This is a genomic window from Weizmannia sp. FSL W8-0401 (genome assembly GCF_038009125.1).
GTDB lineage: Bacteria > Bacillota > Bacilli > Bacillales > Bacillaceae_C > Weizmannia > Weizmannia coagulans.
On record NZ_JBBPAG010000001.1, the window covers coordinates 576715 to 634385 of the forward strand.

Genomic DNA, 57671 nt, shown 5'->3' on the forward strand with positions numbered 1-57671 from the left:
CCGGCCTGATCTTGATTTTGGTTGGCGGCGGCGAGCTTGTCACCGGCAATATGATGGCCGTCAGCATGGCCTGCTTTGACAAAAAGATTAACATCCTGCAGCTTATTTGGAACTGGTTGTGGATCACCATTTTTAACCTGATTGGTGCGCTATTTGTTGCCTACTTTTTCGGGCATTTTATCGGCTTGACAGAAGGGGATTTTTTGGCGAAAACCGTCCACACGGCAGAAATGAAGACGAGCGCGCCTTTTTGGCAGGCATTTGTCTCCGGGATCGGTTGTAACTGGCTTGTCAGCATGGCGGTCTGGCTTTGCTACGGCGCCAAAACGTTTGCAGGCAAAATCCTCGGCATCTGGTTTCCGATCATGGCTTTTGTGCTGATCGGGTTCCAGCACGTCGTTGCCAATATGTTCATTATTCCGGCCGCTATTTTTGCGGGGCATCTTTCATGGATGTTATTTTTGAAAAATATCATCGCGGTTTTCCTCGGAAATGCGGCAGGCGCAGTTGTGTTTGTCAGCATGCTCTACTTTATCGCATATAAAAAAGAAGGAGTTCAAAAGACAGACACTGCACTTTGAGACGGAGGGCTTCTCACAAAATGGGAAGCCTTTCATTAAAAATAGGGCCGCTTTGGGTCATTAAAACGTAAAATGCAAAGATTTGATAGAAAAAGCAGCAAAAACTTGTACTCCGCCTGTTTCTGCTTTATGGCAAACTAGATGCGGAACTTGGTGAATGAACCGGATAAAGACCATTTACCAAGCCCCGCGTATCAAAACGGGCATCCACAGAGCTTCCCGGGCTAACGCCCATTTGCTGTCGCTCCCCATTTTTCTTAAATTTTTCATCATTCTATAAACTTCCGTACGAAAAACAACCTGTTCCCGAAAATTTTTAATGGAAAGAAAATCCAAATCTCTTTTTACAAGCCTTCATCAAGATAAACCGCCGAAGCAAGCCCAAGAAACGGGTTATAAAAGCGGCTGTCATTGTGAAAGGTGATCAGCAGTGAAACAACCAGGATAACCAAAAAGGCGGCCATTGTTGCATAGTCTTTTAACTGAAAAGGGCGCGCACTGTACCAGGTGCGTTTTTTATTTTTTCCAAAGCCGCGCAGTTCCATGGCATTGCTGATGGTTTCAATTTTTTCAAGGCTCGACAAGATGAGCGGAATCAGGATGGAGGCGGCATTTTTTATCCGTTTCGGCAGTTTTTCTTTGCGTGACATATCTAAGCCCCTTGCCTGCTGGGAAAGGGCGATATTATGAAAGTCCCGCTGAATATCGGGAATATAGCGGAGCGCCAGGGCAACCGCAAATGAAATCCGGTAGCTGATCCCGATTTTATTGAGCGATGCGGCAAACTCGCTTGGATTTGTTGTTACGATAAACAGAAGTGCGGCTGGAATGACCGTGAAATATTTGAGTGTGACGTTAAACTGGTAAAAAAGCTGTTCCCACGTGATATTGTACCGACCGGCAATCGAGAACAGCACATGGCTTGTCCCGTAAATTCTCACGCCCTGTTGCGGCGAAAAGATATAAATCGCAATGTTGTTCAAAAGCAGAAAAGCAAGGATAAAAAGCAAAATAAATAATATTTCCCGGATCTTGATGCGTGAAATTTTAAAAATAACAAGGCTCAAAAGAAAAAGAAAAAGGAGCACACGCGTATCGTAAGTAAGCATAGCCGCAAAAGACCACGTCAAAAAGCAGATCAGCTTTGTCGCGCCGGCCAGTTCATGGACGGGGGATTTCCGCTCAATATAAGACAGCATTTCGGTTGTCATTTGGCTATAGCCCCCTTTCGTACGTGATAAAGCGTTCCGTGAAACGCTCCGGGTTCAGATGCAGCCGGCTTGCAAGCGTATAGAGGGATGTCTCTTTTAAGTTGGCGCGCCGGATCATATCAGAATGGCCTAAAATTCCGGCAGCCGGACCGTCGGCAATTTTTTCTCCGTCTGCAAGCACAATGGCGCGCGGCGTATACTCCAGCATGAGGTGCATGTCATGGGTGATGAAGAGAATCGTGATACCTTTTTTATTCAATTCCGCCAAAAACTCCATGATTTCATGGTAATGCATATAATCCTGGCCGGCAGTCGGCTCATCGAGAATCAGAATGTCCGGCTCCAGCACGAGAATAGAAGCAATCGTTACCCGTTTTTTCTGGCCGAAACTAAGCGCGGATACCGGCCAATTCCGGAAAGAGTAAAGTCCGCAAAGCCGCATGGCATTTTCTGTACGGCTTTTGATCTCTTCCGGTGCAATCCCACGGTTGGCCAGGCCGAGCGCAATTTCATCGAAAATCATATGTTTTGAGATCATCTGGTTTGGATTTTGCATGACCATGCCAATCCGAAGCGACCGTTCTTTAATGGTGTCGTTTGTAATGTCTTTCTCTTTGTAAAAAATTTTTCCGGAAGAAGGTTGTTCAAAGCCGCAGATCAGACGTGACAACGTTGATTTTCCTGCGCCATTTTTTCCAACAATGCTTACCATTTCCCCTTTTTGGATGGTAAAAGAAAGGTTTTTGAGCACAGGCTGCCCGGGTTTATACGAAAAAGACAACTGACGGATTTCAAGCACCGGTTCTGTTTCAATGCGGGCAACCGGCTTTTTAGCATGTTTATACCAGTTTAAAAGGGCATCTCTGCACCGGCCGAGTTGAAAAGTATCCAGGTGTGCCGGCTGCATCTCTGGTGTGATGCGGCAGCCGGCATATTTTGCAGCTTTGACATAAAGCGGCTCCCGGACATGGCACGTTTCCAGCACGGAAGAAGAAAGCAGTTCATCCGGCGTGCAGTCGCTGATGATTTTGCCGTCATCTATGACAATGACCCGGTCTATTTTTTCAGCCAGCACATCCTCAAGCCGGTGTTCAATGATCAAGACGGTCACATTTGTTTTTTTCCGGATGTCCGAAATAAGCTCCATGGCTTGCTTTCCGGTTGCCGGGTCGAGATTTGCAAGCGGTTCGTCAAACAAAAGAATCCCTGTATTGTTCACCATTACACCGGCAAGAGACACTTTTTGCTTTTGGCCGCCTGATAATTCATGGACACGTGCGGCAAGTTTGTTTCTAATGCCGACTGTCCGTGCTGCTTCATCAACAGCATCATGCATGTCACGGAGCGGAAGGCCTTCATTTTCCAGAGCAAAAGCGATATCCTCGCCGACGGTTAAGCCGATGAACTGCCCGTCCGGATCCTGCAGCACCGTCCCGACTGATTTGGATATGGAGAAAATATCCATATCTTTTGTTTCTTTTCCGTTTATCTTTAAACTACCAGACACCTCACCTTTGTAGGAAAAAGGAATGAGGCCGTTGATGCAATGACCGAGTGTGCTTTTCCCCGACCCGGACTGTCCGAGAATCAGCACACTTTCCCCTTCATAAATTGTCAAATTGATATCATGCAGGGTAGGGGTGGCCTGGCTTCTGTATTGAAACGTATAATTCCGGAATTCAATGACAGGTTTTTTCATCTTTTCCTCCCGTTGTTCTCTTATTCTTTTCGGAGACTGCCGCTTTTGCTTCTCGTTTTCGCGTAAGCACCAATCAGCAATGTTCCGATGATGCCGACAGTCACCATGTTGGACACGCCCGCGACAATGCCTTGCAAAAATACTTTGTTGGCAGGTTCCGCGTAGATGAGGATGTCGAGCAAAGGGGCAACAAGAAACCATCCGATTGCCTGGGCAATGACCTGTACGATATTAAACAGAAAAATCTTTTTGCCGTTTAGAATGCCGGAATCGATGTCTATTTTTTTCGAAACAAGGCCGAATAAGAAGCCGACAAGGGTGGAAACGATCACCCAGCTCCACCAGATAGATCCGTAGGAAATGGCATCCTTCAACGCGTGCCCGATCAGGCCGATCAGGGCGCCTGCAACCGGGCCGTATACAATCGACATAAGGGCAAGAAAAGCATAAGACGTTTCAATGGTTGTATTCGGGATGCCGGTCGGGATGGAAACAAACCTGCCCAAAATAATGAAAATGGCAGCGCCAATCCCAATTGCAACAATTGTGACGATCGATCTTCTGTTTGATTGCATGTCGTGATTCCCCCTATTTTTGATAGACAATTTTCGGCGCTTTCCGGATGGTAATGTTCCATTTGATGCCGGTATCGATATGGTAGGCTTTTGCGAAAGAGCCCTGGTTGATGGCGATGCCGAGTTTGTACAGGGAATTGATGTATAAAAGCGGTTCGCCAATATGGCTGTCGGCAAAAGAATGGCCGAATGTCATAATGTTTTTGTAGTGCTGGCGGGATTCGTTAAAAATCGTGACTTCGAACGAATCGCCGTAGTTGACGTCCAATTGTCTGAACAAGGAAGAATCGATATTGGTCCATAAATTGCCGAAGCGGACATCCAGCGTGTCGATCGTGCCTGTAATCACGCCATCCTGAAGCTCCGGTGCTTTTCTCGGCAGTTCAATAATGGAGCCAGCCGGGATTTCCGGCCCGATTTCTTCAAAACGGATCACCCCGGCAGCCAGTTTCGCGCCGGTGTAGGCGTACACATCCCGGCCGTGAAACGTATACGATTCTTCTGAATGCGGGAGCCGGTTGGCGGTTTCATCAATTTCTCTGGCGGCCACAATGGTGTCTTTAATGTGGGTCAGGGTGCCGTTATCCGGTGTGATGATGTACTGGCCGTTTGCCGTTTTGGCGGCAATACTGCGCCGGTCGGATCCGACACCGGGGTCGACCACGCTCACAAACACGGTATCCGCAGGCCAGTAGGAAATGGTCTGGTACAGCCGGTAAGAAGCTTCCCAAATATGATATGGCGGAATTTCATGGGTCAGGTTAAAGATTCGGAGCGCCGGGTCAACCGAGATTGCCACCCCGTTCATCGCGGCTACGGCGCCGTCGCATAATCCGAAATCTGTTTGAAGTACCAATGGTTTTGTCATGTCAGTTCCTCCTTGAATTTTGAAAAATAAAAAACCACGCCCCTACACGATAAGGGCGTGGTTTGAATTCACGCGGTACCACCTTCATTCACTGTTTACTCACATAAACAGCCTTAGCCAGTACGGGAGCCTGCAATCTCCTTATACTGCGGCGCTTTAACGGGCGCTCTTCCCGCCGGAACCTACTTGCAGCTAAGCTTTCAGCACGGAACTCCAAGGCCATTTTTCCGATCCGTCCTTTTGCTTCTTTTCAGCAACCGAAGCTCTCTGTGAAAATTCGTGGACCGTACTTTTCCTTTTCCTCGTTTTTGGAATGAACTTTGAATTCATTATAGGATTAATCATTTGAAATTTCAAGAGAAGATTTTAAATTTCCTGCCTTTTTCATCAAATGCCGTCTTCCAACTCCGGGCCGTGCCGTTTCCGGTTTGTTGCAGATGAAAACGGCACGGTTTCGCTGCTCCGCCGGTTATTGCGCCGTATACCCTCCGTCAAGCACGGCTGCCTGGCCGGTGATGCCTTTTGCTTTATGGCTGGCCAAAAAGACGGCGTAATCAGCAATTTCCGTTACAGTAAGCAGCCGTTTTTGCGGGACAAGAGGATAAATCACTTCCTCAAGCACTTTTTCAAATGGCACTTTCCGCGTTTCTGCCAGGTCTTTCAGCTGGTTGCGGACAAGCGGCGTGTCGGCATAGCCCGGGCAAATGGCGTTAACACGAATGCCATGCTCCGCCCCTTCCAAAGCGGCTACTTTCGTCAACCCAATTACCCCGTGTTTGGCGCTGTTGTAGGCGGCTTTGCCGGCAAACCCGATCAGGCCGTTAACAGATGCCATGTTTAAAATCGCGCCGCCGCCCTGTTTTTTCATGATAGGAAAAGCATGCTTGATGGCCATAAAAGGGGCTGTCAGCATGACTTTGATCAGCAGTTCAAACTTCTCTGTCGGAAAGGCTTCAATCGGCGAGACGTACTGGAGCCCGGCGTTGTTGACGAGGATATCAAGACGGCCGAATGTGCCGGCCGTTGTTTCGATCACTTGCTTCAAGTCCTTTTCGATCGTGACATCACATGGTGCGGAGACAGCGCCCAATTCATTGGCTGCTTTCTGGCTTGCTTCTGTGTTTTTATCGGAAATCACGACATTGGCGCCTTCTGTTTTAAAAGCGCGTGCAATGGCAAGGCCGATGCCGCTTCCTGCTCCTGTCACGAGCGCGGTTTTTCCTTCCAGGCATTTTTCCATCCCTTTGTCCTCCCCCGTATCGGATTAAATGATGCCAAATATAGTGTAAAGTGCAATGGCAAAGAAAACAGAAACGGTTTTAATGATGGTGACGGCAAAAATATCACGGTAAGACTGCTTGTGCGTCAAACCTGTAACGGCAAGCAGCGTAATGACCGCACCGTTATGCGGAAGGGTATCCATCCCGCCGGATGCCATGGCAACAACACGGTGCATGACTTCGGGCGGAATGTGGGCAGCGGCGATGGCTTTGTTGTACTGATCCGCCATCGCGCTCAGTGCAATCCCCATGCCGCCCGATGCCGAGCCGGTCACCCCGGCAAGCGTGGTGGTTGTTACCGCGCCGTTTACGAGCGGGTTTGTAAACGTATGGGAAATGCCGTGGCTGATCGTTGTAAAACCGGGAAGCGAGGCAATAACGCCGCCAAACCCGTATTCAGCCCCGGTATTCATCGTTGCGAGCAGAGAACCGCCGATACTTGCATTCAATCCTTCTTTTAAATTTTTCGTTACCCTTTTCCAGTCAAAAGCAACCGTTGCCAAAATGCCAATAACAAGCGCCATTTCCACCGCCCAAATGGCAGCCACCGCGTTGATGTCCACCGTGCCAAAAGCGTCAAGGCCGATTTTGGAAAAATTGAATCCGTCCGGGTACCATTTCGGGATATAGGTGGTAAAAACTTTGTTCATGACGCCGACAAGAACGAGCGGGACGAAAGCAAAAATCTGCCTGGCCAGCGATTGGCTTGCGGAAAGATCAGGCGCGGGTTCTTGTTCGGCTTCAAGCGCTGCGGCCGTTTCTGAAGGAAAACCGTAATAGCCCTCGCCGGATTTTTCTGCTTTTTTCCGCCTGTATTCCAAGTATAACAGGCCGCATATAAGCACGAATGCACCACCGAGCAGGCCGAGCACTGGTGCTGCGTAAATGTCTGTTTTAAAGAAAGTGGTGGGAATCACGTTTTGAATTTGCGGTGTGCCAGGCAAAGCATCCATTGTAAACGTTAATGTTCCTAAAGCGATTGTCCCGGGAATGAGCCGTTTCGGTATATCAGCTTCCCGAAACATTTGGGCGGCAAACGGGTAGATTGCAAACACGGCTACAAACAGGCTTACACCGCTGTACGTCAGAATCGCCCCAAGCAGCACGATGGCAAGCATCGCCCGTTTTGCACCGATGAGTTGGACGATCGTTTTGGCAATAGATTCTGCAATCCCGCTCATTTCCACCACTTTGCCGAAAATGGCGCCTAAAAGGAAGACAGCAAAATAAGATTTAATAAAGCTGACCATCTTTTCCATAAACACATTCGAAAAGAACGGGAGCACATACTCCGGCGCCGTCAATAGTACTGCGAGCAGCGCGCACAAAGGGGCAAACAGGATCACCGAGTATCCCCTGTATGCAACAAATATTAATAGGCCCAGCGATAATAAAATGACGAAAAAGTCCATCTTCATCCCCCATTTTTCATTTTAAGAAAACGGTTACATTAATGAACGCATCCGGTTTGCCAGCAAACCTGGCTTCCATCACCCTAAAAGAATGCATCTGCCACAGTTGCATCAGCTTTTGATTGCAAGCATTACCCCCGAAGTATCGTTGCAAAAGCGTCCGGGGATCCTGTCGGGGTTTTTCCACTCATTCGGGAAAAGCGGGAAACCGGACTGCAAAAAAAGAGAGTGGAAGCCGCCACGCCGGGCAGCTCCTTGATTTTTACCACCTTGCTGTCAGCATTTTCCGGCGGGTGTAGAATTCGACGCCGTCTGTGCCGTTTGCGTGAAGGTCGCCGAAGAAGGAATTTTTCCAGCCGGAAAACGGGAAAAAGGCCATGGGGGCAGGTACGCCAATATTCACGCCAAGCATGCCGGCCTGGATATTTTCCCTGAAATAGCGGACATTGCTGCCATCTTTTGTAAACAGGCAGGCGCCGTTGCCAAACTCAGACCGGTTTGCCACTTCAATCGCTTCTTTCAGGCTTGCCGCGCGCACAACGGAGAGGACCGGCGCAAAAATTTCATCTTTCCAAATGCGCATATCCGGGGTGACTTTGTCAAAGATGGTCGGCCCGAGGAAATAGCCATCGCCGCGCGCAGCAGCATCTTTTCTGCCGTCCCTCACCAAAACGGCGCCTTCCGCTATCCCGGTTTCGATATATTTTTCCGTACGTTCTTTATGTTCCTTTCTGATGACTGGCCCGAGGAACACGCCGTCATCGAGACCGTTGCCTATTTGAATTTCATCCGCTTTCTGCTTCAGTTTTTGTAAAAGCGGTTCGGCTGTGTTTCCGACAGCGACCACAACCGAGCAGGCCATGCACCGTTCGCCAGCTGATCCGAAAGCAGCGCCGATCACTTCTTTTACCGCGGCGTCCAGATCGGCATCCGGCATCACGATCGTATGGTTTTTGGCGCCTGCTAATGCCTGAACCCGTTTTCCATTGGCTGCGGCGGTTTTATACACATATTCGGCCACTGGTTTTGACCCGACAAAGGAGATTGCGGGCACGTCTTCGTGTTCCAAAAGCCGGTTGACAACATCATGTGCGCCATGGACGATATTGAGCACGCCATCCGGCAGGCCTGCTTCCCGGAACAGTTCCGCAAGCCGGTTGGCAAGGAGCGGTGTGCGTTCCGACGGTTTCAGGACAAATGTATTCCCCATGGCAATGGCCAGCGGAAACATCCAGCACGGCACCATCATCGGAAAATTGAACGGTGTAATGCCGCCGACAACACCGACCGGGTAGCGGTACATGCCGGATTCCATATTGGTTGCAATATCCGGCAACTGTTTTCCCATCATGAGAGAGGGGGCGCCTGCAGCAAACTCCACACACTCAATGCCGCGCTGCACTTCCCCGTAAGCTTCCGTATAGCTTTTTCCGTTTTCCTCGGTAATCATTTTGGCGAGTTCATCCCAATGGTCGACAAGCAGCTGCTGGAATTTGAACAGGATACGCGCACGTTTCGGAACGGGTGTTGTGCTCCACGTTTTGAAAGCCTCTTTTGCGGCTTCTACCGCTTCATCGACATCAAGGGCAACGGAGAGCGGCACTTCTGCAAGCAGGCCGCCTGTCGCAGGGTTCGGGACAGCCTGGTAACGGGTTGTTTGCGGCTCAATCCATTTGCCGCCCACATAATTTTTTAAAATATTTTTCGTCGTTGTTTTCATCATCAACAGCTCCTCGTATAAGTATGCTTTTAGTACTGGGCACCCGTGCCGCAAAGAACACTGTGGCAGCGGCTGGGGTGTAAAAAAGCCCGGTTGCTCTATCCCCGGGCCTGCACTTTCCCGGAAAACTGGTAATCATAGCAAACAAGATATAAATCTTCTATTTCCTTTTGTGAAGGAACCCTTGGATTGTTTTGCGGGCTGCCGCTGGCAAGGGCATCGGAAGCCATTTTGTTGATGGCGCTTTCAAACGGTTGTTGCGGAATGCCCCAGCCGCTTAAATTCGGGATATTTAAATCAAGGCACAGCTGTTTGACGGTGCTGACGGCAAGATCAGCCGCTTCCTTGCCGGACAATTTCGCTTCCGGTGAAAAAATGTTTCCGATATCCGCGAGCCTTTCCAAACAGGCGGATTTGCTGAATTCAAGCACAGCCGGCAACAGCATGGCATTCGATATGCCGTGCGGGACGTGGAAGAGTGCGCCGATCGGCCGGCTCATTCCGTGCACAAGGCAGACAGAAGCGTTGGAAAATGCCATCCCCGCCTGCAAAGAACCGAGCGACATGGCATCGCGCGCTTCCATATTTTCCCCATCTTCGTAAGCGCTTTTTAAGTGCGGGATGATAAGCCGCATAGCGGACAGGGCAAGCGTATCGGTTAACGGATGCGCCCTTCTTGAAATATACGCTTCAATCGCATGGCTTAGGGCATCTACACCGGTTGCCGCTGTAACCGGTTTTGGGGAAGACTTTGACAAAACAGGGTCCACAATGGCGACAGCCGGCATAAAGGCAGGCTGCTTGATCATCATTTTGACATCTCTGGCAGTATTCGTAATGATCGTGGCGTCTGTTGCTTCCGACCCTGTTCCGGCCGTTGTTGGAACCGCTATATGCGGGACAGGCGGCTTTTCTGCCATTTTCCTTCCGCCCATGTAATCGCCGATATAGCCGCCGTTCGTTGCTACAACGGCAACAGCCTTGGCTGTGTCAATGCAACTGCCGCCGCCAAGAGAAACCAGCAGATCGCAACTTTCCTGCTGGAAAAGGGCGAGCGCTTCAGAGACATAATGGTCAACCGGCTCGGCATTGACGCCTGCATACACGGCGCTTTTCACGCCGGCTTCCTGCAAAATGCGCTGGCACGCATCCGCATTGCCAAGCCCGGCCATGATTTTATCCGTGACAATTAAAGCTTTTTTTCCTCTTCGGGCTGCCTCTTCACCGATTTTTTCAAAAGATTGTTTTCCGTAAAGAATGGTTTGCGGGGTCCGGAATACGGCTTGCCTCATTTTGTTTTCACTCCTTTGCTATGCTGCCTTTTTAAATGCAAAAAGCATGCCAAAAGCGTTTTGCAGAACCGGGCCCGTTTGATGCCGGAAAAGTGTAGAAAAAATACGACAATTGTAGCGGGCTAGCTACACTACAGGCGCTACAGTTTATATTTTTTGATTTTCTGGTAAAGCGTTGTGCGGTGGATGCCGAGCAGTTCCGCCGCTTTCGTTTTATTGCCGCCCGCATTTTTCAGCGCCCGGATAATGAGCGCTTTTTCTTGCGCCTCGCCCGCTTGCCTGGCGCGGCTGATTAAAGATTCAGCGTGGATGTCCTTTGCCGGCTGGGCCTCATGAATCGCTTCCGGCAGATCGCCACGGCTGATTTTCGGCCCGTCGGCGAGTGTCACAAGCCTTTCCACCGTATTGGCCAGTTCCCTTACATTCCCTTTCCATCCGTAAGCCATCATCGCCGCAACTGCCTCCGAACTGATCCTTTTTTCGGGCAAATCGTAACGCCGGCAAAATTCCTTCAGAAAATGGGAAATCAGGCCGGGTATATCTTCTTTTCGTTCGCGTAGCGATGGCAAATGGATCCGGATAATATTGAGCCGGTAATATAAATCCGCCCGGAACGTGCCGGCTTCTACCATTTCTTCAAGATTGCGATTCGTAGCGGCGACAATTCTCACATTCGTTTTATATTTTTTTACACCGCCGACCCGCTCGGCTTCTTTTTCCTGAATGGCACGCAGCAGTTTCGTCTGCATGGCGGGCGATAGTTCCCCGATCTCGTCCAAAAACAGCGTGCCGTTTTCCGCCAGTTCAAATTTCCCGAGCTTCCCGCCTTTTTTTGCGCCGGTAAATGCGCCTTCTTCGTAACCAAAAAGCTCGGATTCGAACAAAGGCTCCGGAATCGCCGCGCAATTGACGGTAATAAATGGCCCCCGCGCATACGGGCTCAACTGGTGGATGCTTTTGGCAAACAGTTCCTTCCCTGTTCCGCTTTCCCCTGTTATCAAGACCGTTGCCGAAGTCCGTGCCGCCCTTCTCGCTAGCCGTTTTACGCGGGAGATGCTTTCGCTCGTTCCTAAAATTTGTGTGAAGCCGGCCTGGTCCGGTATCTTTTTGGCATCTGTTTTTTCTTCCCGGGCGGACAAAGCATCCTGGTGCAGCCGCCCGAAAATTTGATACAATTCCGAGACGCCTTCAAAAATCAGCATGCCAATCGCGCCCACTACCCGGCCCTCTTTCCAAATCGGGATACGATGGACCACCATTGTCTGCCCCTGAATATATTGGATGACGCCGCGCTCAGGGATGGCCGTTTTGACAGTGACATGCAAGTTTGTATTTTCAATGACTTCGGTGACATGCCGCCCGATCGCATCTTCCCGTTTGATTCCTGTAAACCGGCTGTATGCCTCGTTAAATTCGATAAGAATGCCGTTTTCATCGACAACGGCAATGCCCTCATAGGCGCTCTCCAATACGGCGTTTAAAATCTCTGCTGCGTTTTTTGTTTGCGCCATTTGCCGGATATAGTGCGCGAGCCCGTCCAATATATCATGCCTTGTAAGGATGCCGGTGCATTTCCGGTTTTCATTTACGACCGGAAAGGCAGAAAAAGGCAGGGGCAGCACGTCAAGCAGGCTTGCTTGTTCGGAGATTGCTGCAAAATTTCTCTTTGGCAGTGCCCGCAAGACCGGTTCGTTTTCCATGTGATCCAGCAATGCGGCGAGGACATGATGCAGCGTCAGCATCCCGACTGGCTGGTCAGTTTCATCTGCGACCACAAGGTTGCTTAAATTTTGCCCGCGCATGATGCATGCCGCTTCCCGGAACACGGTCCCCGGCCGGATGGCATAAGGGCAAGGGGACATCCAGACACCTGCTTTTAACATGCTTTCCATTTTTTCATAGTAAAGCGGTTTTGCCATTTCTCATTCCTCTTTTTGAAACGAAGGCTGCCGGAATACCGGTAGCCGTTCTATTTAAATCGTTTTTAAGCATGCAAAGAATAATTTCTTCTTTTCTTGCCGATTTCCTTTTGAAAAGTGCCATTTGTAAAATTTTTTTGCCGAATCAGCATGATTTTTAATGGGAAAAGAGTTGCTGTTTGGAGGAAAAAGGGAAAAGGTTGCATGAGCGAATAGTAAAATGAAAAAAGGGTGGTCCGTGATGAATGAAGAAAAAATGCGTTTTCCATTAAGCCCGCAGGCCGATCCGCAGGCTGTTATAACAGGGGAGCATTACCGGTTTACCGTGCTGACGCCGAAGCTGATCCGCTTGGAATACGCGGAAAACGGCGTATTTGAAGACAGGGCGACACAAACCGTGCTGAACCGGCAGTTTCCGGTCCCGGCATTCCGGAAGCTGGAAAACGATGTTTCGCTTGAAATCATCACCGAAGCTTTCCATCTGCACTACCTTAAGAAAGGCCCGTTTTCGCCGAATGCGCTTTTTATCGATGTGAAAAGCAATTTTACAAATTACAAGAACCGCGGAAGGCGGCTTGCAGATTTGGCAAATGAGTTTTGAAAGGAAAGTGCAAGTATAGAAATCGCAATCCAGACAATCCGGAACAAAGCCGGGGAGGTTATTGCCATCAAAAAGGAACTTGCAGCGGGGTAATCCCGATTTGGAAAACGGCACGCTTGCTGGTTGCGGGTCAACCGGCAAAATCCGCCTTAACCTGTCGAAAAAAGACAAAATGAGAAAGGAAATCAGACTGCCTGCTTCGAATATCTTTATAGAAGAAGAGAAATTGAGGGGGAACCAAATGGACCGGATTGAACAGCTTGAACAAAGAGTGGCCGTTTTGGAACAGGAAGTGGCAACATTAAAAACTGGCCTTGCGGCGAAACAAGGAAACCGGCCGGCCAAAATGGAAGCCGGTCAAAGTACCGTGCCATCCACCACCGGCACGCCGGATAAACGGGTTGAGAAAACCGCACCGCGCCCCCAAAATGCTGAAACACCGGTGCAAAATGCTGAAATACCGGTGCAGAAAACGCCGGTTCAGGCGAAACCGGAACCGGTTGATTGGGAATACCGCCTTGGGAGGGTGTGGCTGCCGAGAATTTTTATTTTCGTGCTGCTTCTGGGCATCATTTTTGCCTTTACCATTGTGGCCATTGCGGGGACGGAACTAATCAGGGTTTTGCTCGGTTTTGGCGTGGCCGCTGTGCTGTACTTTTTTGGGGAGAGACAGATTAAGAAACAAATGGTGGCACTTGGAACCGTGCTGCTGTCCGGCGCCGTTTCCGTTGCCATTTTGACGACGTTTGCGATGCATGTTTTGTACGGCATGGTACCGCCTTTTGTTGCATTTATCGTGAACCTGGTCTGGGTCGGGATCGGGATGTTTCTTTCCGGCCGGCACCGTTCGGAAGCCATGGCGATTTTAACCGCATGTGCCGGATATCTTGTGCCGCTTTTGGTAGAAGGAAGGGAACATGCCGCCCATTTTGTTATTTGGTATGAAACGGCATTTTATGCGCTTTTGCTCTTGTTTGCCGTCCGGAAAGCTTACAAAGCGCTGTTTTATACGGCAAGTGGGCTGTGGCATGCCGCCGTTTTTATCCTTTATATCAATCTTTTGATCAATCAAGTTGGTGCAGGGATCTCGTATTCTGTTGTGCTTGGGGCGATCATTCAGCATGCGTTGCTTTGCTGGGTTGCTTTTTACAAGAAGGGAATAGGAGAGGCAACGGTGCCGGTCTTATTCTCAAGCTTTGTGCTGACAACCGGATGGGCTTATAGTACGCTGGAGGAAGTGCCGGGCATATTGCTGCAAGCATCGCTTCAACATGCGCTGTTTAATCTATACTTATTGGCCGCTGCAGTCGCTTACGGCTGGTTTGCCTACTACGGCCGGGAAAAACAAAACCGGGAGCAGATCTCTGTCTCCATTTCCATTTGTACAGTAAGCGTTGTTTATTTCCTATACCAGATTTTGCCTGATCATGTGCTAAATCTTGCCGTGTATTTTATTGTAGCCACGGTCGCCATTTATCTTGGCTTTCATTTTAAAGCAGTCATTCAGCAGGTTATCGGGTTATTGCTTTATATTTTTACAACTTTTCAATTATTTTCCACCGCATGGATCCGGGATGTGTTCAGTGCGGAGACTTTCGTGTGGCTTGTTGTGATCGGGACGATGCTGTTTTTCTACCGGATGCTGGCTGCACCTTCGTTGAAACAGGAAGGTCTGAAAAACTTTATGATCGCCGTAAATGCCTTTTTTCATCTTGTTTTTCTTACCCAGCTGGCAGGTGCGGTTGCAGAAAGCTGGTCCGTCAGCCTGCGGATGATGCTCCAGTCTTTTGTCTGGATGGTATATGCTGCAGCTGGAGTGGCGCTCGGGGTTTGGAAAGACAATAAGAAGATCCGGCTCGCGGGGATGATCCTGCTTTTGATCACGCTTTGTAAACTGATTTTTGTCGATATGCATACCGTCAACCTTTTCATCCGGACGATTTTGTTTATTGCGCTCGGGACAGTCGGGTTGCTTGTGTCAAGGCTGTTCTATGTGAAAAAAATAGTGTTTTATTGCCTTGCACCTATCACCTGAAAGAAGGCAGGTGATAGGTGCAGTTTTTTTTAAAAAATATGGCTGAAGAGGCAAAAAACGGTGAAATGAAAGCGCGATCATCCTTAAAAAGGGGCATGACAAGTGAAAGTAGAATTGGAAAATGGAAAATCAACACAAATTGCCAACTTTATGTACGGGCTGAAACTGGTACGGAAACAATCGCGTTTCCGTCGTCGGTTTATTGATATGTTACAGGAGCGCGCTATATTGGTCGATCAAGACCGCATTGAGCTATTAAAAGAGCACTCAAAAAAAGATGAAAACGGAGAACCCATCATCCACGACGATACCTACGACGTGAAAGATATGAAGGCATTTAACGAACCTGAATCCGTGACGAAATTTCCGCTTAAAGGCAAACAAATCGCATAAAATTTAGTATAATTGGTATATCAGACAAATTAAATTCATTCCACATTCAGGTGATCTCATGAAAAAGTTTGTGATAGAACCCACAAAAGAATGAATTGTTGCCCAAGCTGGCTTAGCGATAGTAGGAAATTTACTAAATCAAACGAATTTAGTTTCCAGGTTGAATGTTTTTTGCAAGAAAAAAGTGCAGAGTATTGCAGTATATAAATTCGTTTATACCGCATAAAAATTCAATCTGAATTCTCGCTATTAAGGGCTTGACATGGAGCCTCTGCAGCCATGATTCTTTTGCCAAGCGGCCAGCTGTAACAGATTTGGCAAACCCAAACAGGTTATCATGGCTACCCCTCCATGTAAAGCCCCTCTGCATAACCATTTGCATAGAAATTTTGCACATCTCTGCACTTTAATTTTGCAATAAACAGGTTGAATGCCTATAAACTCCCGGATATCTCCCGGTATCCGGCTTGCTTCAATGGCGATGTGGCTAAATCTTATATCGGCTTGCTTTGCCAGGGAAAAAGTGATTATGACAATATTGAAACCTTCCGTGATGATGCTTTTTTTGCACTGGCTTTGGATATCCAGAGGGTTCCTTCCAGCCCGACTCTCAGGCAACGATTGGACCAGGCCGCCTTGGTGGAAAAATGGAAAACGATCTTGCACGAAGAATCGCTGGATCTGATTCGCCATACAAATGCGGAAATCAGCCCGGTTTACGCCAAAGACAAACCGTATATCCCGGTTGATCTGGATGTCTCCCCTTTCGATAACTCCAAGACAAAAAAAGAAGGGGTAGAAAGAACCTATAAAGGCTGTGACGGTTATGCCCCTATGTTCGCTTACATGGGACAGGAAGGTTACTGCCTGCATGTTGAGATGCGAAAGGGAAGTGTCCACTGCCAAAAAGGTACACCAAATTTCATCCAGGAAACCATTCAATCTGCCCGGAAACTAACAGATCAGCCATTGCTTTTCAGGCTTGATTCCGGAAATGACAGCCGGGATAATCTCATTATTCTCCTAGAAAACCATGCAAGCTTTATTATCAAACGCAATCCCCGTAAGGAAAAAGCTGAGGACTGGCTGTACATTGCCCGAAAATATGGGATCTGTTGTGAAGAACGGGAAGGAAAGAAGGTTTACCTTGGATCCATCCCCGAAACCATTCAAATTAAGGACCAGGAGCGAAGCATCCGAAAAGTTTTTAAAGTGACCGAAAGAACCATCTCAAGAGACGGACAAATTTTTTTAATTCCCGAGTATGAATTTGAAACCTACTGGACGGACCTTGAAGTGCCGCCTCATGTGGTGATCTCTCTTTATCATAACCATGGCACTTGCGAACAGTTCCATAGTGAAATTAAATCAGAACTGGATCTCGAACGGCTGCCGTCAGGCAAATATGAAACGAATGGCCTTGTGCTCCATTTCGGTGTATTTGCGTATAACCTGCTTCGCTTGATTGGACAAGAAAGCTTGAAAAAACAAGATACGCCATTGAAAAAGAAAACAACAAGAAGAAGAATCCGAACCGTCATCCAGAATATGATCACACTGGCCTCAAAGCTGGTTTTCCGTGGCCGGCAATGGAAATTAAAAGTCGCGGAGACCAACAAATGGTTACCGGTCTTTACTCGTTTGTATCAAGCCTTTTACTAAACATCCCGATCAATAGACTACTAGGAAAAAGAAATAAAAAAACGAAAACTTGCAAAAATGGAAATTTGCAGATTTATTTGGCGTGCACAAAAACGAATGAAACAGGGAAATTTTTACATACTGAATCACTAAAAGTGCATTTATCGAATAGTCGGACACCACTATATCCTTACTCTTGGGAAATCTACCTATTAACGGCGTTTGTTATATTTTCGTCACGGATTCAGGAGTTACTTTTAAAAGGTGGAGATGAAGTTATTGATGCAGCTAGAGCCTTCAAAATTATTGATTCTGCCACTGCAAGAACATTTAAAAGCAATAGTGTAAAGATAGGGAATTTTTTGAAGAAGTTTGAAAATGCAGGGGCCAACGCAGCTAATGAAGTTCGTACTCAGCTTCCTGTATGGTTTAAAGATAACACAAGGGTTAGCAAAGGAGTAGCTGAAAATATATCAATCGCTGTAGCTTGGGCAATTCACGGTGCTGATTGGTTATTTTTTTAGGAGTGAAATAGTATGGAAAATGAAACTGTTAGTGAATGGTTAGGAAGTAAAGGATTATCTAATACTGATATTGATTTCATTGAAACAATTTTGACTTTCACATCCACAGCAATTGTACTAGAGTCTAAAACAGAAGATATTAACAAAAAATTTCAAGCGACTTTTCCGGAAAAGAAAGCAAAAATCATGCCTGATTTAACCTACCAACAGTTTGAAGAAATATTACAAGATAATGGTTTGTCAGTCAATTTAAGCGAACTGTTGAAAAGGTTTAGCTCACAAGGTATTTGTGTGGAACTCTGTGAAAAATTGTTAAGAAAACAAGATGATAATTAGGGCTTGCTGAACGAATCAAATTTGGTCAGATACAAGCCAAATTCCGATTATCAAAATATAAAATAGTGTTGTGTAAAAATTAAAAAAAAGAACCCTGAGCTTGCGCTCCAGATTCAGTATGAAGAATTGAAGGGCTACTACTGTTTCGCTGGTCTCCTGAAGGCGTGCTCGAATAAGGCCCAGCCCATACTTGCGCTTGCCTTCGCCAAATTTGCCTTCAACGGCATTACGTTCAGAGGCATCCTGCCTTGCGACGCGTTCCAAGGTTTTGTCTTCCGTTCTGGATGGGCGTCCTAACCTTGGCCCACTCAGACGAATGCCAAGAGATTTGCAGTATGCCAGATTATTACGGTTTCGGTAAATTTTATCTGCCAAGATCGCTTCCGGATAAAATCCGAACCGGTTGTAGTAGTTTTCAACAGATTCCTTGAGAGTGGTCCCTTCATTGTAATTTTCCCAGTCGAGGTGCTCAATCAAGGCATAACCATCTACGACACTGATGGCGACTTTTGAACCGAACTCCACGTTCGCTTTTGCCTTGCCGCGCACAATTGGACGGACATGTGGCTGGGAAATGCTTACAATCCGGTGGTCAACCCGGTGTGTTTTCTTTTTGTACATTTCTGCCTGTTGGCGGTAAAGTTCATGAATCACGAGAAGTTGCCTGTATTCATCTTTGCTTAAAAGAGACAGAGAGCTTTGGGAAACAAGATTTTTAATGATCTCCAGATCTCGTTTCACATATCCGAGCTGTTTGCCTACAGCTTTCCGGATTTTCCGGGCGCCAGCTTTACGTTGCTTAGCGACAGAAAGATAGTCCTTGCGGGCTCTTTTTCTGTAGGTCCGTGGCTTACGTAATTTCCCTTTGTGTGGTTCATGCAGGACATCAATGATATGTTCCAATTTCTCACGGGCTTCGTTCAACAACCCGAGGTCTGTAGGGTAAGCAATATCAGCCGGTGCACAGGTTGCGTCCAAAATGAGCTTTCCTCTGTTCTTCGTTTTGGGAGAAGCCGATTCAGTTGAATGCTTTTCTGAATCGGAACCGGAAGGCTGAAGATCGCCACGATCATGATCATGATCATTACGATCTTCATCATCATGATCGTCATCGTCGTGATCCTGATCATCATTGTTGTCGTTTTCCTTAGATGCTTCTTCCAATTGGCGTTTTTGTTCTTCCAGAACGATCCATTCATTCAGTTCGTTGATGATATTTGCGCCCAAACGTTTTCTAAAACGAGTCATCAGAGAATGGTCGAATGGGGCTTTTTCCTGGAATTCAGGCAAGCCGATAAAATACTGAAGATACGGGTTTTCTGTGATCTGTTCGACTGTTTCCCGGTCAGACAGCCCAAGCCGTTCTTTGATATAAAGAGCCCCAAGAGCGATTCTGACAGAATAAGCCTTTTCGCCTTTGAATTTCTTCTTGAAGGACTTGGCATACTTTTCTTCGGCCATCCACCAAGGAATCATTTCAGCAAGACGGACCCAGCGATTTTCTTTATTTCATTTCCCACCGAATGGTAGAAAAAAATCATCTACAAAAGTTAATTGATGTTCGGTCTTTTTGTACATCGTAACAGCCTCCAAGTGCAAGGTTTTTTACGTGTTTCCTTTGAAATCCTTACACTTTATATTCGACAAAAGTAGCCAAAATCCTTGTCAAATCTGGAATTTTTGCTTATTCAGCAAGCCCTAAAATGGAACTTAGAGGATCTGATCGGGAAAAGGGGCAATATATTTACACTTGTCCTGTATTTCATCCAAATGCCAAGCAAGAAGGTCTCACCTGCCCGCTAGCGAATCACGCGGAATGTTGTAATGGGGCAGCACAAGGAAGAGTATTTAGGATAGACTTTGATCAAACGCCTCAAGTAGATGTCGAGTTGCCGCAACATGGTCGCACATTTGAAGTGTTATATAGTGCCAGGACGATCATCGAAAGAATCTTTGGCATTCTAAAAGACGGATACAGTCTCCGTCGTGTTCACAAGCGTGGGAAGCAGGCAGTTGAAGCTCATGTAGATCGATGCATGATATCTATGCATATCATGGCAAATATGGCGTACCATCAGACAGGAAAGGCCAATTGTGGATGGACACGCAATCGGCTGCAAAGAGCAAATTAAGTTATTCACAGGTGGATATGTGAATAACTCAAATGAACGTTTTCTTTCCACAAAGGGTAGTGAAAAAAACCATTTTGTGAAGGCGGGATACGTATGCCCTTTTTTTGAGAGCCCTTGCCAAAATGCTATATCCCCTGAAACTGTAAGCAGTCAGACAATTAAAGGTCGTTGATTTATTCCACTAAAGAAAAAAGACGTTTGTAGGAACATTATGACAAATGTAAAAAGAAATTGTGAGTTTTTGATTTTAATGGGGTAAATTTATTTATTATAAGTGTCTAAATTTTTCCACTTTGGTCGGTTTTGGGCGGGTTTCAATAGATTAGGCTACTCATTCCTGTGGTAAATATTGTAAAACGGAAAAGGATGATTTTTTTTGAAAAAAAAGAGCCATGAAAGCCACTCCTTTGTTAAGATATAAGTACGACCAAATATCCAGGGAGTGATTTCATGACTATTTCTATTCTAACACAAACCAGAGACTTTTCAATACAACAAAATTTGATTCCCCACAATTGGCAAGACTATGCCGATATACCATTTGTCATTCCAGCCATGTGTTTCCCATGGGAGATTTTTAAGCCGATTGAACGAGAATACTACACCCTTTTATATTTGCACCTAAAAAATGAAAGAGCACATGATCCTTCTAATGAAATACAACCGGCACTATTTTCAATAACGGAGGAAGAAGACAAGTCTGCGTCTTCATTATTTCATCTCCCTTCCACTGGGAGAAAACCGCATCCTTTCATGCCCTTTTTTCGTGCTTTTGAACTGGCCTCTTTACAGTATATTGAAGTGATGGTGGAGAGTGTCTATTTGCAAGTGAAATCAAACCCGCTATTTGCCACCATGTGTGGATTTACGGAGAAAATTCCGAGCTACCGTTCCTTTGCTCGTTTTGATCAAATCATGACAACAAATGGTCTTTGGGAAAAAGCCCGGCTATTGGTTGTTGAATATAATAAAGGGGAAGGCGTGGTTGAAACGAATGAGGAAGCAGCCGCCGTGGATACATCGCATATAGAGGCAGAAGCAACCTTGAATAAAACAAGGAAGACGTGTTCTTGTGAGGGTGATTGCGATTGCCCCAAAGTCCTTACGGACGACAATGTAGGGGTAATGCGTAAAAGTAATGCAGTCTCCTATATTGCGCATAAATTATCAATGGTGTGCGGGGTGAGATCCGGTTTGCCTTTGACGCGGGAAGTATTTAAAGGAAATACACCCGATGGGAAAACATTAGAACCGACATTGGAAACGTTTAAGGCAGAGCACCCCGAGATGGCTGAGCAGTTGAGCTTTATCCTGGCAGATGGAATCTACCAAACGCCGGAAAATCAAAAAGTGACAAAGGATGTATTACAGGCGAAATTGGTGGCACCGATCAATCCACGGAACCGTAAAGATAAACCAACTACCGCCCGGGGGATTGAAAAAATCAACCGGTACGGCACTCCCATCTGTATCAGTGGACATAAAATGGAACTTAGAGGATCTGATCGGGAAAAGGGGCAATATATTTACACTTGTCCTGTATTTCATCCAAATGCCAAGCAAGAAGGTCTCACCTGCCCGCTAGCGAATCACGCGGAATGTTGTAATGGGGCAGCACAAGGAAGAGTATTTAGGATAGACTTTGATCAAACGCCTCAAGTAGATGTCGAGTTGCCGCAACATGGGCGCACATTTGAAGTGTTATATAGTGCCAGAACGATCATCGAAAGAATCTTTGGCATTCTAAAAGACGGATACAGTCTCCGTCGTGTTCACAAGCGTGGGAAACAGGCAGTTGAAGCTCATGTAGATCGATGCATGATATCTATGCATATCATGGCAAATATGGCGTACCATCAGACTGGAAAGGCCAATTGTGGATGGACACGCAATCGGCTGCAAAGAGCAAATTAAGTTATTCACAGGTGGATATGTGAATAACTCAAATGAACGTTTTCTTTCCACAAAGGGTAGTGAAAAAAACCATTTTGTGAAGGCGGGATACGTATGCCCTTTTTTTGAAGAAAAATGACCGTTTTACTTCTATTGAATTAAAAATCTGGATGTAAATTGAAAATCTGGATGAAAAGGCAAAAAAAATCGGGATAATTAATTTTCCAGAGCCTCGCTCAAGGGTATATTTTTATTTTGGCAGAGGCTCTGAAGAAAAATGACCGTTTTACTTCTATTGAATTAAAAATCTGGATGTAAATTGAAAATCTGGATGAAAAGGCAAAAAAAATCGGGATAATTAATTTTCCAGAGCCTCGCTCAAGGGTATATTTTTATTTTGGCAGAGGCTCTTAGCATTCACAAGGCGGTGTTAAAAAAATTTGAGGATACCGAATATGAGGGACAGCAATCGGAAATCTATGATTATCTATGTGACCAGTTTGGAGTAGATGACGAGGAAGACGAAAATGATGAAAAAGGAGTGGATGAAAAATGAGCGCTAAAATCCAATTTACAAATATTAACCTTGCAAAGGACAATGACGGAAATATTACCGGTGCAACGGTTCCAGTAACGGTGACATCTCAAATTGATTCGGCGTATTTTTCGACATCTGGCACGTATACCCTGACACGTGATGAGTTGACCAGTACCGGATTCGATATGGAAAAATTTGAAAAACTATTGTCACAGAAAACGGCGGAAAATCTATCCGCCATGGTGAACGACATGACGGCAGATAATACAGCAGAACAAGAGACAAATTAAAAACACATTTCTGCCCATCTTATGATAAATTAATAGTATGAAAAGAATATTTTTTATTTCCATAGTCTGCATTTTTGTTTTTAACCTGATGGGCTGCTCTTCCGCGGTTGCGAAAAAAGAAAAAAAGGAAACACTTATTATTGCTCACAGAGGAGCAGATGACCGGGCACCTGAAGAAACAATGCCCGCATTTAGGCTTGCCGTCAATGAAAAAGCTGATTATATTGAGTTGGATTTAAGGGAAACAAAAGACAACAAACTCATACTGATGCATGATCCAACTTTGGACAGAACTACAAATGGGAAAGGGGATGTAACACGTTACAGTTTGAAGCAAATCAAAAAGTTGGATGCGGGAAGCTGGTTCGGTAAAAAATACAAGGGCCAACGTATTCTTACCCTTGAAGAACTCATCAATCAGTATGGATCGAAAACAAATTATTTTATTGAAACCAGACGAGTCGGCAATGAATTAAAAATGGAGGAGCCATTGATCAGGCTTCTGAATAAAAAAGGCCTAATTAAGAAAAAGAAGGTAATGATTGAATCTTTTTCGGCAAGAAGCCTTGAGAAAATCCATAAATTGGATAGATCAGTTCCTCTCGTGCAACTAACGCTTTTTAAAAACAAAAAAGACTTCACTGATCAGAAAACAAGAGAATGGAGGAAGTACGCTGTTGGCATTGGCTTAGATGCAAAACTGGCTGACAAAAAATTAATCCAAAAAATGCACCAAAACCATTTGAAAGTATATGTATTCTTCTTTGATTCTAAAAAAGAAAAAGCAGAACAAAAAAGAGTCATAGAAGATGGAGCTGATGGCGTTTTTACAAATCATCTTACTTATACAAAGGCATTACTGAAATAAGCATCCGGGTGGGTGCTTTTTTTATTGCATGAAAGAAGGAAGAAGTGCTCGCTTTTGTCGTGAAGAAGCCGGGAGACGAAACGTCAGCGCAGGATTTGGCCACATATTGCCTCAAGCATCTCGCGAAAAACAAAGTGCCGAAAAAATTTGTCTTTCTAGATGACCTGCCGCGCAACGGGGTCGAAAAAATTTTAAAAACGCAGCTGAGGAAACAAGCTGCCGATTTGCAACCGTAATGGCGGTTGTTTTTTTGTGCAAGCGCTGTGTCCGGCATAGAAAAAGGCTTTTACAGGAAAAATAGCGGCGAAGCGGGCGCCGCTACCTGTTATTGGAGTTGTGCCGGGACAGAAGATGTGTGATAGAAAATATTTTCCCTTGTTAACTGAAAGTGCTGCAAAAATGCCTCAAAATAAGCTTCAAACGGTTCCCCATTACGCACAAGCCTGTCGAGGTGCTTGGCGATGCCGACAATTTCGGAAATCACAAGTTGCGGGTTCTGTTCTAGATTTTTCCGGAAATAAAAAATTTCTTCGTAGATCATTTCGTCCGGCGCCACACCCCGCTTTACAGCAGACCGCGTTTTTTCTTCGCGCTCGTAAATTTTGTTGATATACCGCTTCAGCAATTCTTCATATGTTTTTCTGTCCACCACCCCTTTATGGTGGGAAGTGATGAAAATTTGCGCATCTGTTTCCAACGTGGTTTTCGCGGATGCGATAAAGGCGTCAATGTCAGAGTCGGCGTTGTTGTACCACGGTCCGAAAGAGGCCAGGTCAAAATCGCCGGCAAACAGGACACCGTGTTCCGGAAAATACGGGCAGCAGTATCCTTCCGTATGGCCGGGCGCATGGATCATCAACATTTTCGTCCCATATACATTGAGCTCTTCCCCGTACGGATACCATTTTTCCGTAAGGTTCAGCACCGGCTGCCAGTGCGGGCGATTCCAGTTTTCAGGCGGTTTCTCAAACAGCTGCTTCATCCACTTTTTGCGGCTCTCCGGGTCGGCCGGGCTCAGCATACCGCTCGCTTTTGCCAGCTCTTCAACATCATTCAGTTTTTTTACATCATATGGATTGATTTGAATTTCGGCGTCTTTAAACAGGTACGCGCCCCAAATATGGTCCAGATGGTAATGGGTCAAATAAACAGACCGAATGGCGTATTCCTTTTTTATTTCATTTAAAATTTGAAAGCCGCTGCCGCAGTCAACCAGCGCCGCCCCCTGCCCGCCCTCGACGAGAAGCGAGGTACTGAACGGGACACGGCTGCCGTTTTCCCCCGGAATGACGGTAAGCGGCCCGAATTTCGTATATGCCATGGGTAAGGCCCCCTTTAAAATGAATGATCATTCATTTTTCTTTATTATAATGAATTTGAACCATTTTGTCTATTGCAAAAATACCTTTAACAATCTTCCCATATACGCTCTCATTGCCTTTTCCAAATCATAACCCCCATCATGCAAGCACCAGTCATACGTGACGCCCCGTGCTGCAATGAAGAGGTACTCCGTGATTTTTTCTGCAGGCATATCACGAGCCATCTGATGATTAGCCAAAAACGTACAAGAAGAGCGTCGGGAAATACCTGGTATAGTGCCGAGAAAAACGTGAGATATACGGAACAAAATCATCCTTGAGTTTGCGGGCATTCATTGGTATAGTAAAAATAGCACATTAAATTTTGACAACTTTCAATATTAAAGGGGAGTAGAAATGATCGAGTTTAAGAGCGTTTCTAAAGTTTATCCGAATGGGACACGAGGGTTAAACAATGTGAACCTGACGATACATAAGGGTGAGTTTGTCGTAATTGTCGGTCTTTCCGGCGCGGGAAAGTCTACATTACTGCGCTCAATTAACCGACTGCATGAAATCACGGAAGGTGAAATTCTGATTGATGGCAAGTCGATTACCGCTGCCAAGGGAAAGGAACTTCGTTATATCCGCCGTAATATCGGGATGATTTTCCAAAACTTTAACTTAGTGAAACGTTCTACGGTACTGCGTAATGTGTTATCCGGCCGTGTTGCCTACCATTCAACCCTCCGAACAATCTTGGGTCTGTTCCCGAAAAAAGATATGGATCTTGCCATGGATGCGTTGGAACGTGTAAATATAAAAGAAAAAGCGTATTCGCGTGCAGATGAATTATCTGGTGGGCAGCAGCAGCGCGTTTCGATTGCGCGGGCGCTTGCACAGGGGGCAAAAATCATTCTAGCAGATGAACCGGTAGCGTCGCTCGATCCGCTCACCACAAAGCAGGTAATGAATGACCTCAAACGGATTAACCAGGAGCTGGGGATTACAACGGTCGTAAATCTTCACTTCGTTGATTTGGCGAAGGCCTACGCGACAAGAATTATTGGCATCCGTGCCGGGAACATCGTGTTTGACGGCCCCGTATCTGAAGCGACAGATGATGTTTTCGCTGATATTTACGGCCGTAATCTGAAGGATGATGAGCTATTAGGGGGTGCGTTGTAATGGATGTAATCAGGCGGAAAAGAGTGGCAAGGATAAAGACAAGCCTGACCATCCTTTTCCTGATACTTATCATTTGGGGGAGCGCGCATACTACACAAGTCTCTTTGGCAGCATTGTGGGCAGGCCGCAGAAACATGGGGTCGTTATTGAATGAAATGTTCCCCCCTGACTGGCATTACTTCAGTTCCGTCACCAAGCCGATGCTTGCTACGATCCGCATGGCGATTTTGGGGACAACCTTTGGCGGCATCGCAGCGATTCCTGTTGCCCTGCTTGCATCAAGCAATGTTGTGAAAATACCGGTCATCTACCAAATTGCCCGCGTCATGATGAACTTGATCCGGACGCTGCCTGAGCTGCTGCTTGCCGCATTGTTCGTACCGGTTTTCGGGATCGGTGAAATACCAGGAATATTTGCGTTGGCGGTTTTTTCATTCGGGGTCATCGCCAAGCTTTTCTATGAATCGATTGAAGCGATTGACAGTGGGCCGCTTGAATCCATGACAGCGGTGGGCGCCAATAAAATCCAGTGGATCTTTTTCGGAGTAGTGCCGCAAGTGACGGCAAGCTATATGTCGTATTTCCTTTATAGTTTTGAAATTAATGTTCGTGCGGCAGCTGTTCTGGGGTATGTCGGCGCTGGCGGAATCGGACTGTATTTAAATAATGCCCTCGGTTTTTTCCAATATAACCAAGTGCTCACGATCATTTTATACACGTTTGTTGTCGTTCTGATCATTGATGGCTTAAGTAATCGGATAAGGGAGAAATTAATATGAGGGGTCAATCGGATTTGGTAAAAAAACCGCTGCTGAAGAGGATCAAAACATGGGCGATTGTGCTGATTGTCGTTCTGATCTATGCATGGGCATTCGGCAGTGCACCCCATCTTGAATTAAAAGATACGGCGGCACAGGCATTAAAAGCGATCATTCATGGGTTCATCCACCCCGATTTCGGCTATATTTATGATCCGGACGGGGAAGATTTGTTGCATGCTCTCCTTGAAACATTAGCAATCGCGGTTTTAGGGACATTTATCTCGGCAGTTCTATGCGTGCCGTTTGCGTTTTGGGCAGCGCGGAATATGAGCAAGTATTATGTCGTTTCCACGCTTGGAAAAGTGGTTTTAAGCAGTATTCGCGTATTTCCGGAGCTGATTATGGCACTTTTGTTTATTAAATCGGTCGGGCTTGGCGCTTTTGCCGGGATACTGGCACTTGGTTTCCATTCGATCGGGATGCTTGGAAAACTGTTCGGAGAGTCGATTGAAAATATGAATTTTTCTGCCAGAGAGGCGCTGATCGCATCGGGTGCAAACCGGATCCAGGTGCTGTGGTTTGCAATTCTGCCGGAAGTCATGCCAGCTTTTATGTCATACACGCTGTACCGGTTTGAAATTAGCGTACGGTCGGCGGCAATTTTGGGAATTGTCGGTGCCGGCGGAATCGGTGCACCGCTGATTTTTGCTTTAAACGGCCACTCATGGGACCGGGTTGGAATTATTCTTTGGGGTATTATTATAATGGTTACGATAATCGACTATATTTCCGGATCGATCCGCAAGCGTTTGATATAACAAGCGGTTTTTTCGATAAACATGGACTGTTCAATTAGGATAATAGATAAAAGAAAAGGCTGCCTGCAGTGCTTTATTAACGCCCTGCAGGCAGCCTTTTCATGCGTTTTCGTGCTTATTTTCCGATTTTCTGGACTTTTTCGCTGTATTCTCGAACAGTATCGAAGTTCGCATCGGATGATTTTTTATAGCCGACATGTGTGTAAATATCTTTGATTATTTTTTGACCTTTTGGATCATTTCCAATTTTGATAAAAGCGTCAGTGACCTTGTCTTTCCACTTTTTAGACATATCCGGCCGTACACTAATCGTGTCATTTGGAATTTTCTCCGTCAAGAATAAGTAATGCGTTGTTTTATAAATATTCGGGTACTCTTTTTCAACAATATTACGGGCATCGACAAAGACGGCAGCAGCATCAACGTCACCCGACATCAGCGCCTGCACGCCTTTGTCATGGCCCTGCAGTTGGACGCCGGTTACATCTTTTTGCGCATCGACACCGGCTTTTTTCATTTCAACGGCCGGCCATACATACCCCGCAGAAGATGTTGGTGACTGCCAGCCAATCTTTTTACCTTTTAAATCTTTGATGCTTTTAATGTTAGAATCATTTTTAACAAGCATGCCGGAATAATAGTAATCCACTTTTTCCGAAGTGGGTTTTCCGGTTTTCGGATCCACCCCGTAGCGGAGCGCCTGTAATAAGACATCTGCATAGTGTTTTTTATGGGCAAGCACATAATCCGTTGGCGGCAGGAATCCGATATCCAGCTGCTTCGAACCCAATGCTTCCACAATACTGTTGTAATCCGTTGTCACTGTTACGGTGACCGGAATGCCGAGTTCTTTTGACAATAGTTTCCCCAGCGGTTTAGCTTTCGCTTCCAATGTTTCGGCATTCTGGGAAGGCACAAAGCCGATTTTCAGTTCTTTAGGTGTATAGGAACTGCTGCTGGAGTGGCTGCTATTCCCTGATTTTTCCCCGCTACTCCCGCAACCGGCAGCCAAGGAGGAAGTCAGTCCTAAAACGACAAACAGTGCAAGAAACTTTTTCAGCATACATTTACCCCCAATTTTATCATGATGGATTCACCTTCACTTCCAGTTTCTATTATATACTACATGGAAAACAAAATAAACGAAATTTTAATTGTTATCCTGAAATATTCATAGCTACAAATCCCATTTGATAAATTTTGTTAAAATTAGTTGAAAATAACGGTATTTAATTAAGAACCGTAGCCAATTCATAAAATAACTGAATTTTCAATAGAACAACTCTGGTATTTTGGGCATACTTGCCCCTTGACTGAAAAATTTATTTTTTCAGTTATGAGAAGTATTCTATTGGTCATTCCAATTGTAGCTTTTGAATTCGATTCAGTACATCCCAAAAGAAATTTTGATACACAAAACTCGATGATAGTTTGAAGTAAAGGGATCTGCCTGATTTCACGACTTTACTTGCCGCTTTAATTAACCGAGTACGTATCGTATCAATTTGCATAGTTTTTTGACCTTCCGGAAAACAAAGAGTTCGTAACCAATTGGTCAAATTATATGCAAGAAGTGTTAACATCATTTTTACTTCGTTCACTAGAAAAGCGTGGCTATTCATATGATCAAAGTAAAAGCCATTTTTTGCTTCTTTGATATAGTTTTCCATCGTCCCTCTTTTTTGATAAGCTCGGACGATATCTTGAGGAAAAGCTAATTCAAAGTTAGTAACAAAAAAGGAATGGGTAAAGAACAGCTCACCTGCAGGACGTACCGATTGAATAATCACCCTTCTTGGTTTTGACCATGATTTTGCTTGGTAAATCGTTTCTTCATAATAGGTTTCCGTCTTGGAAACATCTAAAGGTGCGGAAGAAGGATGGTATTCCTTCGCTAAACTTTGTAGTTGTGAATTCGATTTCAACCGAATAATATACAAAACAGATTCTTCTTCACACAGATCGTATAATCCCGGAACAGCAAACCCGCTATCTCCACGAAGAAACAGGGTAGTTTCCGGAAACATTTCGTTATAATGTTTAATGAGAGGCCGAATAAATTCCACCACACCATTTGATGTATAAACATTTCCGGGACGGAGTTGTGCTTTCAAAAAGTCACCAGTCGCACCATCAAAGGCGACTAATGGATGAAAACCCATCGTGCCATAATGAGTATTATATGACGAAGATTCTTGGTCCCCATATGTATCCGAATGAGTCGAATCCAAGTCGATAAATAACTCTTTCGATTGTCGAAAACAATGAATCTTATCAAGCATTTCTTGGTTAGCCAGATTTAATTGTTCAATTGAATCTTTATCAAATCGTGTATAAAAGCGAGACAAACTGGGCTGGGAAGCAAGTGTTGGAGTTTCAATGATTTCCTTAAACACAGGATCATGAGTCAACTGATCAGCCGCATCATCTTCCGCATACCCGGCAATGAGTTGATAGACTTTTTGACGTAACAAGTTTTCATTTGAATGAAGATAATATTTCCTTGAATCGTTAAGTCTCAAGTACTTAACTAAAGTCTTTGAAAAACCAATTTTTTCATCGAATTCTCTAAAAAGAAACTCACCTGTATCGGAGGAAAGAGAACCTCCATCATTTGACAATTTAATTTTATGATTGAAATCAAGTGTTTTTTGCGTTAAAGTAACCATATAAAGAGTCCTTTCTGTTTGGTTTTTGTTTTGGTTACTTTAACTTTAACAGAAATGGATTCTTTTTTCATTTTTTTAATGAATTACAATAAAGCCGAAAAGGCTTGGTAATCCATAAGTTATAATAAGTTTCTGAATTTCTGTGAATAATTCAGGTTGTTTATAAATGTTTTAACAACGCAGAAAAAATGGGGATTTTTGAACATACATGGAAAATGTAAAAGAAAAAAGCTACAATGTGGATAATGAGATGTCGAAAAGAAAGGAAATAGGGATGAAAACATTTGAGCTGGTGATACTTGAAACAAGCGATATTCATGGAAATATTCTGCCGATCAATTATGGAACAAATGAGGAAGCGGCTGTTGGGTTGGCAAAAATCTCCACTTTGGTCAAAACAGAACGCGCACGGCAAAAGCACGTGCTGCTTCTTGATAATGGAGACCTTATTCAAGGGACGCCGCTAACCTACTATTATGCAAGGATTGATTCAGAAGGTCCCAACCCGATGGTGCTTGCTGCCAATTCGTTGCAGTACGATGCAGCCGTGCCGGGAAATCATGAGTTTAACTATGGGCAAGCGCTGCTCCTGGGGGCGGTGAAGGAATCCCATTTCCCGTGGCTGTCCGCCAATATTTTAAACGAGCAGACGAAAATGCCTTATTTTGGGCGCCCCTATATCATAAAAAGATTCGCGGAAGGATTGAAAGTGGCCGTACTGGGATTGACTACTCCTTATATCCCAAACTGGGAGCAGCCGCAGCATATCAGCGGGATGTTGTTTGCCGACCCTGTTGAAACGGCAAAACAGTGGGTGAAATTTTTGCGTGAAAAAGAACAGGCAGATATCGTCATCCTCTCTTACCACGGCGGATTTGAACGGGACTTGGACAGCGGCGAACCGACAGAAGACTTGACAGGTGAAAATCAGGGTTACCAGCTGTGCCAGAAAGTATCCGGAATCGATGTGCTTTTGACCGGTCATCAGCACCGGATGATCGCTGGAAAAGCAATCAACGGGGTGACGGTGGTACAGCCAGGCAATAACGGCAGGGCGGTAGGAAAAGTTGTATTGCAATTGGAAAAACAACAGGGACACTGGCGCTGTGTTCAGAAGACATCAGAACTTTTGTCTGTTGAAACAGTAAAAGCCGACCCTGCGATTATTTCTCTTGCCAAACCATATGAAGAGGCGACACAGGCCTGGCTTGACCAGCCAATCGGTAAAATTGAAGGGGATATGCTCGTGCATAACCCGATGGAGGTCCGCTTGAAAGATCATCCCCTGATTGAATTTATGAATCGCGTGCAAATGGAAGCGACTGGGGTAGACATATCATGCACAGCACTATTTGATAACCAGTCGCCAGGCTTTCCTGAAAACGTGACAATGCGGGATGTTGTTTCCAACTACATTTATCCGAATACCTTTAAGGTTATCCGAATTACCGGAGCAGATATAAAAGCGGCACTTGAGCGTTCGGCTAGCTATTTTAAGATTAGTAACGGCGGGACAATCGAAGTCAACCCCGCTTTTTCGAACCCAAAACCACAGCATTATAATTATGATATGTGGGAGGGCATCGACTATGTGATCGATCTGTCAAAACCAGTCGGCAAACGGGTTGTTAAACTCAAATACAAAGGAAAGCCCGTTGATCCGGCCGCCGAATATGATGTCGTGATGAATAACTACCGGGCCGGCGGTGGCGGTGATTATTTGATGTTCAAGGGTAAGCCTGTTGTAAAAGATGTGCAAATCGACGCGGCCGAACTGATCGCCAACTACATTTTAGAACGGAAAGTGATTCGGGCAACGGTGGATCACAATTGGAAAGTGATTTTTTAAAGAAAGTGTATGTCACATGGCCAAAATGGTAAAGCCCAATGCGATGCGGCTGCTTGATGACCATAAATGCCCATACGGCTGTCACTTTCAATTCCACTAATGGACTGTGTCGTGACTTTTCTCAGAAACGCGGTAGCCAAAAGCCCACAAAAAGAGTATCGAGAAATACCCGGTATAGTACCGACGTGATATAAAATAGAAGGCTGAAACTTTTTACACTTTTTGCGATTTTGATTATAATAGGCTTTGTACATTGTTTATTGCAAAATTAAAGTGCAGAGATGTGCAAAATTTCTATGCAAATGGTTATGCAGAGGGGCTTTACATGGAGGGGTAGCCATGATAACCTGTTTGGGTTTGCCAAATCTGTTACAGCTGGCCGCTTGGCAAAAGAATCATGGCTGCAGAGGCTCCATGTCAAGCCCTTAATAGCGAGAATTCAGATTGAATTTTTATGCGGTATAAACGAATTTATATACTGCAATACTCTGCACTTTTTTCTTGCAAAAAACAGTACATATTGGGACGAGGAGGGAATGCCAGTGGCAAAGTTAGATGAGACATTGTCCATGTTGAAAGATTTAACCGATGCAAAAGGGATTGCCGGCAATGAAGCAGAAGTGCGTGCCGTTGTCAAAAAATATATAGAGCCCTATGCCGATGAACTCGACACAGACGGCCTCGGCAGCTTAATTGCGAAGAAAACGGGGCAGGCGGACGGTCCGAAGATTATGATCGCCGGCCATATGGATGAAGTTGGGTTCATGGTGACGCAAATTGATGAGTCAGGCTTTCTGCGCTTCCAAACGATCGGCGGCTGGTGGTCACAGGTGATGCTTGCCCAACGCGTTACGGTTGTAACAGATAAAGGTGATGTGACAGGTGTGATCGGATCAAAGCCACCACATATTTTATCACCGGATGCACGCAAAAAATCGTACGAAATCAAGGATATGTTCATTGATATTGGTGCCACAAGCCGGGAAGAAGCGCTTGAATGGGGCGTAAAACCGGGCGACATGGTGGTACCTTACTTTGAATTTACGGTTATGAAAAATGAAAAAATGCTGCTTGCCAAAGCCTGGGATAACCGGATCGGCTGTGCAGTTGTCATTGATGTGCTAAAAAATCTGCATAAAGAAAACCATCCAAACATCGTTTACGGCGTAACAAATGTCCAGGAAGAAGTGGGCTTGCGCGGTGCGAAAACGGCAGCCAGCAAAGTGAAACCGGATATTGCCTTTGCACTTGATGTCGGGATTGCCGGGGACACACCGGGAATCTCCGAAAAAGAAGCGCTTAGCAAAATGGGCAAAGGTCCGCAAATCGTGATTTACGACGCTTCAATGGTGGCGCATAAAGGCTTGCGCGATACGGTTGTGAAAGTTGCTGAAGAGTTAAATATCCCGTATCAGTTTGAATCGATTCCGGGCGGCGGAACAGACGCCGGCTCCATTCACTTAACAGGCAGCGGCATTCCATCTCTTGCCATCACGATTGCAACACGCTATATCCACTCGCACGCCGGTATCTTGCACCGTGATGATTACGAAAATACTGTTAAACTAATAACAGAAGTGATCAAACGTCTCGACCGCAAAACAGTAAACCATATTATTTTTGACTAAAATCATAAAAAATTCCGGGCACTTTTTGATGTCCGGATTTTTTTATGAATAAAGTTTTCCGATAGTCCACCAAAAAGCCCTTTATGCAAAAATTTGCCACCAAGTATTCTCTTCTTTTGTCCGCCTTTCATATCCTCTTATTGGTGTCTCATGGGGAAGATGATGGATGGCCGCCACCATCTGAATATCCTGGTTTTAGTAAGTGAAGAAAGGGAAATAAGTAACCAAGTTAGCCTAAAAGACCTAATTTTTGAAAAAATATTGAAACGAGAAGCTGGTTGATAGAAAATAGTGGAAAAATAAATTTAACCAGGAAATCAAAAATTGGGAGGGCGGCACGATGATCACGTATGAAGATGAACTAAAACAAGGAGCAAGAGAAGAAGGGAGAAAAGAAGGACTACAAGAAGGTAAACGAGAAGGAAGACAAGAAGGGAAAATCGAGATCACCCGAAATCTCATTAAACTTGGGATGCCACTAGATTTTACCAAAAAGGCAACTGGCTTTTCTGAAAAAAAGATCCTTGAAATAAAGGAGAAGCTGGAAAAGGAATAAGGGCTGATGGCTTTGAAATGGGAGGGAAGCATGATAATAACGTATGCGGATGGACTAAGAAAAGAAGGGAAACGAACATGAACCGACTGTGCGTAAAGATGTAAATTTCCAATTTCACTTATATATGAATAAAGAAAAACACCATCCAATAGGATGACGTTTTTCTCACGCTTCCGTATACTCCGTTTCGTGGCAGTTCGGGCATGGAGGGAGCCTGTCCTTATCTTCATCAAGCGTAATTTGTTCCCCGCAATTTTTGCATTTGTACTCGCTTTTCCCGGTGTTTCACCTGTATGTGGCATCGACCATGCTCCTTTCGTTTCGTATTGCCGTTTGAATACCCGCGCGAAAAAGTTTCTAAACATCGGCGCGCTTACGCGTGCAAAACTGCCCGTTCGCTACAGGCTGAAATCCAACTGCCATGCAGCGGGTTTTCCGCCGGGGCATTTTCCCACAAGCTGCCCGGGATCCCGTAATTGAACATAAAACACCCCGCCGCGAAATTTCCGCAGCGGGGTTCCTGATTAAGGCACCATCCAGGAAAGGATGTTGGATTGCAGGAAGGTGAGCAGGCAAATGATGAAAAGCAAAAACATACTGTGCTTGACTGTGAATCTCAGCAGTTGTGCTTCCCTGCCGATCAGCCCGGTTGCAGCGCAGGCAACGGCAATCGACTGCGGGGAAATCATTTTTCCCGTGACACCCCCGGATGAATTGGCCGCAATGGCAAGCAGCGGATTCATGCCGACCGACTGGGCCGAAACTTGCTGGAGCGTGCCGAACAAAACATTGGATGAAGTGTCCGAGCCGGTAATGAAAACGCCGAGCCAGCCGAGTACCGGTGAGAAAAACGGAAACAATGCGGCTGTTTTGGCGAGCGCCAATGCCAATGTTGTAATCATGCCGGAAGCGTTCATGACATACGCAAAGCCGACAATGAACAAGATGGTAAGAATCGGAAACTTCAATTCTTTTAACGTTTCAAAGAATGCGGCAAACCATGCTTTCCATGAAATTTTTAAAAGAAACTTCGTGACAATGGCTGCGATAAAAATCGCTGTGCCTGCAGTGCCAAGCAGATCCAGCTTATACATGGCCGCGATCGGGGTGTGTGCGCCGTTGATAATATGATTGTTTAAAAATGGCACATTCCCGCTGAACGAAGCCGCCCCGCCGATCGGGTTTAGAGCCTTTAATACCGGGTTCGCCCCGGCATACTGCCCGGTGAGCGCAAGTTTGATCTGCGGGATGCCCCAGATGGTGATCAAAACCGTCAGGACAATAAACGGCGACCATGCTTTTGCAATTTGCCCGCCTGTATTGGAAACATGCGGCGTTTCGAGCGCGGCAGCAGCCTCTTCATGCTCAAAATAGAAAATGTTTTTCGGCTTCCAAAATTTCAGGAAGACGGCAAGGACAACCAAAGATACGAGTGCCGATAAAACGTCCGGCAGTTCCGGCCCCAGGAAATTGGAAGCGAAGAACTGTGTCAAGGCAAAGGACAAGCCTGATACAATAAGCGCCGGCAGCACTTCCATTGCTTTTTTAAAGCCCGCCATGACAATGATGAGATATAGCGGGATGAACATGGAAATAAGCGGCAATTGCCGTCCGATCATTTTTGAAATTTCCAGCGCAGAAACGCCGGTCGGCCCTGCCATCGCAATGACAGGGGATCCGATTGCGCCAAATGCGACCGGTGCAGTGTTGGCCAATAAGCAGATGCCGGCTGCATAAAGCGGGTTGAATCCGAGACCGACAAGCAGCGCAGCGGTAATCGCAACCGGTGCGCCAAACCCGGCACAGCCTTCCAAAAAAGCGCCGAATGAAAACGCAATCAATAAAGCTTGCAATCTTCTGTCTTCCGTGATCGATACGACTGAGTTGCGGATCACATCAAACTGGCCGGTTTTGACCGTCAATTTATATAAGAACACAGAATTGATAATGATCCAGGCAATCGGCAGAATCCCATACACAATCCCCTGGCTGGCCGACATAACCGGCAGTACGGCCGGCATTCTGTAAACGATCACAGAAATCAGCAGCGCAATCACCAGTGTGGCAAGGCTTGCAAGATGTGCCGCCATTTTTTTTATGGCGAGTGCCCAGAAGAAAAACAGAATCGGAAAGGCAGCAATCAGTGCGGATAAAAACAAATGCCCCTTAAGCGGAATAAAATTTTGTACGTACTCCAACAATCTACACTCCTTTTTGAAAAATTTTCTCCAATCCATCCCAATTGCAATTTTTAAGGTCATTAGATGAAATAGTCATCAGATGATAAGGCTTACATGTTAAAAAGTATAAGTATAATGAAAAGAAAAAACAACTCTTTTTTTAAATTTTTGTTTGCTATTTTTCCGGATTGCTGGTATTCATAAAATATAGAAAAGGGATAAGAGGAGAAAACATGAAGTATAAAAAAATTAAACCTGCAAAAATTTATGAACAAGTGGCAAATGAATTGATAGAGATGATCCAAAACGGGGAGCTTAAGCCTGGGGATAAGCTCGATCCGGTGCCGCTTCTGGCGGAAAAGTTTTCAGTGGGGAGATCAGCTATAAGAGAAGCGCTAACATCACTAAGGGCGCTCGGCTATATTGAATTAAAACAGGGCGAGGGGACATTTGTCCGCAACTTTGATGCAAGCGGCATTTCGTATCCCATTTCGCAGGCAGTACTGATGAACCAGGAAGATGTGGCAAACCTGCTTGAAGTCCGGAAGATTCTCGAAGCCGGAGCAGCAGCCGCGGCCGCTGTCAAACGGACTGAAGCTGATCTGGAAAGTATACGCCAGGCGCTCGCAGATATGAAGCGGGCGACGGGAAACGAAGAACTCGGTGAAAAAGCAGATCTTGCCTTTCATCTTGCCATTGTCCGGGCGGTACAAAATCCGATTCTTGCCGGGCTGATGAACCAGGTCGCCGAAACGATGGAGGATGCAATGAAAGAAACGCGCAGAATGCTTCTTTTTTCTGATCCTTCCACAATGGGCGCCTTGTACGAACAACATGAAAGAATCAGGGTAGCCATCGAAGAAAAGGACAGCGAAAAAGCGCGCAAGGCCATGATCGGCCATTTGCAGTTTGTGGAAAGCAGCCTGCAGGATTTTCTGCGTTAACCAATCTGTTTTCATGAACGCAATCGTCCGCAGCGTATGTGCTTTGGGACAGTACGGCTCCTTTGAGAAACCTGGGAATGAGAGGAAATTTAAAGCCTGTTCCGCTTTGAAATATTTTTCAAGCGGGACAGGCTTTTGTATTGCGCCGATCCGTACGGCTTCGGGCTTTCGATGACAGGGTAATGCCAAAACAGAACAGCGGGAAGCATTCTCCGCTATTGTTCCGGTATTTGTTGGCTGCTGGGGTATCCGGCCTGGGTGGTCTTGTATTCTTTTCCCGTTTCATTTTTTATGTCACTTTCCTCCGCGCTTTCCCATATACATAGGGTATAGGCAATTTTTCAGAAATGGAAAGCGGGGTGCGGCGGCGATGAAGCAAATGTTTTCAGCGTTGAGCGGCAAGATTAAAGAAAATGCGATTGATGTGTATATGGATAGTATCAATCCGGCTGTCCGGGATCCGGTATTTTTCAGCGTCGGCATGCCAAATGGCAGCATGATCCCGAAAAAAGAACTGCAGCGCATCATGAATGAAATCTTTGAGGCGGATCCGGCACTCCTGTATGAGTATTGCAGTGCAAAAGGGTTTGGTCCGTATGTGGATGCCATCTCCAAAAAGGAAAATATTCCTGAAGCTTATGTCATGGCGACAAACGGCAATACGCAGGGGGTTGACCTTGTCTGCAGAATGCTGCTGGATGAAGGGGACAGTTTTGCAATGGAAATGTACACGTATTCCATTGCCTTTTCGGCGATGCACCAGTACCGGCTCAAGGCGGCCGGCATTCCGCTTGAACAAGATGGTCTGGATGTTGATTTTCTTGAAAAAACATTGCAAACAAGAAGATTGAAAGCGATTTATATTATTCCGAATGCCCAAAACCCGACCGGCGTCACGACCTCTCTCGAAAAACGGAAAAAACTCATTGAACTCGCTTACCAGTATCATTTTATCATTATAGAAGATGATCCGTACCGTGATCTGCTGTTTCACAGCCGCCCTCCTTCCTTGTTCGAACTCGATCCCTTAAAAGAAAGAACCATATACCTGTACAGTTTTTCAAAAGTCATGGCACCCGCGATGCGGACCGGCTTTATTCTCGCACACCCGGCATTTCTGAAAAAACTCGAACAGTTTAAGCAGGTAACAGACGCCTGCACATCGCCGATAAACCAGATGCTGGCGGGAAAACTCATTTCTTCCGGAAACTGGCCACAGATCCTTGCAAAACAAAAACACTTTTATGAAAAACGGAAAGACTGGACAAAACGGTTTTTACAGCATATGCACGAAACGGAGCAGTGGGAAGGGGCTGAACCTGCCGGCGGGCTGTTTTACTGGATTGATGTTAAAAAAGGCGGTGTGGCGGAATGGATGAAAATGGCGGCACAGGACGGCGCCGTATTTGTGCCGGGTGATGCCTTTACGCTTGAGCGCGGGCCAAACACAAAAATCCGCCTTTGTTTCGCCTACTGCAGTGATGAGGAAATGAAAAAAGGGTTTGCCCGTCTGGAAGAAAGTTTCAAAAAGTGGAAGAAAACAAGCGCTTAGCGGGGAGGATCCGCTAAAGGGATTTCCGGGCGTGTGAAAATTCCAGGCTGCCATGTTCTCCGGGATTACACTGGCTGTTTGTCAATCGTATATTGGAATTTTTTCGCGTTCTTTAAAAAGAGGGGGGCGTCTCCCTTTCACCCGGCATTCCAATCTCCCGTGTATTCCGGAATGCTTCATGGACAGGCGTTTTGGAGCGCTTTACGTCCGGGCGGCGTTCCTTAAAATACCAGTAAAGCTGTTGGTTTTCGCAAGCTCTTTACTGTTCTTCAAAAGGCCGGCGCAACGGGAGGAAGAAACCGGTGATTCGGTTTCTTACCCACTCCGCTGCTATTTGCGGGTGGTAATTCTTTTCAAACCGCCAGCCGCGCACAAACACGGTATAGGAAAGGTCGTTCCGTTTGTAAAAGCGCATCTTTTTTCTGCCGGCTTCCCGTTTAACCTGGGCGAGGCAGGATGAAATTTGCAAAAGCATTTGGTCTGTTGCAAAAAGATAAGGCTCTTTAAATTTTAACAGGCTTGCCCGGATCGCTCTCTGGTCCCGTTCCAGCGTCCTTTTGGCAAGCGGCAGAAGGATAAATGCCTCGATCAGTTTTTCTTCTTCCTCGGTTAAGATTTGCGGCATACGGATCACCTGTTTCCATTATATAAACAAACGCATGTTCCGGTCAATCGTTACTTGGTTTTCGAAAAATGGATTGTTATAATAATGTTCACCATATACGCCAAAATGATAACAAAGCGAATTTCGATCATCTTGATAAAAAAGGGAAATGAAGAAATGAATGACAAAGACGGAGATTTTGCGAAAGGCTGTCTGATTGGCATTGGATTGTCCATTCCGGTGTGGGCATTTGTAATATGGGTTTTGTTCAAGCTGTTTTGAGCGTTTCCGTTTTCCACGGGCCGCTTTTGTAAAAGCACTCCGGACGGGGCAGGTACCGGCGGCTGATGCAAGTTTGTAAGGTTGTTTGCCTTTTAGCACACGTTCCCCGTAAAAGGGACAGGTATCTCTCCAACTGGTGCAGGCGCCAATGTTTTTTGTTTATTCCGTGCACCTGCCAGGTATTTTTACAACAAACAGGCAGTGATGCTTGCTTGAGGAGCATCAATCTAGCCGGGAGGAGGCACCAAATGGATTACAACAAGGACAAAAAAGGCGACTCGCCGGAACAACAGGAAAAACAGCATCATCACAAAGACATAGAGCCGGAAAGATCTCCGGTAAAACCGCAAGAAAAGCAAAAATACAAATTGAAAAGGGCAGGCCCCGGGCAATGGGGCCTGTCCTCATTGTTCCATATTGGTAACCATGTTATGGACTTTGTCGCGTTCTGCCTGGCTGACATTGAGGTAGTAGATGCCATCAATGGTCGCGCTTGAGCCTTTTACTTCATAGTCTGTCGTATTTTGGCGGCAGTCGCGGTAGTTCATCGCAATGTTTTTCATATCATCAAGCGTCAGGTTTGTTTTGATGTTGTTCTGGATCGCAGCCAGGATTTCCTGATAGCGTGAGAAAGACTGGATTGTCGACGCTTTGTTAATGACGGCCATAATGACGTCACGCTGGCGCTGGTTGCGGCCAAAGTCGCCCTGAGGGTCAAGGTGGCGCATTCTCACATAACCAAGCGCTTTTTTGCCGGTATCCAATGTGATGTTCCCTTTGGCGTAATAATAGCCTTTTTTATAATATCCTTCGTCATGCCAGCTGATTTTGTTGTAGACGGTTACACCGCCAACAGCGTCAACAAGGTCAGCCAGTCCTTCCATGTTTATGCGTATGTACTGGTCAAGATTTAAATCGGCAAATTTGTTTACTGTATCCAGTGCCATTTTTGGCCCGCCATAAGCGTAAGCCGCATTTATCTTATTCAATGTCCCCTTGCCCACGATTTCTGTCCTCGTATCACGCGGAATGGAAATCATCTGCATGGCTTTTTTTTGCGGGTTCAGGGTAAGAATAATGACCGTATCGGATCTTCCTACATCTCCGGCCCGTTCATCCACACCGAGTAAAAGAATGGAGATGGGTTTTTCGCTTTTAATTTTTTCTGTATTCTTCTCGGATGGTTTCACGGATTTGCTGTCATACATTTTGTCTGCGGCATTTTGGACTGAATGGTAGACGTAATAGGCGAACCCTCCGCCTCCGATCACGATGATCGCTAAGAGAATCCCGAGTGTGATAAATATCTTCTTCATTTTTTCGACCCTTTTCTTCAAATTTTTTTCTAATCTAATCGCTATCATATCATGGTTTTTCCAAATTGTTAACGGGAATTTTTCGTTTATGCAACGGCCCGGAAATCAATCTGTATTGCTTAAGGCTTCCGATTCCGGTATGATAATGGCACGATATGAGACAGATTTGGCCAGAGGGGGACGCTTGTGAGAGAGCTTTTGAGAAACCGGTTTGTCCGGATGGTGTTTGTATCCGCGTTGTTTTTGCAGGTGGGCATTTGGGTGCAGAATTTTGCCGTCCTGTTGTTTGTGACAGAAAAAACAAACGGGAACCCGTTTGCCGTTTCCATGATTTCAGTGGCGGAGTTTCTGCCCATTTTCATTTTTAGTTTTATCGGCGGGACATTTGCGGACCGCTGGCAGCCGAAGAAAACAATGGTTTGGTGTGATTTGCTGAGTGCCGTATCCATTTTTGGCGTCATCGGCGCGCTTGTTTTTGGCTCGTGGCAGTCCGTCTTTTTTGCAACACTGATTTCCTCGATTTTATCGCAGTTTTCGCAACCGTCCGGGATGAAACTGTTTAAAATGCATTTGGAGGAACGCCTGATCCAGCAGGCAATGGCCGTTTACCAGACCATTTTTGCTGTTTTCATGATTTTTGGCCCGGTGGTCGGCACGTTTTCCTATGAAAGGTTTGGAATAGATTATTCTATTTTGATAACCGGTCTCGCTTTTCTGTTTTCCGCCGCCAGTTTGTCATTTATCCCGCAAGACCAGGCAATTGAAAAGAAGGAAAAATTGTCGAATATTTTCCAGGAAATGAAGAGCGGTGTTCGCTATGTATTATCTAAAAAGGAATTGCGGCTGTTGGGACTTGGTTTTCTGGCGGCCGGGCTTGGCGTCGGTTTTATCCAGCCAATGAACATTTTCCTCGTAACGGACCGCCTCGGCCTGCCGAAAGAGAACCTGCAATGGCTTGTGATGGTGAATGGCATTGGGATGATTACAGGCGGCGCTTTTTCCATGGCCCTTTCAAAATCCGCTTCACCGCAAAAAATGCTGTTTACCGGTATGCTTGCAAATGCCATCGGGCTTGCGGTAATCGGTGCTTCGACTGCGCTCTGGCTGACGCTTGCCGCCGAACTCGTTTCGGGCTTTTTCATGCCGAGCATCCAGATCGGCATCAACACCCTGATCCTGCAAAATACAGAATCCGATTTTATCGGCAGGGTGAACGGCATTTTGAGCCCCCTTTTCACTGGTTCCATGGTGGTGACCATGAGCCTTGCGGGGGCATTGAAGGAATGGTTTTCGATCACTGCTGTTTTCGAACTTGCTGCGTTGTTTTTCATCATCGGGCTGTTCTTTGTTTTTCCAATGTTGAAAACAGGTGTGCCGGGGAATGCAGAATCGGAGGGAAAATAGCAGCATGTCCCAATTTTCATGTGGGGGAACTGCTCACGAATGTTCGCGTTCTGCTCGAAGTGTACCATCTATAGCGTGGATTTTGCGGAAATGGAGCATGCAGGCGGCAGGTATGCGGGAAAAAGCGGGGAGATTGTGGCTCGCGCTGCTTTGTGGAATATGAACAACGGCAAACCGGAAAATGATCCATCCGGCAAAAGGGAGGGGCTTGCACATAAGCCCCTCCCTTTCAGATTCCCTTCATCCGTTCTGGCAGGTTTTGGATCGATTCAATCACCGCATCAAGTTTGGCCTCAATCCGGTACAGCAAAAAGACGGTGACGGCGACCGGAAATCCGACTTCACTGATGAGCGACACCATTTCATGCATTTCTCCTCTCCCCCTGTAAAATCAAGAGCCCCCGTTCCGGAACGGGAACCGGGGGCAAAAGATTACGCCAGCGTATATTCCGTAATGTTTTGCTCAATAAGGCGTGCGCCTTTCACGCTGGAGAGCGCCATGCCGGATGAACTGACCAGCACGCCCGAGCCGAGCATCTGGGCCATGGCGTTTTTCACTTTCACCGTATCGATGGGTTCTGCCGGCTCATCGACTGCAACCCTCACTGTTTTATTGTCCTGCGTCAAAAACTGAAGTTCCAAAGTTTTCATCTACCCATTCCCCCTTTTTTTATTTTCACGCACTGATGTCGTTCAAGTCAGTGCGCGTCACACGGACCAGCGCTTTTTGCTGCAGCGAAGCGTATGCCTCTGCAAATTGCCGGATGGCATCGGGTGTTGCCGACACGGCCACATTGGCAAACGACTTCGCTTTGGTCACCGGTTTTCCATTTTCATTCACCCCGTTATCAAAGATTAATGAAATGCGGGAATTTGTTAAATTGACTTGTGCCATTCCCGCTCACCCCCTTTCACTCCTTATATAGCGGCTGAACAGAAAAAAGGGTACTATTCTTTTGTTGAAAAGATAGAAATAGGGATGGCAATGCAGGAGCGGCAGGACAATCGTTCCGGCAAATTACCGCTTCGGTCAAACAAAACAAACAAACGGCATTCATCGTCCAAAACCATGTGGCAGAACTCGTTAAAATTGTAAAAGAAATCGAAACAGCCAGCGCCGGGGTCGCAGCGGAGGCCGAAAAACGCCACAATGCAGCGGGAATATGAAACTTCCCGCTGCTTTTTAGTGGAAATGGTAAGGGTTGTGCAGGCCAGTCCCATACTTTTGTTGCTGCAGAAGAATCCACTCATCGACATTGCAGCCAGGCAAATTTGGGTAAAACTTGTAAAAAAACCTCTCTCATTTTCAGCCACCATTCGGACGGCTGTGCTAGAATGGAAGAAACAACTTTTCAAAAGGGCCGGGTTGCCCGGACAAAGGTACAGGAGGAATTTCATTGAGAATGTTCAGGCGGGCATTATCTTTGCCTATTATTCTATCGCTATTGTTTATACTCCCGGCCGGGGTATTCGGCGCAGGCGGAAGTGCGTCGGCCCAGGACTATTATAAGCTTGTCAGCAACGAGTCTGTCTCGAGCCTTTTGACAGAGCCGACCGGCACTTTCAAGATTGCGAACCTGGCACCGCCCCATCAAAAGTTCAAAAGCAGTGTTTACCGGATTGATTACCAGAAGCCATTTGATCTATTAAAATATTTAAGCCTGCGGAAGTATTCCATCCGCATGGAAATGAAAAAAACCCGCCCTCCCCGGGTAGGTGATACGAAAAAATTCTGGGTGTCCAATCTTGCCAGCAATAAAGATTACCAAATAAGCGCCAAGCTTTTATACAGCGGGTCGCATGCGGATGTCTGGGTATACAACAACAAGCTGAAAGGCTACCAGGCTGCACAGCTTGGAAAAGAATTTGACAACCGTATTTATGCGCTCGATACGAGATATTTCGGCATGCCGTCCGATGTTGATGGTAATGGGAAAGTGAATATTCTTTGTTATGACATCCAGGACGGGTTTGATGGCTCGGGCGGATATGTAGCCGGCTATTTTTACCCGCTTGACCTTTTTGATGCCGACACTTCCAACAAGTCGGAAATCTTTTATATTGACACATACCCGCTTATGGGGACGGGGACATCCAAAAATGTAAATGTAACCGAAGCGTATTCGACGCTCGCCCATGAGTTTCAGCATATGATCTCTTTTAACCAGAAAGTGTTCATCCAGCATCATTGGGATACGTTTGATACATGGATTGACGAAGGGATGTCCATGGCCGCAGAGCAAATCTATACCGGCAAACCGCTTTCCGACCGGATTGATGACTATAACAATGATGCTTCCATTACAAACGGCCACTCGCTTCTCTACTGGGATGACAGCGGGGATGTGCTTGCCAATTATTCCTTGTCCTATTTGTTTATGGAGTATTTGAAAATCCAATGCGGACAAGGCGATGCCATTTTCAAAAAAATCATGGATGATCCGAATACAAATGAAAAAGCTATCCAGGATGTGATCCAAAAATACATTGACCCGAACCTGACTTTCGGGCAGTTTATGACCGATTTCCGGGCCGCACTCGTGTTAAAGCAGACAAACGGATTATACGGATTTAAAGGGAATGCCGCGTTCAAACCGCTCCGAATTAAAACTTACAACGGCAGTTCACTGAAATTAAAAGGCGGCGGGGCGGTTGTGAAAAAGCTGTCTTCGGCAAGCCGCTTCTCCGTTCCGTCCGGAAAAGGGCGGGATGTGACGTACACGCTGCTGTCCGGAAGTATCGGCGGCAAGGCACAGCAGCCGAAAACACCTAAGAGCCCTTGCCAAAATGCTATATCCCCTGAAACTGTAAGCATTCAGACAATTAAAGTTCGTTGATTTATTCCACTAAAGAAAAAAGACGTTTGTAGAAACATTATGACAAATATAAAAAGAAATTGTGAGTTTTTGATTTTAATAGGATAAATTTGCTTATTATAAGTGCCAGAATTTTATCACTTTTTGAGGCTTTGGGCGAGTTTCAATAGATTAGGCTACTCATTCCTGTGGAAAATATTGTAAAACGGAAAAGGATGATTTTTTTTGAAAAAAAAGAGCCATGAAAGCCACTCCTTTGCTAAGATATAAGTACGAGCAAATATCCAGGGAGTGATTTCATGACTATTTCTATTCTAACACAAACCAGAGACTTTTCAATACAACAAAATTTGATTCCCCACAATTGGCAAGACTATGCCGATATACCATTTGTCATTCCAGCCATGTGTTTCCCTTGGGAGATTTTTAAGCCGATTGAACGAGAATACTACACCCTTTTATATTTGCACCTAAAAAATGAAAGAGCACATGATCATTCTAATGAAATACAACCGGCACTATTTCCAATAACGGAGGAAGAAGACAAGTCTGCGTCTTCATTATTTCATCTCCCTTCCACTGGGAGAAAACCGCATCCTTTCATGCCCTTTTTTCGTGCTTTTGAACTGGCCTCTTTACAGTATATTGAAGTGATGGTGGAGAGTGTCTATTTGCAAGTGAAATCAAACCCGCTATTTGCCACCATGTGTGGATTTACGGAGAAAATTCCGAGCTATCGTTCCTTTGCTCGTTTTGATCAAATCATGACAACAAATGGTCTTTGGGAAAAAGCCCGGCTATTGGTTGTTGAATATAATAAAGGGGAAGGCGTGGTTGAAACGAATGAGGAAGCAGCCGCCGTGGATACATCGCATATAGAGGCAGAAGCAACCTTGAATAAAACAAGGAAGACGTGTTCTTGTGAGGGTAATTGCGATTGCCCCAAAGTCCTTACGGACGACAATGTAGGGGTAATGCGTAAAAGTAATGCAGTCTCCTATATTGCGCATAAATTATCAATGGTGTGCGGGGTGAGATCCGGTTTGCCTTTGACGCGGGAAGTATTTAAAGGAAATACACCCGATGGGAAAACATTAGAACCGACATTGGAAACGTTTAAGGCAGAGCACCCCGAGATGGCTGAGCAGTTGAGCTTTATCCTGGCAGATGGAATCTACCAAACGCCGGAAAATCAAAAAGTGACAAAGGATGTATTACAGGCGAAATTGGTGGCACCGATCAATCCACGGAACCGTAAAGATAAACCAACTACCGCCCGGGGGATTGAAAAAATCAACCGGTACGGCACTCCCATCTGTATCAGTGGACATAAAATGGAACTTAGAGGATCTGATCGGGAAAAGGGGCAATATATTTACACTTGTCCTGTATTTCATCCAAATGCCAAGCAAGAAGGTCTCACCTGCCCGCTAGCGAATCACGCGGAATGTTGTAATGGGGCAGCACAAGGAAGAGTATTTAGGATAGACTTTGATCAAACGCCTCAAGTAGATGTCGAGTTGCCTCAACATGGGCGCACATTTGAAGTGTTATATAGTGCCAGAACGATCATCGAAAGAATCTTTGGCATTCTAAAAGACGGATACAGTCTCCGTCGTGTTCACAAGCGTGGGAAACAGGCAGTTGAAGCTCATGTAGATCGATGCATGATATCTATGCATATCATGGCAAATATGGCGTACCATCAGACTGGAAAGGCCAATTGTGGATGGACACGCAATCGGCTGCAAAGAGCAAATTAAGTTATTCACAGGTGGATATGTGAATAACTCAAATGAACGTTTTCTTTCCACAAAGGGTAGTGAAAAAAACCATTTTGTGAAGGCGGGATACGTATGCCCTTTTTTTGAAGAAAAATGACCGTTTTACTTCTATTGAATTAAAAATCTGGATGTAAATTGAAAATCTGGATGAAAAGGCAAAAAAAAATCGGGATAATTAATTTTCCAGAGCCTCGCTCAAGGGTATATTTTTATTTTGGCAGAGGCTCTAAAGTATGGACTGTCGGCGATAATAGCACATCCATTTCCGGCAGCGCTGACCCGGGCATCGAAGTGGCCATTATGAAGAACGGAAAAATACTTGCACGCGGCACAGCGGACGGGAAAGGACTTTTTAAAGTCCCGGTTCCAAAGCAAAAAGCCGGAACAGTCCTCTATGTCTACACAGAGGCCGGTTTAAAAAGCAGCAAAGTGAAAGTAACGGTAAAAGACAAAACGGCACCGGGCATGCCGACTGCCGGCAATGTCACAACGAAGTCCACACATGTTGCGGGTAAAGCGGAAAAATCAGCAGTTGTCTATGTATACCGCGGCAGCAAACAGATCGGCAAAGCCACAGCAAATGCCAAGGGCGCATACAGTGTGAGAATCAGCAAACAGAAAAAAGGCACAAAGCTTTCCATTTTTGCGAAAGACAGAGCCGGAAACAAAAGCAAAACAAGAATGGTTACGGTAAGGTGAGGGAAATAAAAGTTTTGCTTGGCCCGAAGAAGTGCACAGCGATTGAAAAACTTGATGCTTGCACAATTGGATGATTGATTGATGAATGGTAAGTTTTTATAGGAATACGAAAAAACGGCAGCTCATCAGCTGCCGTTTTTTCAATCAGTCACCGCCGTATCCGGTATATTCACGGTCAGGCGTGTGATGGAAAAGATGGTGCAAATATTTATGGAAGAACCATTCGCCGGCTGCAATTACGATGCTTGAAGCCAGCGCCGCCCATAACAGATTGTCCATGTCCGGGGCGAGTGATCGTCCCATCAGCCACACAACAAGGTACGCCAGAACAAAGTCCGCGACAGTCGCCATGATATTTCTTTGCGTATCTTCCTCGCGTTCATTTTCCCGCTTGAAAATCATCAAATCTCCCAGGACATATGCAAGAATGGTCAGCACTACACTGGTGGCGATCATATCGCCAAACGGCATGTTGAAGATGGCGGATAAAATGATGCCCAACACAACTGCGACCATAATAAATTTCACCACTAACGCCTTTGCATGTTCCATAACGGTCCCTCCTTTTGGTGTTTGTACTATATCATTACCCGCTCTTACAGCCGTTAATCGGGAAATGAAAGCATTCGGTACAGAAAATCTTTCCAATTGCACTTTTAATGCCAGGTTCTTAAAATCTAAAACCTCTGCAAACAGCCTTTTGCTTACCGCAGTATTGGCAAATGCGATAAACAAAAAGGTATACTTAAAAGCTTGATGCCATGTTTTATTGAAATAGCGGCAGTCATGTTAATGGGGAGAAAGCGGAAAAATGATCCTGATTCCATTTTTCCGTTGCTTTATTTTTTCCAGTAATGATTTCCGTTGCGCTAAGGAAAGAGTTTGGGTTAAAGTGAAACCGTTTCCATATTAATATGGAGTTAAGGTAAGCAGCTGATAAAAAGAAGCATCAAGCAGTGATTAAGGATACATCCAGATTGATTTACGATTTGTGTTTCAACAGCAAGGACCAATTCTTTGTATTATGCAACAAAAAGGATAAAAAACACAATTTTCAAGTTAAGGGTGATGACGTTGAACATAGAAGAAATCAGCTTTCAAATTATCCTAAATGGCGGAAATGCCCGAAGCTTAGCTGCGGAGTCCATCAATCATGCGAAAGCAGGCGAGTTTGCATTAGCTGAGCAAAAAATTGAAGAAGCCAATGAAGCCATGACAATCGCTCATCGTTTTCAAACAAACCTTATAAAGGGGGAAGCAAGCGGGGAAAAATTAGAAATCAGTATATTGCTTATACACGCACAGGATCATTTAATGAATGCTGTTACTGACGACCCAAAATGGCAGGAAATTGACGGTGTTATTTGTCCAAAAATTGACGGAATTTTTGTCAATTAAGGGGGGAAGCCAGTTTGCGCTTTATTGTAGCTTCCCCTATGAGTTTAATACTTAAATTTAAATCATTGTCATTTCACGAAAGTTCCCCTTCAATCACACGTTTTACCATATGATCGTCAATGATTCGATGCCTGTTTTGTGCTCCGTAAAGTAGACAGTGGGTACAAATCTTGTTGATGATCCTTGCGGCTCCCCCGGAAAAACGATGGATTTCATCTAAAGCTACATCTGTGAAAATTTGCTCAGTTACTCCTGAATATTGTAAATGCATGGCAATATATTCTGCAGATTGAGCTCTGTCGTAATGCCCCAGTTTGAATTGAATATCAATCCTTTGGCGGATTGCTGTGAAGGATTGGAGGCGCAGGCGGTCCCATAATTCACTTTGTCCGACAAGAATCAGGCTCATAGGGCTTTGGGCATCCATTTTGAAGTTCAGCAGGAATCTGACTTCCTCCAACATTTCCCGATCAAGAAGATGGGCCTCGTCCACGACCACTACCGGCTGAACACCATGAATTCCTCTCATAAGCTCAATTTCCCGATGAAGCTGCCGTTTTGCATCGCCTCTATAAAATTTAGACTCGCACCCGAGTTGTTCCAACAACCCTTTGTAAAAATGCCGAGGCGTTAATTTGGAATCAGACAAGTACAGTACTTTATATTGTCCATCATCAAGCCGGTCAACAAATTTACGAATAGTCGTCGTTTTCCCAGTCCCACAATCGCCTGTTAAAACCGCGAATAACTGTCTTTCAGCCGTATATTTTAACCGCCCCAGTATTTCCTGCATCATAGGAGAATCATAAAGCTTTTCAGTCGGAATATCCCGTGAAAAAGGCGTATGAGTCATACCGTAGAAGGCTTCAAACATTCTCACCGTCCTCCTTCCATACAGCCCGGAAGGAGACGGCTGGTGTTTGTTCCATCTGTCGTTCCTGATACTTTTGTTCCGCAGCTTTTAATAATCTTGATGAATCGGCTTTCTGTGGCTGAAGATGATCAGGAAGGGGTGGCCTTTTCCCTGATCTTTCACCAATTTCAAGTTTATGAGCTTTCCATGGCGAATACCCTTCAAACTCAATGGTGAGTTCCTCCAGATCCGCAGGATCATAGATAACTTCGACTTTCTGCCCAATAAATGCCAGGCCTACTTCGTATTTTTGATCCATGAAACTGATACAGCCGGATTTATCCACCTTGCGTGTTTCGCAATGCAGGAATGCATCCGCCAATGTATCTGGCTCAATGAAACGAAGTGCTTTTCTGTCACTTCTAAATGCCGATCTTGGGCTTATTTTTTCCCCAAGCGCAGAATGCGGCTTCTCCTGATAACACTCTGTCAGCCAGACTTGAAACAGTTCATTTAACCGTTCTAATGTCTTCGGCTTTTCTAGTGAGACTTCCCCCAGAAAAGAATCAATGAGCCGGTTGAATTTTTCAACCTTGCCTTTGCTTTCTGGCGAAAATGGCTTCGCGTAAACCAGCCGGGTTCCAAGTTTTGAACAGGTTCTCCCCATCCATTTCGTCCTGTATTGTTTGCCATTATCAAAGTAAACGGCTTCGGGAGCACCATATTTTTGCACTGCTTGTCGAAAAGCATCCTCCACAATCCGGGAATCAAGTGTCGGATAAAATTCACCGTGTAAAACATACCTCGTCGCATCATCAATAATGGCGACCAAGTATACCTGCTTCTTGGCACCATTTGGGCCAATCGGTAAATACGGGCCATATTTGATATCAGACTGCCAAAGCTGATTCCGATGTCTTTTTTGAAACCTTCTGGCTGCCACTCCTGATTGCGAATAAAGCCTCATCTGCCTGGAACTGTATCCTCTCTCTGATAGCTTTTCCTGAAGGGTTGAACGTTTGATTTGCCCGGGTTCTGCAAGACCTTCCCATTCAAGTATCTGTATGATTTGTGAAACACTTCGGCTGGGGGCCTCTCTTCTAAGCAGAATGGCCTGTTCTATGATATGTGGCGGGACTGCCTCAGGCTTGGTTTGGGACTGCTTTCCTTTGGGCTTCAATCCTGAAAATCCTTCTTTTCGAAACTGCGTTAAATAACGCCTGATAGTCCTTTCAGAAAGGCCGGAGGCCTTACAAATTTGTTCCTTTAATTCCTTCGCTTTTCCGGCATCCAATCCATCCGCCAATAATGGAGAAATGAGTTGAAACCTTTGGGCTGCCATTTCATCTGCTTTCTTGTGATCCATTCATGATAGACTCCTTTCCTATTTATCTACCATGAGTGTAAATCAACCCCCGCCGGACAAGAATGCAGAACGGGTATGTACCCATAAATAAAAATTTACAACGGGTCGGACAACACGCGCCAGCCATCCGGAGGCATTGCCCACCAATCGCCCTAATCTTTGGAGTGCGGTCCCCGAAGTTTCGGGCAAAACTTTCAGGTCGTCCCCATCTTGTTTGGTCTGATGTTTAATGGAAACAAGGCAATGGATCCAGTATTCTACATAAAAATAAAACCAGTCTTTCCAACGATAAAGTGTTGATTCATCTGCCGGAATATCATGATTGGAACGATTAGTCAAAACCGTTTCAATACATTCCGATTTATATCTTTTATAAGGCACCAGAAATTCTGGAAGTTCGTGATGAATCTTTCCGCATTGTTCACATTGTAAACGTCTGATATTATAAATATGCTTCTTTCCAGATCTATCAATGGCTTTTCGATCTCTTGTCCCAATAACCTTCATATGTTTACCACAACAAGGGGAAGGTACTTTTTCCGCACCCCTAACCAAAAACACCAAGTTGAGTATTTTCAATTAGCTTATAATCTGATACAATAACCATAATCGTTATTTTTGGTGGGACATTCCCCGTATAGCTGATGGTACAGTTATACATCATGGGGGATGTCCTTTTCCTTTCTCAAGAATAAATACGAGGACATTATACTCGTCAAATTCCGGACAGGCAATACCGTCAACTTTCGGTTATTTTTGGATGTCAGAAACAGAATGCCATGACAGTGATTGACCTGGCAAAAGAAATCATTGAACTTTATAAAAAAACAAATGAACTTGAATGTCGAAAGTGCTAACAAATTTGCCAAGTTTGCTGTTTGAAAAATGGATGATTGGCGGCACAAGCGGGCCATTAAAAGCAACGGAAGTCATTAATTCATTGATAAGCAAGTTTAAATCACAATAAAAAACCAATTGGAGGCATTTATGATGAAAAAAGCATTAATTATTTGTGCAGCAGGTATGTCATCTTCTTTAATGGCGAAGAAGACAACGGAATTTTTTAAAACAAAAGGTAAGGAAATTGAAGTCGATGCTGTTTCAGCAAATGAAGGCAATAAGATGATTGAAAAGGGGGACTTTGATTTATATTTAGTCAGCCCACAAACAAAGATGTATTTTCAAAAACTTAAGGAAGCCGGAGAACGCGTAGGAAAGCCAGTTGTAAACATTCCGCCACAAGCCTATATTCCGATTCCAATGGGTGTTGAAAAATTAGGAAATTTAATCTTACAAGAACTGCCAAAAGATTGATTTGCTTATGAGAAAATGGGTCTTCGCTATTTACAATGCACTCACCCGGAAATGCCAAAATTTATGGATAGTCGGAAGGAAGGTGATCTTCAAGCAAGATACCCGTTAAGATGTCTTTTGGATTGGAGGTAATGGATTGCTTAAGCTTTAACGAGTAGCGGGGAGCCATATTTTTAATAAATGAGGGATTTTTATGAATGACGTAGAAAGAGCATTATTTGAAAAAAATCAAAAAAACCAGATGCTTAAATCGATGTACTATAACCGATATTTGCTTGTCAGATATGTTACCGCAATCTTTTTCTTTACGAATGTATATTGGTTAATTTCATTGGTTATGAGTCATTCGTTACTATACCTTCTTCCATTGGCGTTGATCATCGTTGTCATATTGAGCGTTGCGGAACAAGTAAAGATTTATAGCAGCCCGACAAATCATGCTAAATACACAAAGTTTTGTTTCATGACTTTGCTCATTGCAAATGTGATTTTGCTGTTGCCGAGTTGTTTTTCGTCATCTTTCGCTCATTTATATCCATTTTTAATCAATCAAAACAAGTCAAAAGGATTAATTTTAACTGTTTTGATTGCCGGGATATTTTTAAGCGCTTTTATCCTTTATCGGTTATACCAAATTACACATGATGAAGACAAGCATTTTCAACGCATCATGGAGTATGAAAAAGCGATTCGTTAATAATAGAAAAGAGGGGTCTTTATGTCAGAACAAAATAAGGCATTTACTTTTCTTGAAAAGTATCTGATGGGTCCTATGGGGAAAGTAGCATCTTTTCGATTTGTCCGGGCGGTAATGGCTGCCGGGATGGCTTCAATACCATTTACAATCGTAGGATCCATGTTCTTGGTGTTGAACGTATTGCCACAGACTTTAACATTTTTGCAAGGCTTTTTCGATAATACTTTCTTTAGAATTAGTGACTTGTATATGCTGGCAAATAAAGCAACAATGGGAATTTTAGCATTATATTTCAACCTTGTTATTGGTTATGAGTATACAAAAATATATGCTGAAGAAGAAGGGATAAATGTAAACCCGCTAAACGGGGCTTTATTATCCATGTTTGCTTTCTTTATGACGATTCCGGAATTGGTTGCAGGCAATGGAAAAATGTCACTTATCCAAAAAATGAATGATACGACTCATATTATTTTCGGTTGGGAAATGGGCGACAGTGGTGTAAGCCGTTTAGGTTCTTCAGGTATATTTACGGCCATTATTGTTTCTGTTATTGCTGTCCAGTTGTACCGGTTATGTGTAAAACAAAATTGGGTGATTAAAATGCCGGAAGCTGTTCCGGAAGGGGTATCCAGATCGTTCACAGCTTTAATCCCTGCATTTTTAGTCGCTTTTGTGATCTTAATCATCAATGGTATTTTTGTAGCTTTAGGTACAGATATATTTAAAGTTGTCGCTGTTCCATTTAGCTTTGTTACGAATATCGCAAGCAGCTGGCTGGGATTGATGGTGATTTACTTCTTAATCCATGCACTCTGGATTGTAGGCATTCACGGGGCGAATATTATTGGAGCCTTCCTGACGCCTATTACTTTGGCAAATATGGAAGCCAATATTCATGGGGCAAATATTCCATTCGCCGGCGAGTTCCAAAATTCATTTGTCATTATGGGCGGTTCCGGATCGACTTTAGGATTATGTATCTTTATTGCATTTTTAGCCCGGTCACAGCAATTGAGAATACTGGGAAAAGCATCCCTTGCTCCTGGCATCTTTAATATTAATGAACCAATATTGTTTGGACTACCGATTGTTTATAATCCATACCTGGCTATCCCGTTCTTCTTAGCACCTATGGCTACAGCTACAATTGGTTATTTTGCGATCAAACTGCACATTGTTGCGCCACTTATCGCCCAAGTGCCGTGGCCAACGCCAATCGGTATCGGGGCTTTCATTGGAACAGGCGGGAGTATTATGGCGCCAGTTGTCTCACTCATTTGTGGTGTGGTCGCGTTTATCATATATCTTCCGTTCATCAGAATATATGATAAGAAGTTAGTTGAACAAGAAAAAGGTGGAGAATCTGTACTCTGATCCTAATCTTGGAATAGAAGAATAAGATGTAGAAATATCCTATGAAAACGATGTTGCACTGCGGGTGAATGAAAGAAGGCGGTTCTTCATAGGAAAATCGCCTTCTTATTTAACTTTTTTCAAGAAATAAAATGAGATCAATGTGGAGGGTTTACAATGGCAAAAAACGTTTTACCGGAAAATTTTTTATGGGGCGGAGCAGTAGCGGCCCACCAGCTGGAAGGCGGCTGGAATAAGGGCGGAAAAGGAGTAAGTGTTGCGGATGTAATGACTGCAGGGAGGCACGGTGTTCCACGGCAGATTACAGATGGTGTATTAGAAGGTTACTATTATCCGAACCATGAAGCCATCGACTTCTATTCCCGTTATAAAGAAGATATTAAACTGTTCGCAGAAATGGGGTTTAAATGTTTCCGTACTTCTATTGCCTGGACAAGAATTTTTCCAAACGGGGACGATGATGAGCCAAATGAAGAAGGATTGCAATTTTACGATGATTTGTTTGATGAATTATTAAAATATCATATTGAACCTGTTATTACCCTATCTCATTTTGAATTGCCTTACCATCTGGTGAAAAAATATGGCGGTTTTAGAAACCGGAAGTGTATTGATTTCTTTGTGAAATTTTCTGAGACAGTCATGAGACGTTATAAAGATAAAGTAAAATATTGGATGACCTTTAACGAAATCAATAATCAAGCAGATACGAGCATGGATTTCGCAAGCTTCACAAACTCAGGAATTAAATACGAAGAAGGTGAAAACCGGAAACAAACCATGTACCAGGCAGCGCTTTATGAATTAATTGCCAGCGCAAAAGCCGTTACATTAGGCCACAAAATTAATCCGAATTTTAAAATTGGTTGCATGCTTTCTTTCGTCCCTGTATATCCATATTCCTGTCATCCGGATGATGTGATGCTTGCAACTGAAGCGATGCGTAATCGCTGGTTCTTTGGCGATGTCCATGTTCGCGGGGCGATTCCTCATTATACGAAAAAATACTGGGAAAGAAACGGATTTGAAATACAATATACAAAGGAAGATGAGCAAATCCTTAAAGAAGGAACAGTAGATTATATTGGATTCAGCTATTATATGTCTAAAGTTGTCAGCGCCCGTGAAGTAAAAGACAGCCAGCCTGATGGAGAGTTTGGCCGCGTTGTCCGCAATCCTTATGTGCAAGCCAGTGACTGGGGTTGGCAAATTGATCCGGTAGGCCTTCGTTATTCATTAAATGCTTTATATGAAAGGTACAATATTCCTTTATTTATTGTAGAAAATGGCCTCGGTGCGCGGGATGTGGTTGAAGAAGATGGTTCGATTAACGATGATTACCGCATTCAATATTTTCGCGATCATATCGGGGAAATGAAAAAAGCAGTTGAACTGGATGGCGTTGATTTAATGGGCTATACACCATGGGGCTGTATTGATCTGGTCAGCGCCGGCACAGGAGAAATGGAAAAACGTTACGGTTTTATTTACGTAGATAAAGACAATGAGGGAAACGGAACTTTAGAAAGAAAAAAGAAAAAGTCGTTTGGATGGTATAAGCATGTCATTGAAACAAATGGTGAAGATCTTTAACTTTTAGGACGGCCGTTTTTCCACATTTAAAATAAAACCCATGTTCAATCCTGGGGTGAAAAAATGGAGTTTCACTAAAACTCCATTTTTTCATATACGGGAAGAATAGAAATCTCAGGCGGCAATAGGTGCAGAAGGTAACTACGATAAGGCAGGCTGCACAAGGATAAAGGCATTGGTTTTTTCAACGTTTACATCACAGCCCGAAAAAATGGTTTCTCTTTGCCAAAAATTGTAGTAATCAATGATAAAAGGGAGTTGTTGGCATTGTCTAATTTATCAAGACGGCAGAAAGATATCTTAATCCTTTTATCCAAATCAAAAGAACCCGTTACTGCAGGCTGGATGGCAAAAGAACTGGGCGTCAGTGACCGAACGATTCGAAATGAAATCAAGTTCATGCAAAATAATACGGCATCACACGGGTTTCAAATTGAATCGACCAGAGGATTGGGATATAGCGTAAAAGTATTAGATGACGGGCTTTTTTCAAAAATTCTCAATGAGATTTCTACGGAGGAACATCATTTAGCGGGTGACTTCACTGATAAAGATACGAGAGTTCTCTATATTTTGCGCCGGTTATTGTTAGAAACAGATTTTGTTAAAATTGAAAGTTTTATAGATGAGATGTTCATCTCTTTGTCGACATTACAAAATGACTTAAAGATGGTAAAGGAAATTCTTGATAAATATCATTTAAAGCTAATCAACCGTCCGCACTATGGCTCAAAGGTTGAAGGCGATGAATATATGAAACGTCTATGTTTGTCTAATTTATTGTTGGAGCGGAACCAGGAAGCATTTCTAAAAGAAGATTGTTTACAACTCATTGATCCGGAACTATTTAAAAAGATTAAAGAAATAATCATCCAAAAGGTTAATAAATATAAAATTGAAATCTCTGATATATC

Annotated in this window: 54 protein-coding genes, 2 pseudogenes and 1 other annotated feature (2 of these 57 only partly in view); of the genes and pseudogenes, 31 read left to right on the top strand and 25 right to left on the bottom strand. The window is 44.8% G+C overall.

Features of this window, described 5'->3' with window-relative positions; translation table 11 throughout:
• On the top strand, positions 1–581 hold the 3' portion of the coding sequence (locus NSU00_RS02680; RefSeq protein WP_326241341.1) for a formate/nitrite transporter family protein. 208 nt of this gene lie to the left of the window's left edge; the window shows 581 of its 789 coding nt (coding positions 209–789); its start codon lies off the left edge, out of view; it ends in the stop codon at positions 579–581.
• Between the two features lie 344 nt (positions 582–925).
• Here the strand turns inward: NSU00_RS02680 and NSU00_RS02685 are convergent, their stop codons facing one another.
• The 9 genes from NSU00_RS02685 to NSU00_RS02725 all read right to left on the bottom strand — a co-directional run bounded on the left by NSU00_RS02685 (position 926) and on the right by NSU00_RS02725 (position 12557).
• Positions 926–1792, bottom strand: a complete 867-nt coding sequence (locus tag NSU00_RS02685) for an energy-coupling factor transporter transmembrane component T family protein (protein WP_340703375.1) — start codon at positions 1790–1792, stop codon at positions 926–928.
• Positions 1793–1796: 4 nt separating this feature from the next.
• Positions 1797–3491, bottom strand: coding sequence for an ABC transporter ATP-binding protein (locus NSU00_RS02690; protein ID WP_340703376.1), 1695 nt, complete (start codon positions 3489–3491; stop codon positions 1797–1799).
• A 20-nt stretch (positions 3492–3511) separates the two neighbouring features.
• A complete protein-coding gene (locus tag NSU00_RS02695; RefSeq protein WP_013858409.1) occupies positions 3512–4066 on the bottom strand; it encodes an ECF-type riboflavin transporter substrate-binding protein in 555 nt (184 codons plus the stop codon).
• A 13-nt stretch (positions 4067–4079) separates the two neighbouring features.
• Entirely contained in the window at positions 4080–4934 is an 855-nt protein-coding gene (locus tag NSU00_RS02700) for an SAM hydrolase/SAM-dependent halogenase family protein (protein WP_013858410.1), read from the bottom strand.
• Positions 4935–4982: 48 nt separating this feature from the next.
• Positions 4983–5246, bottom strand: a binding site (T-box leader).
• 157 nt (positions 5247–5403) lie between these two features.
• Entirely contained in the window at positions 5404–6174 is a 771-nt protein-coding gene (locus tag NSU00_RS02705; protein ID WP_013858411.1) for a 3-hydroxybutyrate dehydrogenase, read from the bottom strand.
• Positions 6175–6198: 24 nt separating this feature from the next.
• On the bottom strand, positions 6199–7626 hold the full coding sequence (locus tag NSU00_RS02710) for a GntP family permease (RefSeq protein WP_013858412.1): 1428 nt from the start codon (positions 7624–7626) through the stop codon (positions 6199–6201).
• 262 nt (positions 7627–7888) lie between these two features.
• Complete coding sequence (locus tag NSU00_RS02715) at positions 7889–9346, bottom strand: CoA-acylating methylmalonate-semialdehyde dehydrogenase (RefSeq protein ID WP_207369037.1); 1458 nt, start codon at positions 9344–9346, stop codon at positions 7889–7891.
• Between the two features lie 98 nt (positions 9347–9444).
• Complete coding sequence (locus tag NSU00_RS02720; protein ID WP_340703377.1) at positions 9445–10638, bottom strand: iron-containing alcohol dehydrogenase; 1194 nt, start codon at positions 10636–10638, stop codon at positions 9445–9447.
• Positions 10639–10778: 140 nt separating this feature from the next.
• Complete coding sequence (locus tag NSU00_RS02725; RefSeq protein ID WP_340703378.1) at positions 10779–12557, bottom strand: sigma 54-interacting transcriptional regulator; 1779 nt, start codon at positions 12555–12557, stop codon at positions 10779–10781.
• Between the two features lie 241 nt (positions 12558–12798).
• Here NSU00_RS02725 and NSU00_RS02730 point away from each other — a divergent pair, with 241 nt between their 5' ends.
• The 6 genes from NSU00_RS02730 to NSU00_RS02755 all read left to right on the top strand — a co-directional run bounded on the left by NSU00_RS02730 (position 12799) and on the right by NSU00_RS02755 (position 18087).
• A complete protein-coding gene (locus NSU00_RS02730; RefSeq protein WP_340702293.1) occupies positions 12799–13158 on the top strand; it encodes a glycoside hydrolase in 360 nt (119 codons plus the stop codon).
• A 100-nt stretch (positions 13159–13258) separates the two neighbouring features.
• A complete protein-coding gene (locus NSU00_RS02735) occupies positions 13259–15193 on the top strand; it encodes a DUF2339 domain-containing protein (RefSeq protein WP_340702294.1) in 1935 nt (644 codons plus the stop codon).
• A gap of 102 nt (positions 15194–15295) precedes the next feature.
• Positions 15296–15586 carry a hypothetical protein gene (locus NSU00_RS02740; protein ID WP_340702295.1) on the top strand — a complete coding sequence of 97 codons (291 nt, stop codon included), beginning with the start codon at positions 15296–15298 and terminating at the stop codon, positions 15584–15586.
• Between the two features lie 399 nt (positions 15587–15985).
• Positions 15986–17248: an IS1380 family transposase gene (locus NSU00_RS02745; protein ID WP_445684497.1), complete on the top strand. Its 1263-nt coding sequence runs from the start codon at positions 15986–15988 to the stop codon at positions 17246–17248.
• Entirely contained in the window at positions 17206–17751 is a 546-nt protein-coding gene (locus NSU00_RS02750; RefSeq protein ID WP_340703379.1) for a hypothetical protein, read from the top strand. The genes NSU00_RS02745 and NSU00_RS02750 overlap by 43 nt, the downstream gene beginning before the upstream one ends.
• A gap of 12 nt (positions 17752–17763) precedes the next feature.
• Positions 17764–18087, top strand: coding sequence for a hypothetical protein (locus NSU00_RS02755; RefSeq protein ID WP_047185753.1), 324 nt, complete (start codon positions 17764–17766; stop codon positions 18085–18087).
• A gap of 25 nt (positions 18088–18112) precedes the next feature.
• On the opposite strand, the pseudogene NSU00_RS02760 reads toward NSU00_RS02755, so the two are convergent.
• Positions 18113–19665: pseudogene (locus NSU00_RS02760) on the bottom strand (IS5 family transposase).
• 125 nt (positions 19666–19790) lie between these two features.
• Between NSU00_RS02760 and NSU00_RS02765 the strand changes: the two are divergent.
• The 6 genes from NSU00_RS02765 (at position 19791) to NSU00_RS02790 (ending at position 24044) form a co-directional block, all read left to right on the top strand.
• The gene (locus tag NSU00_RS02765) at positions 19791–20219 is read left to right on the top strand and encodes a transposase (protein ID WP_236579010.1); all 429 of its coding nucleotides are present in this window, start codon (positions 19791–19793) and stop codon (positions 20217–20219) included.
• A gap of 450 nt (positions 20220–20669) precedes the next feature.
• Positions 20670–22133 carry a transposase gene (locus NSU00_RS02770; protein WP_340702297.1) on the top strand — a complete coding sequence of 488 codons (1464 nt, stop codon included), beginning with the start codon at positions 20670–20672 and terminating at the stop codon, positions 22131–22133.
• 376 nt (positions 22134–22509) lie between these two features.
• Positions 22510–22668, top strand: a complete 159-nt coding sequence (locus NSU00_RS02775; RefSeq protein WP_340702298.1) for a hypothetical protein — start codon at positions 22510–22512, stop codon at positions 22666–22668.
• Positions 22665–22940 carry a hypothetical protein gene (locus NSU00_RS02780; protein WP_013858419.1) on the top strand — a complete coding sequence of 92 codons (276 nt, stop codon included), beginning with the start codon at positions 22665–22667 and terminating at the stop codon, positions 22938–22940. Before NSU00_RS02775 ends, NSU00_RS02780 begins: the two co-directional genes overlap by 4 nt.
• A gap of 37 nt (positions 22941–22977) precedes the next feature.
• Positions 22978–23808, top strand: coding sequence for a glycerophosphodiester phosphodiesterase family protein (locus tag NSU00_RS02785; RefSeq protein WP_340702299.1), 831 nt, complete (start codon positions 22978–22980; stop codon positions 23806–23808).
• 44 nt (positions 23809–23852) lie between these two features.
• Complete coding sequence (locus tag NSU00_RS02790) at positions 23853–24044, top strand: AMP-binding enzyme (protein WP_041818730.1); 192 nt, start codon at positions 23853–23855, stop codon at positions 24042–24044.
• 89 nt (positions 24045–24133) lie between these two features.
• Here the strand turns inward: NSU00_RS02790 and NSU00_RS02795 are convergent, their stop codons facing one another.
• Positions 24134–25129, bottom strand: a complete 996-nt coding sequence (locus NSU00_RS02795; protein ID WP_019722143.1) for an MBL fold metallo-hydrolase — start codon at positions 25127–25129, stop codon at positions 24134–24136.
• 397 nt (positions 25130–25526) lie between these two features.
• Here NSU00_RS02795 and phnC point away from each other — a divergent pair, with 397 nt between their 5' ends.
• From phnC to phnE (NSU00_RS02810), 3 genes are read left to right on the top strand one after another with little or no spacing between them, the layout of a single operon-like run.
• Positions 25527–26297: a phosphonate ABC transporter ATP-binding protein gene (gene phnC / locus NSU00_RS02800; RefSeq protein ID WP_029142746.1), complete on the top strand. Its 771-nt coding sequence runs from the start codon at positions 25527–25529 to the stop codon at positions 26295–26297.
• Positions 26297–27076, top strand: a complete 780-nt coding sequence (phnE, locus tag NSU00_RS02805) for a phosphonate ABC transporter, permease protein PhnE (protein ID WP_013858423.1) — start codon at positions 26297–26299, stop codon at positions 27074–27076. The genes phnC and phnE (NSU00_RS02805) overlap by 1 nt, the downstream gene beginning before the upstream one ends.
• Positions 27073–27876 carry a phosphonate ABC transporter, permease protein PhnE gene (gene phnE, locus NSU00_RS02810; RefSeq protein ID WP_013858424.1) on the top strand — a complete coding sequence of 268 codons (804 nt, stop codon included), beginning with the start codon at positions 27073–27075 and terminating at the stop codon, positions 27874–27876. The genes phnE (NSU00_RS02805) and phnE (NSU00_RS02810) overlap by 4 nt, the downstream gene beginning before the upstream one ends.
• Positions 27877–27991: 115 nt before the next feature.
• Here the strand turns inward: phnE (NSU00_RS02810) and NSU00_RS02815 are convergent, their stop codons facing one another.
• Both NSU00_RS02815 and NSU00_RS02820 read right to left on the bottom strand, forming a co-directional pair.
• Positions 27992–28939, bottom strand: a complete 948-nt coding sequence (locus tag NSU00_RS02815) for a phosphate/phosphite/phosphonate ABC transporter substrate-binding protein (protein ID WP_029142613.1) — start codon at positions 28937–28939, stop codon at positions 27992–27994.
• A 292-nt stretch (positions 28940–29231) separates the two neighbouring features.
• The gene (locus tag NSU00_RS02820) at positions 29232–30545 is read right to left on the bottom strand and encodes an IS1380-like element ISBco1 family transposase (RefSeq protein WP_017554688.1); all 1314 of its coding nucleotides are present in this window, start codon (positions 30543–30545) and stop codon (positions 29232–29234) included.
• Between the two features lie 208 nt (positions 30546–30753).
• On the opposite strand from NSU00_RS02820, the gene NSU00_RS02825 reads away from it, so the two are divergent.
• The 3 genes from NSU00_RS02825 (at position 30754) to NSU00_RS02835 (ending at position 34578) form a co-directional block, all read left to right on the top strand.
• Complete coding sequence (locus tag NSU00_RS02825) at positions 30754–32394, top strand: bifunctional metallophosphatase/5'-nucleotidase (protein WP_340702300.1); 1641 nt, start codon at positions 30754–30756, stop codon at positions 32392–32394.
• A gap of 542 nt (positions 32395–32936) precedes the next feature.
• A complete protein-coding gene (locus tag NSU00_RS02830; protein WP_026104662.1) occupies positions 32937–34022 on the top strand; it encodes a M42 family metallopeptidase in 1086 nt (361 codons plus the stop codon).
• Between the two features lie 340 nt (positions 34023–34362).
• Complete coding sequence (locus NSU00_RS02835) at positions 34363–34578, top strand: hypothetical protein (protein ID WP_340702301.1); 216 nt, start codon at positions 34363–34365, stop codon at positions 34576–34578.
• A 165-nt stretch (positions 34579–34743) separates the two neighbouring features.
• Here NSU00_RS02835 and NSU00_RS16015 read toward each other — a convergent pair.
• Together NSU00_RS16015 and NSU00_RS02840 are read right to left on the bottom strand one after the other, a co-directional pair.
• Positions 34744–34848: pseudogene (locus tag NSU00_RS16015) on the bottom strand (zinc ribbon-containing protein); the annotation flags it as partial.
• A gap of 254 nt (positions 34849–35102) precedes the next feature.
• Entirely contained in the window at positions 35103–36776 is a 1674-nt protein-coding gene (locus NSU00_RS02840) for an L-lactate permease (RefSeq protein ID WP_046721814.1), read from the bottom strand.
• Positions 36777–36991: 215 nt separating this feature from the next.
• Between NSU00_RS02840 and NSU00_RS02845 the strand changes: the two genes are divergently transcribed.
• Both NSU00_RS02845 and NSU00_RS02850 read left to right on the top strand, forming a co-directional pair.
• On the top strand, positions 36992–37702 hold the full coding sequence (locus NSU00_RS02845) for a FadR/GntR family transcriptional regulator (RefSeq protein ID WP_340703380.1): 711 nt from the start codon (positions 36992–36994) through the stop codon (positions 37700–37702).
• Positions 37703–38072: 370 nt separating this feature from the next.
• A complete protein-coding gene (locus NSU00_RS02850) occupies positions 38073–39254 on the top strand; it encodes an aminotransferase-like domain-containing protein (RefSeq protein WP_340703381.1) in 1182 nt (393 codons plus the stop codon).
• A 259-nt stretch (positions 39255–39513) separates the two neighbouring features.
• Here NSU00_RS02850 and NSU00_RS02855 read toward each other — a convergent pair whose 3' ends face one another.
• Together NSU00_RS02855 and NSU00_RS02860 are read right to left on the bottom strand one after the other, a co-directional pair.
• Positions 39514–39879 (bottom strand): hypothetical protein, encoded by a 366-nt coding sequence (locus tag NSU00_RS02855; RefSeq protein WP_013858433.1) that lies wholly within the window; start codon positions 39877–39879, stop codon positions 39514–39516.
• Between the two features lie 665 nt (positions 39880–40544).
• Positions 40545–41504: an LCP family glycopolymer transferase gene (locus tag NSU00_RS02860; RefSeq protein WP_340703382.1), complete on the bottom strand. Its 960-nt coding sequence runs from the start codon at positions 41502–41504 to the stop codon at positions 40545–40547.
• Positions 41505–41642: 138 nt separating this feature from the next.
• Here NSU00_RS02860 and NSU00_RS02865 point away from each other — a divergent pair, with 138 nt between their 5' ends.
• Positions 41643–42860, top strand: a complete 1218-nt coding sequence (locus NSU00_RS02865) for an MFS transporter (protein ID WP_029142620.1) — start codon at positions 41643–41645, stop codon at positions 42858–42860.
• Positions 42861–43089: 229 nt separating this feature from the next.
• Here NSU00_RS02865 and NSU00_RS02870 read toward each other — a convergent pair whose 3' ends face one another.
• The 4 genes from NSU00_RS02870 to NSU00_RS02885 all read right to left on the bottom strand — a co-directional run bounded on the left by NSU00_RS02870 (position 43090) and on the right by NSU00_RS02885 (position 44177).
• Positions 43090–43230, bottom strand: coding sequence for a YvrJ family protein (locus NSU00_RS02870; RefSeq protein WP_013858438.1), 141 nt, complete (start codon positions 43228–43230; stop codon positions 43090–43092).
• A gap of 62 nt (positions 43231–43292) precedes the next feature.
• A complete protein-coding gene (locus NSU00_RS02875) occupies positions 43293–43511 on the bottom strand; it encodes a DUF2922 domain-containing protein (protein ID WP_013858439.1) in 219 nt (72 codons plus the stop codon).
• 25 nt (positions 43512–43536) lie between these two features.
• Positions 43537–43755 carry a DUF1659 domain-containing protein gene (locus tag NSU00_RS02880; RefSeq protein ID WP_013858440.1) on the bottom strand — a complete coding sequence of 73 codons (219 nt, stop codon included), beginning with the start codon at positions 43753–43755 and terminating at the stop codon, positions 43537–43539.
• A 53-nt stretch (positions 43756–43808) separates the two neighbouring features.
• Entirely contained in the window at positions 43809–44177 is a 369-nt protein-coding gene (locus tag NSU00_RS02885) for a hypothetical protein (RefSeq protein ID WP_340703383.1), read from the bottom strand.
• Positions 44178–44263: 86 nt separating this feature from the next.
• On the opposite strand from NSU00_RS02885, the gene NSU00_RS02890 reads away from it, so the two are divergent.
• The 3 genes from NSU00_RS02890 to NSU00_RS02900 all read left to right on the top strand — a co-directional run bounded on the left by NSU00_RS02890 (position 44264) and on the right by NSU00_RS02900 (position 48159).
• The gene (locus NSU00_RS02890; RefSeq protein ID WP_340703906.1) at positions 44264–45697 is read left to right on the top strand and encodes a M30 family zinc metallopeptidase; all 1434 of its coding nucleotides are present in this window, start codon (positions 44264–44266) and stop codon (positions 45695–45697) included.
• 278 nt (positions 45698–45975) lie between these two features.
• Positions 45976–47439 (top strand): transposase, encoded by a 1464-nt coding sequence (locus tag NSU00_RS02895; RefSeq protein ID WP_340703384.1) that lies wholly within the window; start codon positions 45976–45978, stop codon positions 47437–47439.
• Between the two features lie 168 nt (positions 47440–47607).
• Positions 47608–48159, top strand: a complete 552-nt coding sequence (locus NSU00_RS02900; protein WP_340703385.1) for an Ig-like domain-containing protein — start codon at positions 47608–47610, stop codon at positions 48157–48159.
• A 144-nt stretch (positions 48160–48303) separates the two neighbouring features.
• On the opposite strand, the gene NSU00_RS02905 is transcribed toward NSU00_RS02900, so the two are convergent.
• Entirely contained in the window at positions 48304–48711 is a 408-nt protein-coding gene (locus NSU00_RS02905; protein WP_013858443.1) for a YndM family protein, read from the bottom strand.
• 516 nt (positions 48712–49227) lie between these two features.
• Between NSU00_RS02905 and NSU00_RS02910 the strand changes: the two genes are divergently transcribed.
• Positions 49228–49557, top strand: a complete 330-nt coding sequence (locus NSU00_RS02910; RefSeq protein ID WP_340703386.1) for a PTS lactose/cellobiose transporter subunit IIA — start codon at positions 49228–49230, stop codon at positions 49555–49557.
• Positions 49558–49630: 73 nt separating this feature from the next.
• Here the strand turns inward: NSU00_RS02910 and NSU00_RS02915 are convergent, their stop codons facing one another.
• The 3 genes from NSU00_RS02915 to NSU00_RS02925 are packed head-to-tail and all read right to left on the bottom strand — an operon-like array spanning position 49631 to position 52337.
• Positions 49631–50431: an ExeA family protein gene (locus NSU00_RS02915; RefSeq protein ID WP_014096192.1), complete on the bottom strand. Its 801-nt coding sequence runs from the start codon at positions 50429–50431 to the stop codon at positions 49631–49633.
• Entirely contained in the window at positions 50424–51776 is a 1353-nt protein-coding gene (locus NSU00_RS02920; protein ID WP_265114904.1) for a DDE-type integrase/transposase/recombinase, read from the bottom strand. The genes NSU00_RS02915 and NSU00_RS02920 overlap by 8 nt, the downstream gene beginning before the upstream one ends.
• Before the next feature lie 42 nt (positions 51777–51818).
• A complete protein-coding gene (locus tag NSU00_RS02925) occupies positions 51819–52337 on the bottom strand; it encodes a DUF6431 domain-containing protein (RefSeq protein WP_340703907.1) in 519 nt (172 codons plus the stop codon).
• 426 nt (positions 52338–52763) lie between these two features.
• Here NSU00_RS02925 and NSU00_RS02930 point away from each other — a divergent pair, with 426 nt between their 5' ends.
• From NSU00_RS02930 to NSU00_RS02950, 5 genes are all read left to right on the top strand, one after another.
• The gene (locus NSU00_RS02930; protein WP_237682136.1) at positions 52764–53090 is read left to right on the top strand and encodes a PTS cellobiose transporter subunit IIB; all 327 of its coding nucleotides are present in this window, start codon (positions 52764–52766) and stop codon (positions 53088–53090) included.
• Between the two features lie 193 nt (positions 53091–53283).
• Positions 53284–53787, top strand: a complete 504-nt coding sequence (locus NSU00_RS02935; RefSeq protein ID WP_340703387.1) for a hypothetical protein — start codon at positions 53284–53286, stop codon at positions 53785–53787.
• Between the two features lie 21 nt (positions 53788–53808).
• The gene (gene celB / locus NSU00_RS02940) at positions 53809–55164 is read left to right on the top strand and encodes a PTS cellobiose transporter subunit IIC (protein WP_017552255.1); all 1356 of its coding nucleotides are present in this window, start codon (positions 53809–53811) and stop codon (positions 55162–55164) included.
• Positions 55165–55320: 156 nt separating this feature from the next.
• A complete protein-coding gene (locus tag NSU00_RS02945) occupies positions 55321–56757 on the top strand; it encodes a 6-phospho-beta-glucosidase (RefSeq protein ID WP_340703388.1) in 1437 nt (478 codons plus the stop codon).
• Between the two features lie 267 nt (positions 56758–57024).
• A protein-coding gene (locus tag NSU00_RS02950) for a BglG family transcription antiterminator (protein WP_340703389.1) crosses the window boundary here: on the top strand, positions 57025–57671 show its beginning. Its footprint extends 1273 nt past the window's final position; only the first 647 of its 1920 coding nucleotides appear in the window; the start codon lies at positions 57025–57027; the stop codon falls past the right edge of the window.

Bases quoted from the DNA above. Each gene is read 5' to 3' on its own strand.
- NSU00_RS02685 (WP_340703375.1), bottom strand. From the start codon at position 1,792: ATGACAACCGAAATGCTGTCTTATATTGAGCGGAAATCCCCCGTCCAT.
- NSU00_RS02690 (WP_340703376.1), bottom strand. From the start codon at position 3,491: ATGAAAAAACCTGTCATTGAATTCCGGAATTATACGTTTCAATACAGA.
- NSU00_RS02695 (WP_013858409.1), bottom strand. From the start codon at position 4,066: ATGCAATCAAACAGAAGATCGATCGTCACAATTGTTGCAATTGGGATT.
- NSU00_RS02700 (WP_013858410.1), bottom strand. From the start codon at position 4,934: ATGACAAAACCATTGGTACTTCAAACAGATTTCGGATTATGCGACGGC.
- NSU00_RS02705 (WP_013858411.1), bottom strand. From the start codon at position 6,174: ATGGAAAAATGCCTGGAAGGAAAAACCGCGCTCGTGACAGGAGCAGGA.
- NSU00_RS02710 (WP_013858412.1), bottom strand. From the start codon at position 7,626: ATGGACTTTTTCGTCATTTTATTATCGCTGGGCCTATTAATATTTGTT.
- NSU00_RS02715 (WP_207369037.1), bottom strand. From the start codon at position 9,346: ATGAAAACAACGACGAAAAATATTTTAAAAAATTATGTGGGCGGCAAA.
- NSU00_RS02720 (WP_340703377.1), bottom strand. From the start codon at position 10,638: ATGAGGCAAGCCGTATTCCGGACCCCGCAAACCATTCTTTACGGAAAA.
- NSU00_RS02725 (WP_340703378.1), bottom strand. From the start codon at position 12,557: ATGGCAAAACCGCTTTACTATGAAAAAATGGAAAGCATGTTAAAAGCA.
- NSU00_RS02730 (WP_340702293.1), top strand. From the start codon at position 12,799: ATGAATGAAGAAAAAATGCGTTTTCCATTAAGCCCGCAGGCCGATCCG.
- NSU00_RS02750 (WP_340703379.1), top strand. From the start codon at position 17,206: ATGGTTACCGGTCTTTACTCGTTTGTATCAAGCCTTTTACTAAACATC.
- NSU00_RS02755 (WP_047185753.1), top strand. From the start codon at position 17,764: ATGGAAAATGAAACTGTTAGTGAATGGTTAGGAAGTAAAGGATTATCT.
- NSU00_RS02765 (WP_236579010.1), top strand. From the start codon at position 19,791: ATGGAACTTAGAGGATCTGATCGGGAAAAGGGGCAATATATTTACACT.
- NSU00_RS02770 (WP_340702297.1), top strand. From the start codon at position 20,670: ATGACTATTTCTATTCTAACACAAACCAGAGACTTTTCAATACAACAA.
- NSU00_RS02780 (WP_013858419.1), top strand. From the start codon at position 22,665: ATGAGCGCTAAAATCCAATTTACAAATATTAACCTTGCAAAGGACAAT.
- NSU00_RS02785 (WP_340702299.1), top strand. From the start codon at position 22,978: ATGAAAAGAATATTTTTTATTTCCATAGTCTGCATTTTTGTTTTTAAC.
- NSU00_RS02795 (WP_019722143.1), bottom strand. From the start codon at position 25,129: ATGGCATATACGAAATTCGGGCCGCTTACCGTCATTCCGGGGGAAAAC.
- phnC (WP_029142746.1), top strand. From the start codon at position 25,527: ATGATCGAGTTTAAGAGCGTTTCTAAAGTTTATCCGAATGGGACACGA.
- phnE (WP_013858423.1), top strand. From the start codon at position 26,297: ATGGATGTAATCAGGCGGAAAAGAGTGGCAAGGATAAAGACAAGCCTG.
- phnE (WP_013858424.1), top strand. From the start codon at position 27,073: ATGAGGGGTCAATCGGATTTGGTAAAAAAACCGCTGCTGAAGAGGATC.
- NSU00_RS02815 (WP_029142613.1), bottom strand. From the start codon at position 28,939: ATGCTGAAAAAGTTTCTTGCACTGTTTGTCGTTTTAGGACTGACTTCC.
- NSU00_RS02820 (WP_017554688.1), bottom strand. From the start codon at position 30,545: ATGGTTACTTTAACGCAAAAAACACTTGATTTCAATCATAAAATTAAA.
- NSU00_RS02825 (WP_340702300.1), top strand. From the start codon at position 30,754: ATGGAAAATGTAAAAGAAAAAAGCTACAATGTGGATAATGAGATGTCG.
- NSU00_RS02835 (WP_340702301.1), top strand. From the start codon at position 34,363: ATGATCACGTATGAAGATGAACTAAAACAAGGAGCAAGAGAAGAAGGG.
- NSU00_RS02845 (WP_340703380.1), top strand. From the start codon at position 36,992: ATGAAGTATAAAAAAATTAAACCTGCAAAAATTTATGAACAAGTGGCA.
- NSU00_RS02850 (WP_340703381.1), top strand. From the start codon at position 38,073: ATGAAGCAAATGTTTTCAGCGTTGAGCGGCAAGATTAAAGAAAATGCG.
- NSU00_RS02855 (WP_013858433.1), bottom strand. From the start codon at position 39,879: ATGCCGCAAATCTTAACCGAGGAAGAAGAAAAACTGATCGAGGCATTT.
- NSU00_RS02860 (WP_340703382.1), bottom strand. From the start codon at position 41,504: ATGATAGCGATTAGATTAGAAAAAAATTTGAAGAAAAGGGTCGAAAAA.
- NSU00_RS02870 (WP_013858438.1), bottom strand. From the start codon at position 43,230: ATGCATGAAATGGTGTCGCTCATCAGTGAAGTCGGATTTCCGGTCGCC.
- NSU00_RS02875 (WP_013858439.1), bottom strand. From the start codon at position 43,511: ATGAAAACTTTGGAACTTCAGTTTTTGACGCAGGACAATAAAACAGTG.
- NSU00_RS02880 (WP_013858440.1), bottom strand. From the start codon at position 43,755: ATGGCACAAGTCAATTTAACAAATTCCCGCATTTCATTAATCTTTGAT.
- NSU00_RS02885 (WP_340703383.1), bottom strand. From the start codon at position 44,177: ATGGTGGCTGAAAATGAGAGAGGTTTTTTTACAAGTTTTACCCAAATT.
- NSU00_RS02890 (WP_340703906.1), top strand. From the start codon at position 44,264: ATGTTCAGGCGGGCATTATCTTTGCCTATTATTCTATCGCTATTGTTT.
- NSU00_RS02895 (WP_340703384.1), top strand. From the start codon at position 45,976: ATGACTATTTCTATTCTAACACAAACCAGAGACTTTTCAATACAACAA.
- NSU00_RS02900 (WP_340703385.1), top strand. From the start codon at position 47,608: ATGAAAAGGCAAAAAAAAATCGGGATAATTAATTTTCCAGAGCCTCGC.
- NSU00_RS02905 (WP_013858443.1), bottom strand. From the start codon at position 48,711: ATGGAACATGCAAAGGCGTTAGTGGTGAAATTTATTATGGTCGCAGTT.
- NSU00_RS02910 (WP_340703386.1), top strand. From the start codon at position 49,228: ATGACGTTGAACATAGAAGAAATCAGCTTTCAAATTATCCTAAATGGC.
- NSU00_RS02915 (WP_014096192.1), bottom strand. From the start codon at position 50,431: ATGTTTGAAGCCTTCTACGGTATGACTCATACGCCTTTTTCACGGGAT.
- NSU00_RS02920 (WP_265114904.1), bottom strand. From the start codon at position 51,776: ATGGATCACAAGAAAGCAGATGAAATGGCAGCCCAAAGGTTTCAACTC.
- NSU00_RS02930 (WP_237682136.1), top strand. From the start codon at position 52,764: ATGATGAAAAAAGCATTAATTATTTGTGCAGCAGGTATGTCATCTTCT.
- NSU00_RS02935 (WP_340703387.1), top strand. From the start codon at position 53,284: ATGAATGACGTAGAAAGAGCATTATTTGAAAAAAATCAAAAAAACCAG.
- celB (WP_017552255.1), top strand. From the start codon at position 53,809: ATGTCAGAACAAAATAAGGCATTTACTTTTCTTGAAAAGTATCTGATG.
- NSU00_RS02945 (WP_340703388.1), top strand. From the start codon at position 55,321: ATGGCAAAAAACGTTTTACCGGAAAATTTTTTATGGGGCGGAGCAGTA.